The sequence below is a fragment of the Micromonospora cathayae genome, from assembly GCF_028993575.1.
In the GTDB taxonomy this organism is placed as follows: domain Bacteria; phylum Actinomycetota; class Actinomycetes; order Mycobacteriales; family Micromonosporaceae; genus Micromonospora; species Micromonospora cathayae.
The window spans coordinates 2,730,564-2,781,727 of sequence record NZ_CP118615.1; the positions used below are offsets into that span (position 1 = coordinate 2,730,564).

At 71.2% G+C, this 51,164-nt stretch carries 83 protein-coding genes and 1 tRNA gene (2 of these 84 cut by a window edge); 16 read left to right on the forward strand and 68 right to left on the reverse strand.

Annotation, left to right across the window (positions count from 1 at the left end):
• From PVK37_RS12525 to PVK37_RS12580, 12 genes are all read right to left on the reverse strand, one after another.
• Positions 1–200, reverse strand: the 5' portion of a protein-coding gene (locus tag PVK37_RS12525) for a hypothetical protein (protein ID WP_275034053.1). 43 nt of this gene lie to the left of the window's left edge; the window shows 200 of its 243 coding nt (coding positions 1–200); the start codon lies at positions 198–200; its stop codon lies beyond the left edge, outside the window.
• 144 nt (positions 201–344) lie between these two features.
• Entirely contained in the window at positions 345–1,379 is a 1,035-nt protein-coding gene (locus PVK37_RS12530) for an FtsK/SpoIIIE domain-containing protein (RefSeq protein WP_275034054.1), read from the reverse strand.
• Positions 1,276–1,908: a hypothetical protein gene (locus tag PVK37_RS12535; RefSeq protein ID WP_275034056.1), complete on the reverse strand. Its 633-nt coding sequence runs from the start codon at positions 1,906–1,908 to the stop codon at positions 1,276–1,278. The genes PVK37_RS12530 and PVK37_RS12535 overlap by 104 nt, the downstream gene beginning before the upstream one ends.
• A gap of 550 nt (positions 1,909–2,458) precedes the next feature.
• Positions 2,459–3,421: a hypothetical protein gene (locus tag PVK37_RS12540; protein ID WP_275034059.1), complete on the reverse strand. Its 963-nt coding sequence runs from the start codon at positions 3,419–3,421 to the stop codon at positions 2,459–2,461.
• Entirely contained in the window at positions 3,418–3,681 is a 264-nt protein-coding gene (locus PVK37_RS12545; protein WP_275034060.1) for a hypothetical protein, read from the reverse strand. Before PVK37_RS12545 ends, PVK37_RS12540 begins: the two co-directional genes overlap by 4 nt.
• Positions 3,678–3,911 (reverse strand): hypothetical protein, encoded by a 234-nt coding sequence (locus PVK37_RS12550; protein ID WP_275034061.1) that lies wholly within the window; start codon positions 3,909–3,911, stop codon positions 3,678–3,680. The genes PVK37_RS12545 and PVK37_RS12550 overlap by 4 nt, the downstream gene beginning before the upstream one ends.
• Positions 3,908–4,111: a hypothetical protein gene (locus tag PVK37_RS12555; protein ID WP_275034063.1), complete on the reverse strand. Its 204-nt coding sequence runs from the start codon at positions 4,109–4,111 to the stop codon at positions 3,908–3,910. Before PVK37_RS12555 ends, PVK37_RS12550 begins: the two co-directional genes overlap by 4 nt.
• The gene (locus PVK37_RS12560) at positions 4,108–4,275 is read right to left on the reverse strand and encodes a hypothetical protein (protein WP_275034065.1); all 168 of its coding nucleotides are present in this window, start codon (positions 4,273–4,275) and stop codon (positions 4,108–4,110) included. The genes PVK37_RS12555 and PVK37_RS12560 overlap by 4 nt, the downstream gene beginning before the upstream one ends.
• Before the next feature lie 78 nt (positions 4,276–4,353).
• A complete protein-coding gene (locus PVK37_RS12565) occupies positions 4,354–4,551 on the reverse strand; it encodes a hypothetical protein (RefSeq protein WP_275034066.1) in 198 nt (65 codons plus the stop codon).
• Positions 4,552–4,640: 89 nt separating this feature from the next.
• Entirely contained in the window at positions 4,641–4,856 is a 216-nt protein-coding gene (locus tag PVK37_RS12570) for a hypothetical protein (RefSeq protein WP_275034069.1), read from the reverse strand.
• Between the two features lie 41 nt (positions 4,857–4,897).
• The gene (locus PVK37_RS12575; RefSeq protein ID WP_275034070.1) at positions 4,898–5,080 is read right to left on the reverse strand and encodes a hypothetical protein; all 183 of its coding nucleotides are present in this window, start codon (positions 5,078–5,080) and stop codon (positions 4,898–4,900) included.
• 84 nt (positions 5,081–5,164) lie between these two features.
• The gene (locus PVK37_RS12580; protein WP_275034072.1) at positions 5,165–5,518 is read right to left on the reverse strand and encodes a hypothetical protein; all 354 of its coding nucleotides are present in this window, start codon (positions 5,516–5,518) and stop codon (positions 5,165–5,167) included.
• 162 nt (positions 5,519–5,680) lie between these two features.
• Between PVK37_RS12580 and PVK37_RS12585 the strand changes: the two genes are divergently transcribed.
• The 4 genes from PVK37_RS12585 (at position 5,681) to PVK37_RS12600 (ending at position 7,216) form a co-directional block, all read left to right on the forward strand.
• Complete coding sequence (locus PVK37_RS12585; protein ID WP_275034073.1) at positions 5,681–5,953, forward strand: hypothetical protein; 273 nt, start codon at positions 5,681–5,683, stop codon at positions 5,951–5,953.
• Positions 5,950–6,462, forward strand: a complete 513-nt coding sequence (locus PVK37_RS12590; RefSeq protein WP_275034074.1) for a GIY-YIG nuclease family protein — start codon at positions 5,950–5,952, stop codon at positions 6,460–6,462. Before PVK37_RS12585 ends, PVK37_RS12590 begins: the two co-directional genes overlap by 4 nt.
• A gap of 126 nt (positions 6,463–6,588) precedes the next feature.
• Entirely contained in the window at positions 6,589–6,789 is a 201-nt protein-coding gene (locus tag PVK37_RS12595) for a hypothetical protein (RefSeq protein ID WP_275034075.1), read from the forward strand.
• 1 nt (position 6,790) lies between these two features.
• The gene (locus PVK37_RS12600) at positions 6,791–7,216 is read left to right on the forward strand and encodes a Pycsar system effector family protein (protein WP_275034077.1); all 426 of its coding nucleotides are present in this window, start codon (positions 6,791–6,793) and stop codon (positions 7,214–7,216) included.
• 319 nt (positions 7,217–7,535) lie between these two features.
• Here the strand turns inward: PVK37_RS12600 and PVK37_RS12605 are convergent, their stop codons facing one another.
• The 22 genes from PVK37_RS12605 to PVK37_RS12710 form a co-directional block, all read right to left on the reverse strand.
• Positions 7,536–7,898, reverse strand: coding sequence for a hypothetical protein (locus tag PVK37_RS12605; protein WP_275034078.1), 363 nt, complete (start codon positions 7,896–7,898; stop codon positions 7,536–7,538).
• Between the two features lie 216 nt (positions 7,899–8,114).
• Positions 8,115–8,390: a hypothetical protein gene (locus PVK37_RS12610; protein WP_275034080.1), complete on the reverse strand. Its 276-nt coding sequence runs from the start codon at positions 8,388–8,390 to the stop codon at positions 8,115–8,117.
• A 274-nt stretch (positions 8,391–8,664) separates the two neighbouring features.
• On the reverse strand, positions 8,665–9,648 hold the full coding sequence (locus tag PVK37_RS12615) for a hypothetical protein (protein WP_275034081.1): 984 nt from the start codon (positions 9,646–9,648) through the stop codon (positions 8,665–8,667).
• Positions 9,645–10,574 carry a hypothetical protein gene (locus tag PVK37_RS12620; RefSeq protein ID WP_275034082.1) on the reverse strand — a complete coding sequence of 310 codons (930 nt, stop codon included), beginning with the start codon at positions 10,572–10,574 and terminating at the stop codon, positions 9,645–9,647. Before PVK37_RS12620 ends, PVK37_RS12615 begins: the two co-directional genes overlap by 4 nt.
• A 79-nt stretch (positions 10,575–10,653) precedes the next feature.
• A complete protein-coding gene (locus PVK37_RS12625; RefSeq protein WP_275034084.1) occupies positions 10,654–11,166 on the reverse strand; it encodes a hypothetical protein in 513 nt (170 codons plus the stop codon).
• 18 nt (positions 11,167–11,184) lie between these two features.
• A complete protein-coding gene (locus tag PVK37_RS12630; RefSeq protein WP_275034086.1) occupies positions 11,185–12,414 on the reverse strand; it encodes a hypothetical protein in 1,230 nt (409 codons plus the stop codon).
• A complete protein-coding gene (locus tag PVK37_RS12635) occupies positions 12,411–15,512 on the reverse strand; it encodes a phage tail tape measure protein (RefSeq protein WP_275034087.1) in 3,102 nt (1,033 codons plus the stop codon). The genes PVK37_RS12630 and PVK37_RS12635 overlap by 4 nt, the downstream gene beginning before the upstream one ends.
• On the reverse strand, positions 15,509–15,847 hold the full coding sequence (locus PVK37_RS12640; RefSeq protein ID WP_275034089.1) for an HK97-gp10 family putative phage morphogenesis protein: 339 nt from the start codon (positions 15,845–15,847) through the stop codon (positions 15,509–15,511). Before PVK37_RS12640 ends, PVK37_RS12635 begins: the two co-directional genes overlap by 4 nt.
• A 12-nt stretch (positions 15,848–15,859) precedes the next feature.
• Positions 15,860–16,042 (reverse strand): hypothetical protein, encoded by a 183-nt coding sequence (locus tag PVK37_RS12645; protein WP_275034091.1) that lies wholly within the window; start codon positions 16,040–16,042, stop codon positions 15,860–15,862.
• Positions 16,043–16,080: 38 nt separating this feature from the next.
• Entirely contained in the window at positions 16,081–16,575 is a 495-nt protein-coding gene (locus PVK37_RS12650; protein WP_275034093.1) for a hypothetical protein, read from the reverse strand.
• Between the two features lies 1 nt (position 16,576).
• Complete coding sequence (locus PVK37_RS12655) at positions 16,577–17,176, reverse strand: phage tail tube protein (protein ID WP_275034094.1); 600 nt, start codon at positions 17,174–17,176, stop codon at positions 16,577–16,579.
• 3 nt (positions 17,177–17,179) lie between these two features.
• Entirely contained in the window at positions 17,180–17,389 is a 210-nt protein-coding gene (locus tag PVK37_RS12660; RefSeq protein WP_275034096.1) for a hypothetical protein, read from the reverse strand.
• Complete coding sequence (locus tag PVK37_RS12665; protein WP_275034097.1) at positions 17,386–17,781, reverse strand: hypothetical protein; 396 nt, start codon at positions 17,779–17,781, stop codon at positions 17,386–17,388. The genes PVK37_RS12660 and PVK37_RS12665 overlap by 4 nt, the downstream gene beginning before the upstream one ends.
• Position 17,782: 1 nt before the next feature.
• On the reverse strand, positions 17,783–18,115 hold the full coding sequence (locus PVK37_RS12670; protein ID WP_275034099.1) for a phage head completion protein: 333 nt from the start codon (positions 18,113–18,115) through the stop codon (positions 17,783–17,785).
• Entirely contained in the window at positions 18,112–18,465 is a 354-nt protein-coding gene (locus PVK37_RS12675; RefSeq protein ID WP_275034100.1) for a hypothetical protein, read from the reverse strand. Before PVK37_RS12675 ends, PVK37_RS12670 begins: the two co-directional genes overlap by 4 nt.
• Before the next feature lie 3 nt (positions 18,466–18,468).
• Entirely contained in the window at positions 18,469–18,750 is a 282-nt protein-coding gene (locus PVK37_RS12680; RefSeq protein WP_275034101.1) for a hypothetical protein, read from the reverse strand.
• Positions 18,750–19,676 (reverse strand): phage major capsid protein, encoded by a 927-nt coding sequence (locus tag PVK37_RS12685; protein ID WP_275034103.1) that lies wholly within the window; start codon positions 19,674–19,676, stop codon positions 18,750–18,752. The genes PVK37_RS12680 and PVK37_RS12685 overlap by 1 nt, the downstream gene beginning before the upstream one ends.
• Before the next feature lie 22 nt (positions 19,677–19,698).
• Entirely contained in the window at positions 19,699–20,082 is a 384-nt protein-coding gene (locus tag PVK37_RS12690) for a capsid cement protein (RefSeq protein WP_275034104.1), read from the reverse strand.
• 3 nt (positions 20,083–20,085) lie between these two features.
• Positions 20,086–21,369, reverse strand: a complete 1,284-nt coding sequence (locus tag PVK37_RS12695; RefSeq protein WP_275034106.1) for a head maturation protease, ClpP-related — start codon at positions 21,367–21,369, stop codon at positions 20,086–20,088.
• 80 nt (positions 21,370–21,449) lie between these two features.
• Positions 21,450–22,709, reverse strand: a complete 1,260-nt coding sequence (locus tag PVK37_RS12700; protein ID WP_275034108.1) for a phage portal protein family protein — start codon at positions 22,707–22,709, stop codon at positions 21,450–21,452.
• A 19-nt stretch (positions 22,710–22,728) separates the two neighbouring features.
• Positions 22,729–24,162, reverse strand: coding sequence for a hypothetical protein (locus PVK37_RS12705; RefSeq protein ID WP_275034109.1), 1,434 nt, complete (start codon positions 24,160–24,162; stop codon positions 22,729–22,731).
• A 61-nt stretch (positions 24,163–24,223) separates the two neighbouring features.
• Complete coding sequence (locus PVK37_RS12710; RefSeq protein ID WP_275034110.1) at positions 24,224–24,514, reverse strand: hypothetical protein; 291 nt, start codon at positions 24,512–24,514, stop codon at positions 24,224–24,226.
• Positions 24,515–24,703: 189 nt separating this feature from the next.
• Here PVK37_RS12710 and PVK37_RS12715 point away from each other — a divergent pair, with 189 nt between their 5' ends.
• Positions 24,704–24,898 carry a hypothetical protein gene (locus tag PVK37_RS12715; protein ID WP_275034112.1) on the forward strand — a complete coding sequence of 65 codons (195 nt, stop codon included), beginning with the start codon at positions 24,704–24,706 and terminating at the stop codon, positions 24,896–24,898.
• A 28-nt stretch (positions 24,899–24,926) separates the two neighbouring features.
• Here the strand turns inward: PVK37_RS12715 and PVK37_RS12720 are convergent, their stop codons facing one another.
• The 30 genes from PVK37_RS12720 to PVK37_RS12865 all read right to left on the reverse strand — a co-directional run bounded on the left by PVK37_RS12720 (position 24,927) and on the right by PVK37_RS12865 (position 39,134).
• Positions 24,927–25,307, reverse strand: coding sequence for a hypothetical protein (locus tag PVK37_RS12720; RefSeq protein ID WP_275034114.1), 381 nt, complete (start codon positions 25,305–25,307; stop codon positions 24,927–24,929).
• A gap of 198 nt (positions 25,308–25,505) precedes the next feature.
• Entirely contained in the window at positions 25,506–25,769 is a 264-nt protein-coding gene (locus tag PVK37_RS12725; RefSeq protein ID WP_275034115.1) for a hypothetical protein, read from the reverse strand.
• A gap of 18 nt (positions 25,770–25,787) precedes the next feature.
• On the reverse strand, positions 25,788–26,045 hold the full coding sequence (locus PVK37_RS12730; RefSeq protein WP_275034116.1) for a hypothetical protein: 258 nt from the start codon (positions 26,043–26,045) through the stop codon (positions 25,788–25,790).
• Positions 26,042–26,674, reverse strand: coding sequence for a hypothetical protein (locus PVK37_RS12735; protein ID WP_275034117.1), 633 nt, complete (start codon positions 26,672–26,674; stop codon positions 26,042–26,044). The genes PVK37_RS12730 and PVK37_RS12735 overlap by 4 nt, the downstream gene beginning before the upstream one ends.
• 74 nt (positions 26,675–26,748) lie before the next feature.
• Positions 26,749–26,964, reverse strand: a complete 216-nt coding sequence (locus tag PVK37_RS12740) for a hypothetical protein (RefSeq protein ID WP_275034119.1) — start codon at positions 26,962–26,964, stop codon at positions 26,749–26,751.
• The gene (locus tag PVK37_RS12745; RefSeq protein WP_275034120.1) at positions 26,961–27,401 is read right to left on the reverse strand and encodes a hypothetical protein; all 441 of its coding nucleotides are present in this window, start codon (positions 27,399–27,401) and stop codon (positions 26,961–26,963) included. The genes PVK37_RS12740 and PVK37_RS12745 overlap by 4 nt, the downstream gene beginning before the upstream one ends.
• 95 nt (positions 27,402–27,496) lie before the next feature.
• Positions 27,497–28,654 (reverse strand): AAA family ATPase, encoded by a 1,158-nt coding sequence (locus PVK37_RS12750; protein WP_275034121.1) that lies wholly within the window; start codon positions 28,652–28,654, stop codon positions 27,497–27,499.
• A 16-nt stretch (positions 28,655–28,670) separates the two neighbouring features.
• The gene (locus tag PVK37_RS12755) at positions 28,671–28,859 is read right to left on the reverse strand and encodes a hypothetical protein (protein WP_275034122.1); all 189 of its coding nucleotides are present in this window, start codon (positions 28,857–28,859) and stop codon (positions 28,671–28,673) included.
• A gap of 11 nt (positions 28,860–28,870) precedes the next feature.
• Positions 28,871–29,293 carry a hypothetical protein gene (locus PVK37_RS12760; protein WP_275034123.1) on the reverse strand — a complete coding sequence of 141 codons (423 nt, stop codon included), beginning with the start codon at positions 29,291–29,293 and terminating at the stop codon, positions 28,871–28,873.
• 464 nt (positions 29,294–29,757) lie between these two features.
• Complete coding sequence (locus tag PVK37_RS12765) at positions 29,758–30,288, reverse strand: hypothetical protein (RefSeq protein ID WP_275034124.1); 531 nt, start codon at positions 30,286–30,288, stop codon at positions 29,758–29,760.
• The gene (locus PVK37_RS12770) at positions 30,285–30,695 is read right to left on the reverse strand and encodes a hypothetical protein (RefSeq protein WP_275034125.1); all 411 of its coding nucleotides are present in this window, start codon (positions 30,693–30,695) and stop codon (positions 30,285–30,287) included. Before PVK37_RS12770 ends, PVK37_RS12765 begins: the two co-directional genes overlap by 4 nt.
• Entirely contained in the window at positions 30,692–31,051 is a 360-nt protein-coding gene (locus PVK37_RS12775; protein ID WP_275034128.1) for a hypothetical protein, read from the reverse strand. Before PVK37_RS12775 ends, PVK37_RS12770 begins: the two co-directional genes overlap by 4 nt.
• The gene (locus tag PVK37_RS12780; protein WP_275034130.1) at positions 31,048–31,566 is read right to left on the reverse strand and encodes an ATP-binding protein; all 519 of its coding nucleotides are present in this window, start codon (positions 31,564–31,566) and stop codon (positions 31,048–31,050) included. Before PVK37_RS12780 ends, PVK37_RS12775 begins: the two co-directional genes overlap by 4 nt.
• A gap of 120 nt (positions 31,567–31,686) precedes the next feature.
• Positions 31,687–31,896, reverse strand: coding sequence for a hypothetical protein (locus tag PVK37_RS12785; RefSeq protein WP_275034131.1), 210 nt, complete (start codon positions 31,894–31,896; stop codon positions 31,687–31,689).
• Positions 31,897–32,198: 302 nt separating this feature from the next.
• Positions 32,199–32,456 (reverse strand): hypothetical protein, encoded by a 258-nt coding sequence (locus PVK37_RS12790; protein ID WP_275034132.1) that lies wholly within the window; start codon positions 32,454–32,456, stop codon positions 32,199–32,201.
• Positions 32,456–32,656 carry a hypothetical protein gene (locus PVK37_RS12795; RefSeq protein WP_275034133.1) on the reverse strand — a complete coding sequence of 67 codons (201 nt, stop codon included), beginning with the start codon at positions 32,654–32,656 and terminating at the stop codon, positions 32,456–32,458. Before PVK37_RS12795 ends, PVK37_RS12790 begins: the two co-directional genes overlap by 1 nt.
• Complete coding sequence (locus PVK37_RS12800) at positions 32,653–32,919, reverse strand: hypothetical protein (RefSeq protein ID WP_275034134.1); 267 nt, start codon at positions 32,917–32,919, stop codon at positions 32,653–32,655. The genes PVK37_RS12795 and PVK37_RS12800 overlap by 4 nt, the downstream gene beginning before the upstream one ends.
• The gene (locus tag PVK37_RS12805) at positions 32,919–33,374 is read right to left on the reverse strand and encodes a hypothetical protein (RefSeq protein ID WP_275034135.1); all 456 of its coding nucleotides are present in this window, start codon (positions 33,372–33,374) and stop codon (positions 32,919–32,921) included. The genes PVK37_RS12800 and PVK37_RS12805 overlap by 1 nt, the downstream gene beginning before the upstream one ends.
• 298 nt (positions 33,375–33,672) lie before the next feature.
• A complete protein-coding gene (locus tag PVK37_RS12810) occupies positions 33,673–34,557 on the reverse strand; it encodes an ATP-binding protein (RefSeq protein WP_275034136.1) in 885 nt (294 codons plus the stop codon).
• A gap of 10 nt (positions 34,558–34,567) precedes the next feature.
• On the reverse strand, positions 34,568–34,786 hold the full coding sequence (locus tag PVK37_RS12815; RefSeq protein WP_275034137.1) for a hypothetical protein: 219 nt from the start codon (positions 34,784–34,786) through the stop codon (positions 34,568–34,570).
• Positions 34,783–35,016, reverse strand: coding sequence for a LuxR C-terminal-related transcriptional regulator (locus tag PVK37_RS12820; protein WP_275034138.1), 234 nt, complete (start codon positions 35,014–35,016; stop codon positions 34,783–34,785). Before PVK37_RS12820 ends, PVK37_RS12815 begins: the two co-directional genes overlap by 4 nt.
• The gene (locus PVK37_RS12825; protein WP_275034139.1) at positions 35,013–35,498 is read right to left on the reverse strand and encodes a hypothetical protein; all 486 of its coding nucleotides are present in this window, start codon (positions 35,496–35,498) and stop codon (positions 35,013–35,015) included. Before PVK37_RS12825 ends, PVK37_RS12820 begins: the two co-directional genes overlap by 4 nt.
• 73 nt (positions 35,499–35,571) lie before the next feature.
• On the reverse strand, positions 35,572–36,273 hold the full coding sequence (locus PVK37_RS12830) for a hypothetical protein (RefSeq protein WP_275034140.1): 702 nt from the start codon (positions 36,271–36,273) through the stop codon (positions 35,572–35,574).
• A 106-nt stretch (positions 36,274–36,379) separates the two neighbouring features.
• A complete protein-coding gene (locus tag PVK37_RS12835) occupies positions 36,380–36,568 on the reverse strand; it encodes a hypothetical protein (RefSeq protein WP_275034141.1) in 189 nt (62 codons plus the stop codon).
• Positions 36,565–37,203, reverse strand: a complete 639-nt coding sequence (locus tag PVK37_RS12840; RefSeq protein ID WP_275034142.1) for a DNA cytosine methyltransferase — start codon at positions 37,201–37,203, stop codon at positions 36,565–36,567. The genes PVK37_RS12835 and PVK37_RS12840 overlap by 4 nt, the downstream gene beginning before the upstream one ends.
• Complete coding sequence (locus tag PVK37_RS12845) at positions 37,200–37,394, reverse strand: hypothetical protein (protein ID WP_275034143.1); 195 nt, start codon at positions 37,392–37,394, stop codon at positions 37,200–37,202. Before PVK37_RS12845 ends, PVK37_RS12840 begins: the two co-directional genes overlap by 4 nt.
• Positions 37,391–38,047, reverse strand: a complete 657-nt coding sequence (locus tag PVK37_RS12850; RefSeq protein ID WP_275034144.1) for a GGDEF domain-containing protein — start codon at positions 38,045–38,047, stop codon at positions 37,391–37,393. The genes PVK37_RS12845 and PVK37_RS12850 overlap by 4 nt, the downstream gene beginning before the upstream one ends.
• A 112-nt stretch (positions 38,048–38,159) precedes the next feature.
• Positions 38,160–38,636: an HNH endonuclease signature motif containing protein gene (locus PVK37_RS12855; RefSeq protein ID WP_275034145.1), complete on the reverse strand. Its 477-nt coding sequence runs from the start codon at positions 38,634–38,636 to the stop codon at positions 38,160–38,162.
• On the reverse strand, positions 38,633–38,869 hold the full coding sequence (locus PVK37_RS12860; protein WP_275034146.1) for a hypothetical protein: 237 nt from the start codon (positions 38,867–38,869) through the stop codon (positions 38,633–38,635). The genes PVK37_RS12855 and PVK37_RS12860 overlap by 4 nt, the downstream gene beginning before the upstream one ends.
• A gap of 1 nt (position 38,870) precedes the next feature.
• The gene (locus tag PVK37_RS12865; RefSeq protein ID WP_275034147.1) at positions 38,871–39,134 is read right to left on the reverse strand and encodes a helix-turn-helix transcriptional regulator; all 264 of its coding nucleotides are present in this window, start codon (positions 39,132–39,134) and stop codon (positions 38,871–38,873) included.
• Between the two features lie 226 nt (positions 39,135–39,360).
• Between PVK37_RS12865 and PVK37_RS12870 the strand changes: the two genes are divergently transcribed.
• From PVK37_RS12870 to PVK37_RS12880, 3 genes are all read left to right on the forward strand, one after another.
• A complete protein-coding gene (locus PVK37_RS12870) occupies positions 39,361–39,765 on the forward strand; it encodes a helix-turn-helix domain-containing protein (protein WP_275034148.1) in 405 nt (134 codons plus the stop codon).
• Positions 39,766–39,767: 2 nt separating this feature from the next.
• Positions 39,768–40,937, forward strand: coding sequence for a tyrosine-type recombinase/integrase (locus PVK37_RS12875; protein WP_275034149.1), 1,170 nt, complete (start codon positions 39,768–39,770; stop codon positions 40,935–40,937).
• Between the two features lie 200 nt (positions 40,938–41,137).
• A complete protein-coding gene (locus tag PVK37_RS12880) occupies positions 41,138–41,440 on the forward strand; it encodes a hypothetical protein (RefSeq protein ID WP_275034150.1) in 303 nt (100 codons plus the stop codon).
• Between the two features lie 117 nt (positions 41,441–41,557).
• Here PVK37_RS12880 and PVK37_RS12885 read toward each other — a convergent pair whose 3' ends face one another.
• Positions 41,558–42,841, reverse strand: coding sequence for a L,D-transpeptidase (locus tag PVK37_RS12885; protein ID WP_275034151.1), 1,284 nt, complete (start codon positions 42,839–42,841; stop codon positions 41,558–41,560).
• Positions 42,842–43,282: 441 nt separating this feature from the next.
• Positions 43,283–44,545 (reverse strand): L,D-transpeptidase, encoded by a 1,263-nt coding sequence (locus PVK37_RS12890; RefSeq protein WP_275034152.1) that lies wholly within the window; start codon positions 44,543–44,545, stop codon positions 43,283–43,285.
• A 188-nt stretch (positions 44,546–44,733) separates the two neighbouring features.
• Here PVK37_RS12890 and PVK37_RS12895 point away from each other — a divergent pair.
• Positions 44,734–44,809, forward strand: a tRNA-Lys gene (locus PVK37_RS12895).
• A 166-nt stretch (positions 44,810–44,975) separates the two neighbouring features.
• Positions 44,976–45,635 carry a YdcF family protein gene (locus tag PVK37_RS12900; RefSeq protein ID WP_275034153.1) on the forward strand — a complete coding sequence of 220 codons (660 nt, stop codon included), beginning with the start codon at positions 44,976–44,978 and terminating at the stop codon, positions 45,633–45,635.
• Positions 45,636–45,641: 6 nt separating this feature from the next.
• On the opposite strand, the gene PVK37_RS12905 is transcribed toward PVK37_RS12900, so the two are convergent.
• The gene (locus tag PVK37_RS12905; RefSeq protein WP_275034154.1) at positions 45,642–46,214 is read right to left on the reverse strand and encodes a flavoprotein; all 573 of its coding nucleotides are present in this window, start codon (positions 46,212–46,214) and stop codon (positions 45,642–45,644) included.
• Positions 46,211–47,548, reverse strand: a complete 1,338-nt coding sequence (locus tag PVK37_RS12910) for a hypothetical protein (RefSeq protein ID WP_275034155.1) — start codon at positions 47,546–47,548, stop codon at positions 46,211–46,213. The genes PVK37_RS12905 and PVK37_RS12910 overlap by 4 nt, the downstream gene beginning before the upstream one ends.
• A gap of 433 nt (positions 47,549–47,981) precedes the next feature.
• Here PVK37_RS12910 and amcA (PVK37_RS31875) point away from each other — a divergent pair, with 433 nt between their 5' ends.
• From amcA (PVK37_RS31875) to PVK37_RS12935, 6 genes are all read left to right on the forward strand, one after another.
• Positions 47,982–48,128 (forward strand): multiple cyclophane-containing RiPP AmcA, encoded by a 147-nt coding sequence (gene amcA / locus PVK37_RS31875; protein ID WP_423791075.1) that lies wholly within the window; start codon positions 47,982–47,984, stop codon positions 48,126–48,128.
• Positions 48,128–48,484: a hypothetical protein gene (locus tag PVK37_RS12915; RefSeq protein ID WP_275034156.1), complete on the forward strand. Its 357-nt coding sequence runs from the start codon at positions 48,128–48,130 to the stop codon at positions 48,482–48,484. The genes amcA (PVK37_RS31875) and PVK37_RS12915 overlap by 1 nt, the downstream gene beginning before the upstream one ends.
• A complete protein-coding gene (gene amcB, locus PVK37_RS12920) occupies positions 48,481–49,617 on the forward strand; it encodes a cyclophane-forming radical SAM peptide maturase AmcB (RefSeq protein WP_275034157.1) in 1,137 nt (378 codons plus the stop codon). The genes PVK37_RS12915 and amcB overlap by 4 nt, the downstream gene beginning before the upstream one ends.
• Positions 49,614–49,796: a multiple cyclophane-containing RiPP AmcA gene (gene amcA, locus PVK37_RS12925; protein WP_275034158.1), complete on the forward strand. Its 183-nt coding sequence runs from the start codon at positions 49,614–49,616 to the stop codon at positions 49,794–49,796. The genes amcB and amcA (PVK37_RS12925) overlap by 4 nt, the downstream gene beginning before the upstream one ends.
• Before the next feature lie 85 nt (positions 49,797–49,881).
• Positions 49,882–50,544: a pentapeptide repeat-containing protein gene (locus PVK37_RS12930; protein ID WP_275034159.1), complete on the forward strand. Its 663-nt coding sequence runs from the start codon at positions 49,882–49,884 to the stop codon at positions 50,542–50,544.
• Between the two features lie 150 nt (positions 50,545–50,694).
• Positions 50,695–51,164, forward strand: partial view of a helix-turn-helix domain-containing protein gene (locus tag PVK37_RS12935; protein ID WP_275034160.1) — the 5' portion only. It continues 82 nt past the right edge of the window; only the first 470 of its 552 coding nucleotides appear in the window; the start codon lies at positions 50,695–50,697; the stop codon falls past the right edge of the window.

The following is a 51,164-nucleotide window of genomic DNA, read 5'->3' on the forward strand; positions in this document are numbered from 1 at the left end:
GCGCGTCGGCCGAGCCTGAGCCGCTTGCCGGCGGCCTTGCACCAGCGGCACGGGCGGGACAGCCGGCGTGCGCTGGCCGACCGGTGGTGGCCGGTGCCGGAGCACACCCAGCAGTCGCCGAACGGCCAGACGACGCAGGAACCGGCGTAGAGCAGAGCGGCGACCAGGACGACGCCGGTCGCGGTGAGGATGCCTCTCACAGGGTGCCTCCTGGGGCGGGTTTCGGGCCGTCGGCGGGGGTGCCGCGACCACGCGACCAATGGGCGTTTGCGCTGGTGAGGGCCGGTCGCGGGCCTGGTCGCGGAACCGCGACCAAGGTGCGGGCCGCGACCAGCCAGCGCGACCTACTCGGCCTCGATCTCGCGGCGCCGCTGGGCGGCGTCCAGGGCGGTCCGGCGGGCACCCTTCACGTTGCTGCGGGAGCCCTTCGGCTTGACGTCCTGCGAGTCGACGCCGTAGCGGGCCAGGGACTCCCGGACCATGTCGGCCGTGATCTCGGCGTACATCTCCGGCCACTGCGCGGCGAGCCGCTCAGCGAGCACCGCCCACGGCAGCCCCGACTCTCCGGGCTGGAGGACGGCGCGGGCGTCGGCGAGCATGTCCCTGGCCTGCACCCGCTCCACGTCCTCCCCGACGACCGTCTTGCCGCGCAGCTGTCCGGCGCGGCGGACGATCGCGGCAGTGACCTCCGGCGTCGGGAAGAACGACCGGGCGCTGCCCGGCTTGTCCACGCCGACCATGACACCCCAGCCGGCGTCCACACCGGGCCGGTAGACGGTTCCGGTGAAGCCCCGCTTGTACGCGCCGGTGCCGAGGATCATGTCGTTCTCGACCTGACCGAGAACCGACAGGCACCACCTGGTGGTGATGCAGCGGGTGATGTTCGGCGGCAGGCTGTCCTTGTCGGGGATCTGCGTGGCCAGGCAGAAGATGATGCCCAGCGCACGCCCCCGCTTGATGGCACGCTCGCACGCCGCAGCGGCGTCCGGCTCGGCGGCGAACAGCTCGTGTACCTCGTCGAGCAGGATGAACACCGGGTGCAGCCCGGATCCGGGCTTCGCCGCCAGCTCCGGGGTGACCTTGCCGCGCGGGGCTTCGCCGCGCTTCTTGGCGTCGAGGATCCGCTTGCCGCGGCGCTCGCATTCGGCCAGCGCCCACGCAATGATGCTGCTGCCCGTCTCGAATGCCTCGTCGTCGACGCCGACCACGTACGTGGAGCACAGCGGGGCGACATCGAGGAAGTCCCCGACACCCTTGAACTCGGCGACCTTCAGCTCAACGGTCGGGTCGAGCATGGCAATCGTGAGGAGCGTGCGCGCGGCGTAGCTCTTCCCGGAGCCGGGCTGGCCACCGATGAGGAAGTTCCGCTCGAACAACACGGTGGAGATGGGCCGCTGCCGGGCGTCGGTGGAGCGGCTGTGGTTCGAACACGCTGGTCCGGGCGTTGTCGGCGGCGAGCGCCCAGCGGGGCTGGCCCATCTTCGACGACGGCTGGTAGCCGACCCACAGGTCCACCTGTCCCGGGTGGTCGGGGCCAACCTCGGGCCACACCTGGTCGACGGGCAGCCGTAGCGCGGCGGCCAGGTTGTCGCGTTTCTCCAGCAGGGACGTGGCCACGATCGCGCCGGGCAGGTCGAAGCGGGCCAGCCAGCCCGGCCCGTCCTTGTGGATGCCTGGCGGCGGGAACTTGATCTGCCCCGGGTCCTTGACGCCGATGCCGAGGGCGACGACGGCGGCCCGGACCTGCTCGCCGGTGAGCTTCGTGAACGCGGCCCGGGTTGAGGTGCGGTCGAGGATCGGCTTGTCGGCGGGCCGACCGTGGCGGGCAGCGATCAGGACGAGACCGGTCACGGCCGCCCACCAGCCGGCCGATGGCACGTCGATGGCCAGTTCGATGCCGGCAACCACCAGCGGTGCCGCCGGTTGCGGTGCCCACGGCCCACCAGCGGGCGGCGGACGACCTGGCGCGGGTGTGGTCGAGGCTCTGCCAGGTGCTCGGGTCGTTGCGGTTGGCCGCCTCCTGGCGCAGGTGGTGGTTCTCCCGGCCACCCACGGCCCACCACACCACGGACACGCCGGCCCGCCACGCGCCCCGAGGTGCGTAGACCGCAACCTTCGCGGCGTACTTCGGGCTGCGGGTGAGGTGGTAGAGGGCGGTGTGGCCGCCGTATCCGGCCGCCCATCCGGCCAGCGCCCGTCGACCTTCCGGGTTGCGGAGCACGGCCGGCACGATCGGTCTGCGGGCGTCGGTACGAGCCACGACGTCGGCGAACGTGACCGGCCGCTCCGGCGGGTCGACGGGCCCTCCGACCTGCTCAGCGGTGACGGTGTACGCCTCGTGGTCGTCGTCGCGCTGGTGGGGCACCTGCGGGCGCTGCATCTGGTCGGTCATACTGCTGGGCTCCTTGCTCGTCGGCGGGCCGCGACCGCGGTGGGGGCGGTCGCGGCCCGCCGGGGACTACTGGTGGTGGGGGCGGCCGTCAGCCGTCCGCAGTGCCTTCTCGTGGCGGTACAGCTGGTCGACCAGCGCGGTGGACGCCTTCCACCGGCGCTCGGTCAGCGCCTCCCGCATCCGCCGGCGGAACTCCCGCAGGCTCGGCGGGGACTCGTCGACCTCAGCGGCGGCGTACACCTCGACGGCGAGCAGCTGCAGCGCCTTGTCGTCGGGCGTGCCAAACCCAGCCGTATCCGTGCCGTCAGGCGTGCCACCTGCGGTTACGGCCGGCACGTTCATCGAGTCGAGCAGTGCCCGAATGTCGTCGTCGGAGATCAACCCGAAGCTCGGCAGCTCGTCACCCGGCACGGTGATGCTGTCGTCGGCACGGTCCCGCAGCGCCGACTCGTACGCCCGGCGCGCGTCGTTCACCCGGGCGTGCGCCCGCACCCGACTGCGGTAGTCCCGGGCCGTGTGCTCGGCTCCGACCGCCTCGCCGGCCGCCTTCACCTCGTCGATGGCGCGCGCCACGGCGATGGCGTCCCGGCCACGGGACCGCACCATGTCGACTTTCCGCTGTGCGTCGTCGGTGATCCGCACCGCCGCGGTTGACATCGCCATCTGCAACGTCACCTTGCCGAGCACGGGGATCACCGCCCCGATGACGGCGATGATCACGGTGGTGGCGAGCAGGCCATGGGCGAGCACCGCGGCGACCGACACGGCCAGCAGCAGCCAGCCCAGGATGGCCGGGGTGCGGGAGGCAGACGCGGACCGGCGGTGTGCCCGCTCGTGCAGCATCGCCGACACCCACACCAGGTCGAACAGGGCACCCGCGCTGTAGGCCACCCACGTCGGGGCCTGCGTGTCGAGCAGCCCACCGACGGCCACGAGCGTCCAGATGACGGCGAGCGCCGTCAGCGCGATCGGAAGACCCCACAGGACGCCCGCTTGGGCCAGGTTGAGGGCCTTGCTGCGTGCGATCATCGGGCTACCTCCAGCCGCTCGGTCACCTCGCGCGGGTACGGGGACGGCCGGCGCGCCGACACCACAACGGCCTCGCGGTCGTGGTGCTGGTCGGCGGCCCACTGAAGGAGCAGGGACGCGACGGCCACGGCCGGCGGGATCGCGCCGGCGGCGAGGAGCCGCCAGTCCGCCGGTCCGGGGGCGATGGCGACCGCCCCGACCCAGATGCCGGTGAAGCCGGCGGATCCGGCCAGGTGGGCGATGATGCGGGTGCGGTTCATCGGGTGGCCTCCTCGAGGGCGGTGCGGGCTGCACCGATGGCGGTGCGGATACGGTCGATCTCGGCGGACTGCCCCGCGCTGATGTCGGTGAGCGGCGGCAGGAGCCAGTCGGCGGCGTTCACCAGGTGCTGGTCGACGTCGGCGAGGATGCTGCGGCTGCGGGTGATGGCGTCGGCGGCGGCCGGCACCGGGTCGGTGCGGCGGACGAGCCGGCGCAGGAGGCGGATCATCGGCCGCCGCCGTTGTTGATGACGGTGTCGACGTGCGTGGCGTGTCCGGGCCCGCCCTCGTAGATGTCGGCGTGGGTGTGGCCGCCCGCCCGGACGGTGGACAGGGCGGTGGCGCTGGCCCGGGACAGGTCGGCGGCCTGGAAGTGCCGGACGGTGACCAGGCGGTTGCCGGCGTAGATGTCGGCGCGGTAGCTGTTCACGCCGCACCGCCGTGCTGGACGGTGACGCACATGCCGCCGGCACCGACCTGGGTGGCCGCGCACGGCTGGGTGACGTGGTTGTGGTGGAAGGCGACCGCGGCGAGAGCGGCGGCCACGAGGACCGTGCCCTTCACCCAGCGGTCGACGAGCCTCATGATGGACATGGGAATTCCTCCAAGGGGTCCCGAGTAAGGGCCCCGGCGGGCGTTGCAGTCGCCTCGCCGGGGCCACCCGATCAGTGGTCAGCGCTCCTCGGTGACTCGGACGTCGTAGATCCGCGAGCAGGCGATGTCGTGCCGGCCCCGGTTGTCGTGCACCACCACCGAGCCGGTCGACCGGAACTGGCCCTGCTCCAGCGCGTACCGGCCGGCGTCGTCCACGCCGCGCAGGGTGATCGACCCGCCGAAGTCGTTGGTGATCTTGATCGTGTGCTTCGCCATGTCGGACTCCTCGTCTGCCGTCCAGTGGTCTGGCCGGTCCCGCGTGGGCACCCGGTGATGGCCGGATGCCCCGCGGTGTGCGGTCAGCGCTACCGGCCGCGCAGCTTCGCGGCCCGCGCGCGCAGGTCGGCGATCTCGGCGCGGTCGGCGTCGTCCAACGGATTGAAGGCGCTGGCCTGCCGCTCGATCCGGGTGGCCTCGCGCTCGAGCGCGGCGGCCTGATCCTGCTTGGCCTCGTTGTCGAGGACCATTCGGCCGATGGTCAGGTCCAGGTTGCCCTTCCGAAGCCTGCTGAACTGGCCCACCAGGGCCTCCTCTCGGTCGTGCCGTCTGGGGAATGCGACTGCTACCGGCCGCGCAGCTTGGCGGCCTGCGCGCGCTGGCCGGCGATCTCGGCACGGAGGTCGTCGGTCATCAGGCCCAGCCCGGTGGCCTTCTCCTCGGTCCGGTTGGCCTTCCGCTCGAGCGCGTCGGCGTCGCGCTGGTCGGCCTGGCGGTTGATAACCATCCGTGCGATCTCCGGGTCCATCAGGGCTCCTCTCGTCAGCCGTCCAGTGGTCTGGCCGGTCCCGCGTGGGCACCCGGTGATGGGCGGATGCCCCGCGGTGTGCGGTCAGGCGGACTGACGACCGCGCAGCACCAGTGAGAACAGCTCCGCCGCCAGCAGCTCGGCCTGTGCCAGCGACATGCTGAACGCGCCGGCCTCCGAGCGCACGTAGACCTGCGTCGACCCGGTCTCTCCCTCGGCGTCCAGGCGCTCCAACGAGATCTCGACCTCGCGCTTCTCTGGCCCGTTCGTGCAGACGATCGTCCGCACGTCGCCGTGGTGGAAGGTCACACCCGGGTCGGGGACGTACTGGGAGCCGCCCTTCCAGCAGTCCGTGCACCACGGCGGGCAGGTCGACGGGAACTCGGGCGGGGACACGGACGGCGCGGAAGTGGGGGCGTGCGCGATGATGGTGGACATGGTCAGGACTCACTTCCTGATCTAGGCCCTCGGCCAGCGCCGTAATCGCTGGTCGGGGGCTGTTCCGTTTGTGGGGCAAACACCAATGTAGTGGGTACCTTGTCAGCGTGTCAAGGTACCCACTACACTCGCGTTTGCAAGGGGAGCCCTTACGATCACGAGGTGGAGAATCCGTTGGCCGACATCGACGACATCGAGCAGATCTCTGACCCTGCCGAACGGGCCAGACAGGCAGGTCAGCGCCTCGCGGCCATCCCTGCCTGGCAGGAACGCCTGCGAAAGATCCGGCAGGCCGCCGTGGTGGAGATGAAGGCCCAGAACCTGAGCTACGCCGACATCGGCCGCGAACTCGGCCTTCACCGCAACCGCATCCAGCAGATCCTGGAGGGTCGTTCGGCCGGCGGGAAGGGCGGGAAGTCGGAGGTTGCCGAATGAGCGCCATCGACATCCCCACATGCCTATACCGCTTCTTCGACCGTGCCGGGCGACTGCTCTACATCGGCATCACGGTCAACCCGCAGTCTCGCTTCGCGGCCCATTCTGACGACAAGCCGTGGTGGCCCGAGGTTGACCACAGCCGGACGAGGCTCGTTTGGTTCGACACACGCCCAGAGGCAGAGAAGGTCGAACTGATCGCAGTCAGGGATGAGAGGCCGCTGCACAACGTGGTCACGGCCGACATCAACGGGCGGCCGACGTTCATCAAGGACCCGAACCGCCCCTGGGGTCGCCCGCCTACGGTCCTAACGTTGCACCAGGAGGAACAACTCCAGGCTGCCGTAGAGGCCAGCGAGCAGGCCGATGAGGCCGACCGAAAGCTGTGGGAGGCGATCAAGGCGGCCCGTGCGGCTGGCGTGCCTGACATGCTGCTCTGCGAGCGTGCCAGCGTCAGCCGGGCCACGCTCAATCGGCGTCTTGGACCCCGGAGCAGCAAGGTCGCCTGACCGGAACTCTCGCAACGCCCCCACCGCTACTGCCGTGGGGGCGTTGCGTTGTAGTGGGAGGGTTGTCATTCGTAGTGGTACCCACTACAGTGGTGGGGGCAAGGGAACAGCAACGAGGAGGCGGACATGCAGGCCACGATCACCACCATCACCGGCGTCGACTGCGAGGCCTGCGGCAAGCCCGGAGCCCACCTCATCACCTACCCCTGCGGCGCCACCGCCGAGCTGTGCCTCCCCTGCCGCGCCCACGAGATCCGGCAGGCCGAGATCGACGCCCAGTGGGAGACCCTCGCCAACACCGCGCTCTGGACCCTCGAGGAGATCTGAGATGGACCGCATGGACCAGGCCCTCACCCACATCCGGACCGAGCTGGGCAGGGTCGACGGCAAGGCGTTCGGCCTGCTCGGACTCGCCTCCGCCGGCCTGACCGCCGGGCTGGCCGTCGTCGGCACCGGCCGACTCACCGGCCCTGCCGCCGCCACCGGCTGGACCGCCGTCGTGCTGCTCGTCGCCGGGGTGGTTGCCCTGGGCGACGCCGTCCGGCCGAGGCTGGCCGGCCGGTACGGGTTCATGGAGTGGGCCGACTCAGAGCCCGGCACCCTGCCCGACCTGGTCGCCGACGACACCCACCGGGACACCGAGCTGCGCGGGCAGGCACGCGGGGCCCGCACCAAGTACAGGCGCATCCAGCTCGGGATGGTGTTCCTCGCTTCCGCCCTGCTGGCCGCGATCGTCACCGCCATCCTGGTCTGACGGAACGCGCTTTCCCCGGCTCCTACCACACCGCCCGCTCTCGCCCGCGAGTTATCCACAGCCGCCGCCGTTGTCCACAGAGACAGCGGCGGCGGTTGCGTCTCCGGCACCCGACCGGCACGCTCACCGGGTCGGCGCGGTCACCCTCCGGGCCGCCGGCCACACCCGCGGGCGGTGGGGCGGCCCGGTCGGCAGGCCACCGACGTCCGGGCCCGGACACAGCACAGCGCCCCACCCCGGCCGCGAGGCCAGAGGTGGGGCGCTGGGTCGTTTGGTCGGCGCTGCCTGGGACGTCACCGGGAGCACCGCGCCGACGATCTTACCGGGCCGGTGCGACCGGGTTCTTGCTGGCGATCCCGTTGCCGGACACCGCCGGGGCGAACGTCACCCCCGCCGCCGTCAGAGCGGCCAGCACGAGGACGATCCACTCCCCGGCATCCAGCCCGCCCAGCACCGTGGTGGTGAGCGCCTGGAGGACGGCCAGCACGACCGCGATGGCGGTCTTCGCCCACCGGTACTGCGGTGCCAGCGGCACCAGGTAGACGCCGATGGCGGTCGCCGCGGCGATGGCGATCTGCACCGTCTCCTCGGCGTCGATGTGGTTGTCGCCGCCGAGCGCGGCGTACGAGGCGACGAGGATCGCGCCGACCACGGCAGCGATGGCCTTGCCGTACTTCTCCATGAGTGCTCCTAGGGTGAGGTCGTGGTGAGGATGAGGTCGGTGCGGGGCGGCGGTGTCGCCGAGATCCCCGAGCCGTGCCCGGCCGGGCACACCGACGTGATGCCCGGGTGGGGTGCGTGCCCGCAGTGTGGGCGGATGGGTCGGCAGTGGAGGTGCCGGCGCGACGAGTGCGGGCAGGTCAGCCACGACCCGGACTGCTGCCAGCCGCAGAGATAGCTACGACGGACAGCCGTAGATGCGACGCAACGCGGCCACCGTGTCAGCGACCCGGCGCCCGGCGGGCGTCTGCGGTGGGGCCTCGCGGTACGCCTCGTCGAACCCGATGACGAGCAGGCAGAGCTGCTGCTCCGACGTCTCCCGCGCCTCCTGCGCCTCGGTGGCGGCCTCTGATGCCAGCCGCGCCGACCGGTTCGCGGTGACCAGCGCCAGCGTCAGCCCCAACGACGTGGCCACCAAGACCAGGACCAGGACCCGCCAGCCTCGACCGCTCATAGCGGGTCACCCACCCCGGCTGACGCCGGCGGCGACGATGAGGGCGAAGAGGGCGAGGGCGGAGACGGAGAGCCAGATCCTGCCCCAGGCGACCCGTCGCGGCGGAGGCTGAGACCTCCGGCGATCATGGGTCCAGTCAGCAGCGTGGCGGCGAAGACCAGCAGCGGGTCGCTGGCCTTGCCCGGCGGCAGGATGAATGCCTGGTGAATGCCGATCGCCAGACCAGCCAGGATGCAGGCGTAGTCCCGGAACAGCTGGCCGAATCGCTCTGGGCTCACCCACGTGCCTGGCCCTGGCCGGCGAGCCTGGTCAGCTCTGTGGCGAGCCGGCCCGGGTCCTGGCCGGCGGCGACGAGGGCCTGGGCGACGTCGGCCGGCGACCGCCCACCCAGGCCGGCGAGCACCTCGCCGGCGATGTCGGCGGCGGACGGCGGGGCCGGCGGCGCGGGCAGCTCGGCGAGCAGCGCCCGCACCTCCGTCGGGCTGGCCGACTCCAGCGCGATCGCCTGCCCCAGTGCGCCGATCTGCTGGGCCAGCCGGTTCGGGGCCTTCTTGTCGCCCATCTGGTTGTCGTAGGTGGGCCTGGCGCTGACCAGGGCTTCCACCCGGTAGCCGGCGACGTTCACCAGGTGCTTGATGCTGCGTGCCAGGGTCAGCAGCTCCCGCTGCTCCTTGTCGGTCAGTGCGGACAACGGGCCGCCCTCCTCTCCGGCCAGCAGGCCGATGCTCGTCAGGTAGCGCCGGAACAGGGCGGTCTGGTCGCGGCCGGCCCGGATCGCGTCGCGGTGGTAGGAGATGTGCGTGTGCCAGCGGTGCGAGCTGTCGCCGGTGTCGCGCCGGCCGAGCCGGTCCCAGCGCTGCACGGACCGCCCGTCCGGCGACCAGATGACCTCCCGGATGTCCCGGGCGTCGGGCGCGCCGGCCCGGCACTGGCCGACGATCCATGCGGACAGGTGCGGCAGGTCGTACGTGCGGCCGCCGACGGTGACCCGGAACTCGCCGATGTCCAGGGCGCACGCCCAGTCGGCCAGCCCGGACCGGTCCCGGTCGGACTCGGTCACCGAGTAGTCGCGGATCCGGCCGTCGACCCGGCGGACCCGGTCGGCGCCGCAGTGGTAGCCGCCCACGTGGGCCGGGTCACCCACGATCCCCACCTCGGCCGGATCGAGGTCGGTGTGCACCGTCCGGCCGGGCTGAATGTCGAGGTGCTCCAGGAGCAGTCGGCGTGCAGCGAGCAGGGTCTCCGGTGCGCTGGTCATGCGACGCCCGCGTTCCGCGCGCAGAACACCGCCGCCTGGGCCAGCCGGGACGCGCTGCTCTGCGTCGCGATGAACGTGTCGGCCTCGGTAAGCCACCGGTCGCCCAGCTCACCCCAGAGCGTCACCGGGGAGCCGGCCGTCCGCGACCACGACCCGACCCCGCCGGGGGTGGAGACGAGCCTCATGTGCGCCAGCGGGGACAGCGGATCGTCCGGCCATGCCGTGGTCAGGATCTTGTAGACGCACTCCCTGCCCACCCAGTAGGCGATCGGGTACATGCTCTGCGCGGAGTACGACTGGTGGTCGGGGTCCTGAAGGTCACCCGACCCGATGTACGGCCACCAGACGTCGGCGGTCCGGTAGGCGTCGACCTGGTGGATGGTGATGTCCGTGATCAGCCTGTGCATCCCGGTCGCTCCGAATCCGAGCGAGGCCGCCCGGTGGAGGAAGTAGCCGGCACCGGCGCTGACGTTGTGGACCTCGTAGCCGGGCTGGCAGTCGGCCGGCCTGGTCGAGTAGGCCACGCATGCGCCGCGCTCGACCGGGATGCGCGGCATCGCCATCAGCTGGTTGACGATGCCCTGCACCCGGTCCCTCGGCACCGCGCCGGCCTGGAATCCGGTCAGCAGCGGCATGCCGACGTGGTCGGACAAGGTGACCGTGTACGTGGTGTCCGGGTCGTTGACGCTGCCGTCGGCGAAAGCGTCGTACTCCCTGCCCAAACCCCACCCGCCGTCCGGGTTCTGCAGGTTGTAGACCGTGTTCAGGTAGGTCTTCGTCCAGGTGTGCGTCCAGCCGTAGACCCGGCCACATGCCTCCGCCATCGACGCGTACCCGTACGCACCGGCAGTCCCGTTGTCGATCGCCCGGAACCGGCTGATGGCAGTTACCGCGCGCTGCTTCCACGCGTCGCCGCGTGCCGTCACGCGGACCTCCCTCGTCGAGATGGAAACGGCCGCGGCGGACGCCACGGCCGGGTGCTGTTGGGGCTGCTGGTCAGGGCAGCTATCCGACTCGCCGCAGCGAGACGAAGGAGTTGGTGAACAGGCGCGTGGCGGTGGCGAACGCCGTCCGCTGCGCCCACCGCAGCCGCACCGTGCCCGCCGTGCCCGCCGTGACCAGCAGCCCGCCCAGCCGGACGGTGCAGGTCGTGCCGACGCCGATCGCCCCGAACGCCACCACGCTGGTGGTCAGGTCGAACGCGCCGTTCTGGTCGTCGCTGTAGTTGGCGCCCGTCACGGTCAGGCCCGACCCCCAGTAGTCGAGCGTCGCGCCGGCCGGTACCGTCCAGCCGATCTGAAGGTCACCGGCGGCGTCCCCGTCGTATCGCAGCACGGCGGTGAGCTCATACACCGTGCTGGCGTCGACCGTGACGAACAGGTGGTCGTCGTCCTGGAGGGCCGTTGACCCCGACACGGACTCGGTTGCCGTCTTGCGGGCGAACGTCACGTTCACGAACCACTTGTTGACCTGGTCGGCCGACGGGACGTCGCCGGTGGCGAAAACCGGAGCAGGCACAGCCAGCCCCCTTCCTGATCAGAATGCGATGCCGTTGCTGCCGATCCGTCCCCGGGTTGGGTGGCCGATCGTCCAGAACGCGAACCGGTCGGCGGCCTGGAGGCCCCATGTGGTGATCCACCGGTCCGGCGGGGACCATTCGTGCTCCACGGACCGGACGATGACCTCGCGGGAGTCGACGATCCCGCCCGGCGGGCGCCGCACCACGGTGATGCGGCTGCCGAACTGCATGCCCAGGACCAGCGGGTAGATCAGGGTCGGATCCACCCGGGCATCCAGGGTGAGGCTGGTGAACCGGAACTCGGGTTCCTTGTCGATGTAGACGATGTGCCGCGCCCAGGACTGCACGTCCGCGTCGGTCTGCAGCAGCAGGTCCGTTTCGGTGTGCGTGGACTCCCGGTAGCGGGCCACCGACGTCGGATCCGACACCACCTGCTCGACACCACCAGCGCGGGTGGCGCGGACCCGGTTGACGAGCTGCTCACGGTCGTACGACATCCCGGGTCGGCCGACGTACGGGATCTCCCCGCCGGCCCGGTTGCTGCCGAAGGTGGCACCGAGGTCGGTCTGCAGCACCAGCCGGCGGGACGTGAACACGGCGTTGCCCTGCTGGTCGACGAAGAACTGGCCTGCCTCGGCGGTGACGACCCGCTGGATCTCCTGGAGGGCGCTTCCCTCGAGGGTGGTGGCCTGGACGGTGGAGTCGCCGGTCATGATGGACCGGTCGGTGGCCGGCCAGCCCACCGAGTCGAGAATCCGGCCGATCCGCGCCCCCGTCGTTTCGCCCTCACCGACCGCGGCGACCGCGACCCGGTCGGTGTTGGCAAGCAACTCCATGCCGTCGGTGGCGGTGACCACGACCACCGCATGGTCCGGGTGCCGGTGCTCAGGCAGCCAGGACTTCACATACCCCCGGAACACCGGGTAGGTGATGTCGCCGTGCCGCTTCCGGATCCGGATCTCCGCCCCGGGTGCCGGCTGGCCGAGGACAGCCGGGTCGAGCAGCCCATCATTGTTGAGCAGGGTGATCGTGGCCGTGCCGGCGTTGTGCTCGACCAGCGGCCCGGCGCGGCGGGTGGAGGTGCGCTGGACACTCAGGGCCATCAGCCGGCCAGAACAGTCCAGCATCAGACCGTCCGGGGCCAGCGTCGCCGTGCCGATCCGGCCCCGGACGGGGTCACCGATGTGCCAGTAGCCGGAGGTGTCGGCGGCCCCGGCCGTCAGGCCGACGTCGACCAGGACGGTCACGGCTGCCTCCACCTCGCCCCGTTGGACCGCTCGTACGCCCGGATGGACTCGACGACCTGGCGGCCTACCTCGGCCGGATGCGCGGTCGGCGGCACCTGCACGGTGATGTGGTAGGTGCGTCCCAGGTCATGGCCGACCGGCTCCGGGCGGCCGGTGCCGTTGTGCGCCAGGGTCAGCCCAGGTGCCAGGTAGCCGCCGGAGTCGTACGAGCGGACCGGGACCAGGCCGCCGCCGGCGAGAGCGGCGTGGATGTGCGCGTTGCCCCCGCTGAAGTTGTGCTGGTTCCAGACCGCACCGCGGTAGGTGTGCGGTCGGCCGTTGAGCAGGTTCAGGTCCTGCCACGGGGTGATCAGCTCCCGCAGGCGGGGGCCGAACCCGGATCGGATGAACTCCGCCCAGGCGCGCACCGGCGCGAGGTCAATGGCCCGCCCGTCGGCGTGGTAGCTGCGCTTACCGCTCAGCGTCGTTGCGCCGGGCCGCACGCCAGAGATCAGCGGCACCTGCCCGAACGCGGCCCGGGTCGCAGCGAGCACCCCGGCGATACCGGACCGCAGGCCACCCGCGCCGGTCGACCCGCCGCCGCCGAACAGCTCCGACACCAGCGCCTTCAACCGGCCCACGGCCATGTCCTTGAGGCGGCTGCCGGCACCGATGAGGGTCTTCGTCAGCGGGTTGCTGCCGAACTTCTCGGTGATCCGGTTGAGGCCGATGCGGTCGGCGAGCCAGCCGGCCGGGTTGCGGACCAGGCCGAGCAGGCCACCGTCCGCGAACGCCCGCCCGGAGTTGATGGCTTCCAACAGCGGCAGGTTCCGGGCGGTCTGGCGGGCATTGACGACGAACTCGCCGCCGGCGAGGGCGACCGGGCCGAACGGGCTGGACGCGACCATGTTGTCGATGTCGCTGGGCGGGCCGGGCAGCCGGCCACCGGTGGCGAAGCCGAGCTTGATCTCGCCGATGCGGTCCTTCACGCCGACCTTCGACGCGACCCAGTTGATGCCGCCGATGACGCCCTTGTTGATCACGGTGTTGACCATGAAACGCACCGGTGCGGCGGCGGCCTCCTTCAGGTTGTTCCAGGCGGTCTTCACCGCGTCGACACCTTTGCGGAACGCCGTGGGCAGGGTCTGGGTGATGTAGGTGCGGATCGGCGCGAACACCTGGTCGCGGATCCAACCCCAGGCGGTGGAGATCGCCGAGAAGATCCCCGACCAGACGGCCTTGACCACCGACAGGTAGAACTGGAACCCGGAGATCAGGAAGTCGATGCCCTTCTTGATGGCGGGCCAGGCCGTACCCGTCCACCAGGCCACCACCCAGCCGATCGCGGACTGGATCCCCGACCACACCGCCTGGACGATCTTCCGGAACGTCTCGTTCTTCTGGTAGGCGAGCACGACCGCGGCGACCAGGGCGGCGATCGCGATGACGACCAGGCTGATCGGGTTCGCCGACAAGGCGGCGTTGAGTAGCCACTGCACGCCGGTCCAGGCCAGCGTCGCCACCCGGACGGCACCCATCGCGACGTTCGACGCAACCGTCGCGGCGGTGTTCGCCACCACGGCGGCCGTGGACCGCACCCACGCCGCGAACTCGAGGGCCTTCACGCCCAGCCACACCGCCAGGGTCGAGTTGCCCAGCGCCAGCACGGCGTTGTAGGCGGCCTGCGCGCCGGCTGCGGCCTTGGTGGCCACCGACCAGACGGTGGTCGCCGCACCCGCGACCACCACCGCGGCCTGGTACGCCTTCACGCCGATCACCACGCCGGCGAGGGTGCCCACCAGGATCTTCGTGGTGGTGTCGTGCTCCCGAAACCAGCCGACCAGGTCACCGACGGTACGGCCGGCGTCAGCGACCGCCGGGATCGCGGTGCCGGTCAGGAACCCGGCGAAGTCCTTCAGCGCGGGCAGCACCTGCCGGCCGGCTTCCTTTGCGGCATCGAGGCTGGCAGTCAGCTTGTCCCGGTTCTCGGCGGCGAAGGTCTTCACGGCCGGCAGCACCTCGCCACCGATCACGCCGACGAAGCCCTGCTGCACGGTACGGACGAAGCTGTTGAGCCGGTCCTGGTCGGACTGGGCGGCGATGCCCTTCGTGGCCCCGGCGACCTGGCCGAGGCCGTCGGTCAGCGACGACACGTCGAGCCGGCGGAACGAGTCGCCCAGGTCTTCGAACTTGGTGCCGAACAGGGCCACCCCGGCGGCGTTGCGCTTCACAGGGTCCTGCATGGCGTTGAGCCGCTCGACGACCTCACCGAACGCGGCCCGCGCGGCCGGGCCGCCCTCGGCGATCGTGCGGGTCATGTCCTTGGCGTTGAGCCCGAGCAGCTTGTAGCCCTCGGCGCTGGTCTTCGACCCGTCGATCGCGCGGAGGCTAAACTCCTTGACCGCGTCGGCGGCGACGTCGGCGTTGCGGGCACCGCCGGCGAGCAGCTGGTTGATGAGGCCCAGGGCCCGCGGCCCGTCCAGGCCGACCTTGGTGAACTGGACGCTGTACTCGGTGAAGGTGTCGAGCAGGTCGCCGCCCTTGTCTGCGCCGGACTGGAAACCCTTCGTCAGGATGTCCAGGGCGGCTTGGGCGTTCGGTGCCAGACCAGACTTGATCATGGTGGACACAGCGGCCGTGACACCACCGACGTCCTGGTCGAACACGCGGGCGATGTCCAACGCCCCGGCGCTGATCTCCTTCAGCACGGGCAGGCTGGCGTTACGCAGCGACGGCACCGCCTGCACGACCTTGGCGATCGCACCGGTGACGTCACCCATGCTCTCGCCGTAGTTCGCCGCGTACAGCTGCCCGGCGACCTTCCCCAGCCGCGCCGACTCGTCCTTCGTCAGGTTCAGCTGGGCCCGCAGCTTGTCGTTGGCGGCACCCACGTTCAGGGCCCCGGCGACACCGGCGGCGAGCGCCGCCCCGATGCCCGCGCCGATCCCGGCCGCCGCCAGGCCGGTGGTGATCTGCTCGCGGATCGTCCCACCGATGCGGGTGCCGACACGGCCGGCGGCGGCCTTCGCGTCGATGCGCTGGATGCGCTTGGACAACTCGCTGCCGAAGTTGTCGAGCTTCGGCATGACCGCCACGTAGGCGGTACGCAGGACGGTCACCGGTCACCGCCCTCCGGGGCGACCGCCCCGTTCTTGATGGCCGCCGGCACCAGGTGCGGTGCCGGCGGGGTGTCCTCGGTGCCGGTCTCGACCATCCACCCGTACCAGGCGGCCGGCCCCCACCCCACCAGGAACTTCACGAACCCGGTGTCGGGGTCGTAGACCCGCTCGACCTGAATGTTGCGGCGCAGCGTGCCGGTCTGCTTCCTGGCCAGGCGACGGGCGTCGCGGCGGATCGCGTTGGCGACCGTCCGGACCTCCCGCGCCACCTCCGGCACCTGAGACAGGGCGGCGAGGACCTGGGGGCGCAGCGGCTTGTTGTCGACCTCCACCACGCCCCACCCCCTCTATCCAGGTATGTCCCCACGCCACAACGCCTGCCGGCGCTGCTCGACGAGCGCGTCGCGGCGGGCGTCCCACTCGGTGGGTGGGGCCGCCAGCCACTGCTCGTACCGCCGGTAGCCGCAGTCCTCACCACACGCCCGCTGGGTGCACGTCTCCCCGTGCTCGCACCGGTTGAGCAGGTGCACGTAGACGAGGTTGAGCAGCAGCCGCGGTGTGACCCGGTTCAGCCAGCCAAGACCTGGGCGACCGGGGTCAAGCCCTGCAAGGCCGGGTGTGGTGAGGGCGAGGTGTTCGAACTGGTCGAAGTGCTCAGCGACCCATCCGGCGAGGTGGGCCGCTGCTCGGTAGGGCGGCCGGCCTGCGCCTGGAACAGCGCCATGGCCACCGCCATCAGGTCCTCCAGGTCGACCCGGTGGGCGACGGCCAGCCGGTAGAACCGGTCGAACTGGCTGCCGTCCTCCGGGACCGTGGCTTCCTGCCCGTCGACCAGTTCGGTGCGGGCCGGCACGGTGAGGCTGACCCGCATCGCCTCCCACATCGCACCGAGCCCTTCCTGCTCCTCGATCTTCCCGGTCGCGGACGCGCCGAGCTGGATCATGAGCATGGACGGGATCGTGTCCTCGACCGTGAACGCTTCGCCGCAGAAGTCGAAGGTGTCTTTCTCCGCCACCGGGTTGACCTCGCGGCGGGCCGCGGCGAACGTGCCGATGTGCGCCACGTCAGGTCCCCTGCGCCAGCGCCCCGGCCGTCCACCGCTTGTACGGGGTGGCCAGGATCGTCGGGTCGGGCAGCTCCACGGCGAACTCCACCGGCAGGCCCGCCTTGGTGGCCAGCTCGCTGCGGGCCGTCTCCACGCTGCCGCCGTTGAAGACCTGCGGCCAGACGATGGCCTCGTCGCCGTCCAGCGAGATGAACCCGAGCGCGACCCGCACCTCCGCGCCGACCAGCGGCGGCACGTACGTGCTGAGCTTGGTCGCGCCGCTGCCGGTGACAGTGATGGTGCCGCCGTTCATGGCGAGCTTCCAGTTCACGTCGGAGATGTGCGACATGGTGAAGGCGATCGTGCCGCCCTTCTCCGTCGTCACCGTCCGCACCGGGTACGCCGACTCCGCGACCCGGATCGCCTCCGTGGACGTCGACTCGGTGTAGGTCAGGCCCGCCTCGGTCGCACCGACCTGGATCCAGCCGTCGGTGGCGTAGTCGAACACCACCTTGCTGGCGGCGGCGGTGACCGTCGGCATGGTGGTCAGACCGTACTTGTAGATGATCAGGCCGGGGCCGGTCTTGATCTGGCCCGGCTGGATGGTCGGCGTCGCCACCGGTCAGCCCCTCTTTCCGGCGCTGGGCGCCTGCTCCCCGGACGCCTCGGCGGCGGCCTGCTTCCCTGCCTGCGACGTGGGGGACGCGACGTAGTCCTCCCACCCGTTGGCCTTGACGTCTGCCTCCGGCACCTTGTCGCCGACCCGGTACGCGAACACGCCGCGACCCGGGTCGCCGAGGGGGATGTCGGTGGTGACCACACGGTCGCTCACGATTCCTCCGGGTTGACTCGTAGCTGCACTTGGGTGATGAAGCGAGGCCGGCCGCTGGTGTCGTCGGGTGACCACAGCCGCGACAGCGGCAGGGACACACCGGTGATCCGGCCGCCGGTGATCGGGCCGAGGATCGCCCACAGGGCCGCCTCGCCGGCCCGGGATAGGTCGGAGGCCTGCACGTCGGTGCCGCCCCACCACTCGACCTGGTACTCCGGTTCGGCCTCCCACGGCCACGGCTGACCGCCACCCAGGTTGGTGATCCGCACCGCCGTGGCCGTGGACTGGAGTTTCGTGCCGACCCGTCCGCCGTGCAGCGGCACCAACGCCGGGCGGGTCTTCAGGTAGTCGACGAGCGCCTGGTCGACGTCCGGTAGCAGCGGGTACGCCACGTCATCCCTCCGCCAGGTCGACGCGCATCAGTACCGCCTCCAGGTGGTGGAGCACCCCGCGCCGCTTCCACCGCTCCACGTCCCCGTCGACCTCGTAGGTGCCGCCGTCCCACTCGAACCGGTCGGTTGCCTCGAGGTCGGCGTCCGCGCCGAGGAACATCCGCCACCGAGTGACGGTCTGCTGCTGGTTGACGACGTCCTCGGTGCTGGACACGGGCTGCACCTCGGCCGGGTAGGGCTGCGCGGTGGCGTTGTCCCAGTCCCGCTGCTGGTTGCCGTAGGGGCCGTCGACCAGCGGAGCCCGGACCCGGGTCACCTGGTCACGCAGTCTCACCGCCAGCTCCAGTCCCACTCGGGGAAGGAGAACAGTGGCCCCTTCGTCGCCGTCGGGTACGCCTCTCGGGCGGCTTGCAGGATCTCGGCACGCCGCCCCCGCTCCCAGGTGGAACTGGTGGCACCCACGGCGTCGCTGGCCAGCCCCTCCGGGTTGTTGTAGGCGATCGCCGCGAGTTCGAGCCCCCAACCGAACAGGTCGTCGGGGATGGGGTCGGGCCAGTCGGAGAGCTGCGTGGCGGACCTGAGCCACCCCGACGCGACCCGGCGAGCCACCTCCACGGATTCGGCGTCGAGCGCCCCCTGCCGCAGATACTTCTCCAGGTCGGCCGGGGTGAACAGGTCCGCCACGGTTCAGCCCTTGGGCTCGTCGCCCGTCCGCTGCGACGTCCGGCGGGTCCGCCGGCCCTCGTCAGCGGGCTCCTGGACGGGGGTGCCGGCGGGAACGGCGAGCAGGTTCGCCTCGCGGCTGCCCTCCTCGGCCACCATGCCCTTGCGGACGTGCCGATCCAGGTCCTCCTGGTTGACACCCTCGGGGACGGTCGCGCCCTGGTGGAAGCCGCGCAGCACCTCCTGGCCCAGCCCGTCGTTGACCCGCAGGGTGATGTAGGGCGCGGTCACCTTGTGCGTCTTCATCAGGACACCACCCCGGTGATCTCCTCGACCGCTCCGGACTCCTGCACGATCGGCACCGTCTTGCGGCGGCCCTGCAGGTCCCACGCGTCCTGGTCGTCCTTGCGGATCGCCTTGACCTGGACCGCCAGGTCCGACACGGCGTAGCCAGGCGATCCGTCGGTCTCGTCGGCCATGCCGCCGAGCTGCTGCGAGTCCAGCACCAGGGCGGCGGTCGTCAGCGACGGGGTCTTGATGACCGTCAGGCCGGCGACCGTTTCGATCTCCCCGGTGTAGACCGGGTTGTCGGTGCTTTCCCGCTGGCGCAGCTGCGCGATCGCGTCGGAGAGCATCAGGTACGTGTACGCCTTCGGGCTGACGACCAGGGTGTCCGGGCGGTAGCCCTGGTTGCGGTCCTCGATGCGCTGCACGGCCAGGAGGATGTCCTCCAGCGGCTTGCGGTTCGCGGCGGTCGCGTTGTCCCACGAGCCGGCGGTCGCGGTGTCCGCGGCGGCCGACTGGATCGCCGACATGGAGATGGCGTCGACCTGCTTGATGATCGAGTTGACGACCTTGCGCATCGCCCGGTCGATTGCCGAGCCGGGGTAGGCGTTGCGGGCGATCTCCTCGTCGGTGAGCAGGACCTTCTGGCCCCACTTCGAGATCGCCGCGACCGCCGCGGTGCCGGTGGCCAGGTTGGCGTACGGGTACACCGAGCCGGCGCCGACGGCCTCGACGGTGCGGTCGGTGATGAACGGCTCCGACTGCTCGTACAGCACCGCGCCGCCCTGCGATCGGAACCGCTGAGTGAGCAGCTGGTCGGAGACGAACCGCAGGTCGCGGTAGTCGCGCAGCCGCCTCTGGACGAGCGCGGGGTTCTGGAGGAAACGCGAGATGGTCAGCGAGTCGCCCGAAAGGGTCGGCGCGGCTGCCGGGTAGGTGCCAGGCACTTGTTATCTCCCTTCGGGGTGGTCAGCTGCCGCCGACGAATCGGACCTTGGCACCGCCGGTCGCGCCAGTGGTGGCGCGACCGATCAGGGTGCCGGCAGCGGCGGCGGTGGCGACCGCGGCGGTCGCCGCGACACCGGACGCACCGGAGGCGATGCCGTCGCCGACGGCGATCGTGCCGGTGGAGGTGATCTCGTGTTCGACGTTGTTCAGCGGCCACACGGTGACCCGCGCGCCACTGGCCGCGTCGTGGGCTGCCACCCCGACGACCTTCGTGGACGCAGCACCGGCGGTGCCGACGGCACTGGCGGTGGTGGCCTCGACGAGCGTGCCGCCGGTGATGCTGGTGCTCGCGGTCTTCGTCATCGGCTGCGCGCCGCCTGCGTAGACCGGGGTGTAGTCGGCCATGGCTCAGGCCCCCTTCCGGTTCGGCGGGAACAGCCCGGCGAACTCCAGGTCGAAGTCAGCGTCGGTGCCGTCGCCGGCGTAGCCGAGCGCCGCGACCGGCACGACGTTCTTCGCCAGACCGGCGATCAGCTCGCGGGCGCCCTCCGGGTCGGCGTCCCACACCCGCTCGTAGTGCTGCTTGCGGGCCGGCGGGAACTTCCCGTCCTGCACCGCCTGGTTGATGACCTGGTCACGCTCCTCGCGGCGACGGCGCGCTTCGGCGGCCTCCAGCCGGCGGATCGTGTCCTGCTGGGCGTCCCACGCCGCCTGGTCGATGACCATCTGCCCACCGGCCGCCGACGGGCGGGGCGTGGGCTGCGGGGCGGGAGCGTCCGGTGCCGGCGTCGGGGAGCCCGGCGACGGGGTAGGGGTCGGCTGCGGCGTGGGCGCCGGAGCCGGACCGGTGGGCGAGGTGCTGTTGCCGACGAGACCGGACGCACCGAGAGTGGCCCTGACCTCGTCATCGGAAGCACCGGGAGCCAGCCCCAGCGCCTCTCGGATCTTCGCCGGATCCATGCGGCCGGCTCCCTTCTCGTGTTCGTTCCCCACCTGAACGGTGGGGGTGACCTTCAGTGCCGCCGCGTGGATGCGGCGGGCAGCCTCAGCAGCCGTGACCTTCGGCTGTGAGGAGTTCGTGGCGGCGGTCGGCCCGTCCGGGTCGGCGACCTCGTCGGCGAGACCGGCCTCAACCGCCTCGGCGGCGGTGTACCAGGTGTCGCGGGCCATCGCCTCCCGGAACTGGCCGGCGGGGCGTCCGGACCGGTCGGCGTAGATACCGGCGATGGAGTCCGACACCCGGTCGAGGACCTCGGCCATGTCCCGCATGTCGCGGGCGTTACCGATTGCCAGACCCGCCGCGTCGTGGATCATCATCTGCGCGCCGCGGTTCATGGTGATCCGGCCGCCGGCCTGCGCGATGAACGACGCCGCTGATGCCGCGAGACCGTCCACGACCACATGCACCGTGGCCTGGTGGTCCCGCAGGGCGTTGTAGATGGCGATGCCGTCCCACGCGTCCCCGCCGGGCGAGTTCAGCCGCAACGTGATCTCGTCGACGTCCAGGGCACGCAGCTCAGCGGCGAAGTCCTTCGCCGTGGTGCCTGTCCAGCCGATCTCGTCGTAGATGGACACCACCGCCGACCGGGTGGCCTTGGCTTCGATGCGGTACCAGTCGCCCGTCTTCGCTGTCGGCCGCGACCGCAGCCGCTCCAGGTGCGGCGGCAGCTCCGGCAGCACATGCTCGGACATCACGGCCTCACTTCTTCTTCGGCTTCGACGTCGACTTGGCCGGCTTGTTCTCACTCAGCCGACGGTCCTTGGACGTCCCCTTACTGGGCTTGCCCCCCACCCGGATCACCCCCCTCGACAGCGTCTGGAGAGGCGACACGGGCCGGGCGCGGGTCCTTCGGCGGCAGCCCGTAGGTCTGCCGGACGTGGCCCTCCAACGACCGGTCGGGCAGGATGATCCCGGCCTCGGTGAGGATCCGCAGCGCCTCAGCGGTCGCCGCCTGCCGGGAACCGATCTCGTCGAACGTCACCCGCGGTGCCGGCTCCGACTCGCCGAAGTTCACGTCGACCAGGTCCTCCACGATGTGCTGCGTGGCCACATCGGCAATCTGCTCCGCCAAGGTCTGCAGGCTCAGCGTGAAGAAGTCCGCGAACGTCGTCCCCAACGCCCAGCTGCCCGTCTGGGTGCCGAGGTTGAGGAAGTGCGCGAGGACCGCCCGGGCGATCTGCTCGTCGTGGTAGCGGATCGGCTTATCGGCGTCCGGCAGCGACCCGGTCACCCCAACAAGCTCCATCTTCGCGCCGTAGGGGACAGCTGAGCCGGCCGTCTGACCAGCCCGCCACGCTTGCGCCATCTGCGCGCCCTTGCTCAGGTCCGTCTCGTTCTCGGCCCCGGTATACAACGGCACGCCCATGCCGTTGCGTTCGATGGTCTGCGCCTGGACCCTGAGCAATCTGTCCTTGATGAGCCAGTTCTTGTAGCAGCCCCGCAGTACCGACCGGCCCAGCCAGTTGCCGCCCTCCTGCTCCAGCACGTACGCCACCAGCCGGTCCACCGGGATGGACCGTGCCCGGTCGCCTGTCTTCGCGCTGTACTGGGTGATCGAGATCAGACCGCCGTCCGAGGCCACGTCGACCTTCTCGATCGTGCGTGGCATGCGCGGCGCCAGCTTCCGCAGCCGGGCCCGGCCCTCGCCGTCGATGCGGTACACCTGCTCGAAGAACATGTGCCCGAACGGCAGCATCAGCAGCGCCAGCCGCAGATGCTCCGGCCACGAGAACCGGTCCCGGGTCCGCGACAGCGGCTTCGGGTCCTGACCTGCGATCGGCAGCCCCAGATTGTCCGCGATGAACTCGGTGACCTCGGCGGACGCCCCCGCCGGAGCGATCCGCCAGGGCGTCCGCCGCAGCGGGTAGGTGACCGCCCGCAACACCGACCCGACCTGAGAATCCTGGGTGCGCATCGCGTCGTACACGGCCACCGACTCCGGCCAGCGCAGCTCCGGAGTCGGCTCCTCGTCGACCGACCACCAGCTCTGGCCGGTGTGGGCGTACCCGATTTCGTTCACCGGTGCGGTCATGTCGGGTCACCTCCTCCGATCAGAAGCCGGCACCGGCCAGCTCGTTCGTTTCCGACTCCCACGACGAACCGCTGACCGCCACGATCACCGGCGGCGGTGCCGGCGGGACAGCAGGCGGCACCACCGACAGGCCCCAGTGCGCGACCGTCGCCGCCACCAGCGGGCAGATGTCCGCCGTGCTCTTGCGCCGCGACCACGCCCACAACCCGTCACCGATGTCCCGACGGCCAGCCGAGGCGATCGCCCGCGCCAGCACCGGATCACCCAGATGCCGCAGGGCCTGCGCGCCCACCGTCGCCGAGAACGCCTCACACGCCTGGCCCAGGTCCCGGGTCGACAACTGCCGCGGGTCGATACCCACCTCGGCCAGCTGCGGCAACAGCGCACCCGCCGGGCCGGCCGGGTCCAGCACCCAGTCCAACGGACGATGCCGCAGCAGGTCGAGGGCCTGGCCGACCACCCAGTCCGTGGTCGGGGCGTGCGCCACCACCTCCAGGTGCGGCAGCCCGTCCGGCCGGTGCATCGCCGCCACGATCGCCGCCGACCTCGAGCCGGGAGCCACGTCGATCGCGAACACCGGGCGGCCCGACGGCGCGGACTCCTCGTCGGCGCACAGCGCCCACGACTCCAGCGGCACCACCGACGCGCCGGCCGGCTCGTCCCACCAGCCCAGCCGCTCCCGCGCGAACTCCTCCGGCGGCAACGCCCGACGCTCCGCCGCCACGAACTCCTCACGGATCCGGCCCCGGGCGATCGCGAAGTTCGCCGCCCGCCAGTTCCCCGGGTCGTCCAGGGCGCAGCCCACGGCGCCGAGCCGGTGATCGCAGTCGTCCTCGGCACAGCCGCCGTCCGGCGCGGACCACTCCACGTACACCAGCGACGGATCACCGCCGGCCCGTCCCCGGTTGCGGATCGCCCGCAGAATGTCCGACTGCCGCAGCCCCGCCGACGACCCGTAGATGACCTGCGGGTTCGGCCGGGCGCTCAACGTCGGCAGCAGCGACCCCATGTGCTCCGGCTCCAGAGCGAACGCCTCGTCGAGCACCACCCGGTCACCCGACAGACCCCGGCCGCCCGTCTTCGACCGGGCCAGGAATTTCACCCGCGCCCCGCCGTGGAACTCGATCTCCTCTTCGCCGTTGCCGGCGCTGAGACGCTTCAGGCGGCGCGAGAACTCCGGGGTGGTCTCCACGATCTGCCGCAACGCCCGGAACGCCTCCTGCGTGGTGACGAACCGGTGCGCCGTCCACGCGATCAGCTTCGCGTCGAACAGCAGCAGATCCGCCAACACGATCGGCAGGATCACGTTCATCGTCTTGCCGTTCTGGCGGGACAGGATGATGGCCGCCTCGAGTGCGGCCCACCGGCCACCGGCCCGCTCCGACAGGATCGCGTCGATCGCCAGTTCCTGCTCCGGGTCCACACCCACGCCGCACATGCGCGCCAGGTCCACCGCCTCACCACCGGCCGACGACAACCGGTCAGGAACCCACAGATGGGCGGGGCGGACCAGGTCAGGCGCGGCGACGCTCACGGCGCGCCTTCAGCTCGTCGATGCCGTCACCGGCGTCCTCCGCGCCCTTCAACGCCTCGTCGAGGGTCGCGCGTAGCTCCTTCGCCAGGGCGGCGATACCCGACGCGGTGTGCCCGCCGTCGGCGAGCGTCTCCGCCAGCCGCAGCGCGATCGCGCCCTTCGCCGTGGACACCCGGCCGGCGTTCGCCAGTTCCTGGTCGACGACCGCGACCAGCCCCGCCCGGGGCTCCGCAGCCGGCGGTTCACCGGCAGGCGGCGGAGCGGGCGGCACGTGCAGGCGGGTCGGCTCCGACAGCGCCGTCTGCGACGCCCGACGAGGCTCCGGCGGCCGGCACCGCTCACACCGCTTCCGAGGGCGACCCGGACCCGTTTTCGGGGTGAATTTCTTGCCGCACTTCGTGCATTCCTGCTGCTGAACGGCCATGACGGATCCACCCCCAACCAGAGCGAGTGACGCAGCGTGACCGGCGACCGGAACCCAGACGCCCGGGGAGAGAAAAGCCCGAAGTCGACGTGCCTCGACATCCGGGCCGGCGAGTTCACCGGTGACGCCTTGAACAAGCGGGTGGCGGAGCGGCTGTCGGGCGGGAACGCGACGATCGATGAGAAGCAGGCGGCGGAGGTGGTGGAGCTGATGCGCGAGCACATCTGCTGACCACCCTGACATGGGCGCGCCGGGCGGGTCAGCTGTGTCGGACGGCGTGGACGGTGACCACGGCTCCGGCGGACAGGATGCCGGTGGCGCGGACCTGCACGGTGACGGTGGTGGCGGTCTGGGCGGTGATGCCGTCAGCGACGACGGTGGACAGCAGGTTGGCACCGCCGCTGAGGGCCGGTGTGGCGCTGTAGGTGGCGTCGGGCATCGGCGTTCGCAGCGTGACGACGATCTGTCGGACTGCGCCGAGGGCCATGGCGGGGACGTCTGCCTGGCCGCTGGTGATGGTCACCCGGGCGAGCTGCTCGATCTGGGCGACCATGGTGTTCATGCGGTCCCAGGCGCTGCTGAGTTCGGCGTTGATGAGTGCGACGAGGTTGCCTCGGCCAACCACGTTGGGGTTGATCACGGTCACCTCCTGTGCGGGTGTGGGGCAGGCCGGTCCCCGTCCGGCCTGCCCCGTCCCTCCACCACCGCCACCGTGGGGTCTGGGTACGCGTGCAGCCCGGGAGCGTCTGCTCGACCGGGCTGCGTCTGCGTGTGGGCACAGTCCACCTGTGCGTGGATGTGTGATGGTCATTCTGCCACGGCTGTGCGCGTGGCGCGATCACCGGTTGCGGGCGGGTCCGCCGCGGGCTGCGAGGGTCCGTCGGGTGACGGCTTCTACCTGCGCGGCCTGGTCGTACCGGTACCAGGTGGTGCCGCGTCCCCGGCCGGCGGTGTGCAGGCCGGGGAGCAGGCCGTGGAGCGGGTCGTCGGGGTTGCGGCTGCGCCGGGCCCAGTCGCGTACCCGGTCGGCGGTGATGTCGGGGCCGAGCTGGTGGGCGATCTGGGCGGCGGTGCCGTACTGGTGGCCGTCGTGGCGGATCACGGGTTCCTCCTCAGGTGACTATCCGGACTGCGAGCGGCGTTGCTGGATTCGCGCAAGAACGTGAGGCGGAAGGCAGCTCGCATCGACGGCAGCGATGAGCGACACGGCGTGCTGGAGGTGGGCGCACATGGCGCCGCATCCGGTGCAGCTGTCGTCGTGTGACTGGGCGGCGTCCGACACAAGGTCGATCAGGGCGACGAGGACGGACTCCGGGCTGGGGATCGTCTGGTCGAACTGCTGGCGGTAGTGCTCGGCGATGGCGGGGTCGGGTCTCATGCGTCGATCCTGCCGAGCACTTGGTGGCGGGGCCAGATGTGCTGGACGCCTTCGACCTTGCCGTCCATGCCGCACGCGCAGCCCTGCCCGACGCAGATGCACGTGCAGGTGACGGTCCAGCTGGCCTCGGGTCCGTCGGTGTGGACCTGGAGTTGCCGGACGCCACAGCGGGGGCAGGGCACGCCGGTGAGCGGCTGTCCGGCGGGTGCGAGGCGGACGGCGGCCCGGATCCAGGTGTCCTCGTCGGCGAGGTGCCGGGTGATGGTGGCGGCGGTGGCGGCGGGGAGGCGGGGGGTGCGGGTGTGGATGCGCCACCACGGGTCGGGTGCGGGCGTGGCTCCGATCATGTCGGCGATCCACCTGAGGCGGTCTGTGGCGCGCTGTGACAGGTCGGCCCACCGCGTCACCCGCGCCGTGGCGTCGTGAAGCGTCAGGGTGGCGCTGACGGGGTCGGAGTGGCCTCCGGTGGCGTGCCGCTGCCCGTAGAGGGGCGAGCGGAGTCCGTCGGCGGCGGAGAGTGTCTCGTCGGTGCGCAGTCGGCTTTCGAGGACGGCCAGCTCGCCGAGCCGGGTCAGCGCGGTGTGGAGCGCCCAGGTGGTGCGGACGGCGTGGAGGTGGTGCGGGGTCACGGTGCTCCTCGGGTTGTGCGGGTGGGGCGGGTGTGGGGCCCGGCAGGTGGGGATCTGCCGGGCCCCGTCGTCGTCTACGGGTCGATCTGGCGGTCGTGGTGCTGGCAGCCGGTGAGGAGCTGCACGGTGCGGCAGGTGCCGGTGTCGGGTCCGGGCCGGGTGGCGGTGAGGCGGTGGCAGCCGCAGCCGAGCTGGTCGGCGCGGGTGATGGTGAGTTCGGCGGTGACCTGCTGGCCGGTGGTGTCGTCGAGGGTGGCGGTGACGTGGTCGCCGGCCTGGTGGGCGGTCACAGGTACTCCCGGGCGGGGGTGATGGTGTCGAGTGGCCGGCCGCCGTAGGTGGGCTGGTCGGGCTCCGGCTCGTCGGGGTTGGCGTTGAGCAGTGACGGCCGGGCGGCGACGGCCTGGTCTGCGGCCCGGCACTGCTGGTGGTCGGTGCACCAGTGCATGCCGGCGAACGTGACCCCGCCGGGCTGGTGGGCCAGGGCGGTGAGACCGCGGGCGAGGTGGTTGAACACGGCGGCGGTCTCACCGCGCTTGCTGCTGCGGAACTGGAGGATGTCGCCCTTGCTGCCGATCTCGGGTCCGGCTTCGGCGGCCCACCGGGCGAGGAGGTCGTCGCGCAGGTCGGGGTGCATGTGCCGGAGGGTGAGCATGTGCAGCTGGACGGCTGCCTCCAGGCCGATGGTGAGGGCGTCGTCGCGTTCGAGGGCGGTCGCCTGGTCCACGTCAGCCCTCCGTGTTGGCCTGGTCGGCGTCCGGCCGGGCGTAGTCGAGGCCGTGCCGGTCGGCGTCCGGGCGGGGGTCGTTGCCGGCGAGCACGTCACGCAGGTTGTGGGAGGCGTTGCCGCAGGACTCGCCGATGTACTCCTCGAGGGCGGCGAGCGCGGACAGCCGGGACCGGAGGTCGGCCAGCTGGTCGCGGAGTCCGTCGCGTTCGGTCCGCCAGGCGGTGTCGTTGATGTCGAGTTCGGTGCGGGCGGCGGTCAGCTCCCGGTCGAGCCGGTCGCGGTCGGCGGTGACCCGCTCGAGTTCGCCGAGCAGCCGGAGGATCTCGGCGTTGAGGATGCGGGCACCGGGCCCGTTCGCCGTCCAGCTCGTGCTCGAGGGCGTCGCGCTGGGCGACGAGTGCCTCCACGTCGTTGACGAGGGTGCCGAGGGCCTCTTCCGGGCGCTCGCCGGTGGGGCTGATGGCGTCGCCGATCTGGGCGAGCATGCTCACCGCCTGGTCGCGGTCGGCGGTGACACGCTCCAGCTGCTCTTCGACGCGGGCCATCTGGTCGGCGAGGTCGTCGGAGGCGCGGCGGGTGGTGGCGGCCCGTTCGGCGTCGGTGGGGTCCTGGTCGTCGTCGTCGGTGAGCTCGCTGGTCGGCTCGGCGCGGCCGAGGGTGTCGTGGTCGGCCCAGGCCCGGTCGCGCTGCTCGTCGAGGTCTCGGAGCCGACACAGGAGGGTGCCGTTGCGGCGCAGCTGCTCGGCCTGGTGGGTGATGGTGGCGCGGGCCTGCTCCAGCTCGGCTTTGACGGCGTCTAGGTGCGGCGTGGGTCGCCCTGCCCGCGTCTCCGGCTGCCGGCCGGTGGCGAGCCGGTGGGTGAGGTCGTCGTGCATGGGCAGGGGCCGGCTGGTGCTGGTCGGGGCGCGGTGGGCGTCGTAGGCGGCGAGCAGGGCGATGTCGGCGGGCTGGGCGGGGGTGGCTCCGTTGCTGCGTCGGTGGTGCCAGTCGCGGGCCCAGGTGTCGAGGGCGGCGAGGACGGCGTCGTACGGGGCGACGTCGGCGATGCGCTGTTCGCCGTGGAGGGGACAGCTCGCCGATGCCCCGTTGGGCAGCCGGTGGACGGCGACGCAGCAGAACGCGCAGTCTGTCGGGTCGAAGACGGTGGCGGCCGGGTCGGCGACCCCGGGGCAGTCCTTGACGCCGAACGGGCCGAGGTCGCGGCGGTGCGGGCCGTGGGGGCTGGTGGTGGGGCACAGGTCGGTGCTCATCGGTGATCTCCCTGGGTCAGTCGAGGCCGGCGAGGTCGCCGCCGAACCACGGTCGGCTTGAGCAGTTGGGGCAGTCGGGCTGTTCGCCTCCGTCGCAGTTGCCGCAGCGGGTGAGGCTGGTGAAGGTGGCGGCCGCGAAGAGGGGTTCGGGGTAGTTGTCGATGTCGCCGGCGAGGGCCTTGCCGCAGCAGTCGCAGGTGGGCATGGTGTGGGTCCTCAGGCGGGCTGGTGGGTGGCGTGTCGGGGCAGGAAAGCCGCCGGGCGGGCCGGCGGCGGTTCGGGGGTGTCGTCGAACAGGGACGCCTGCTCGGGGCGGGCCATCTGCGCGAGGACGGACTTGCCGGCGGCTGACCGGTCGGCGCGCATCCACCGCCAGTCGGTGGGCTGGAGCCAGCCCAGCAGGCGGATGAGGTTGATGTCGGGGCCGTAGGCGAGGTAGGTGCCGTCTGTGCTGTCGACGCCCATCTGGGTGGCGCGTGCGAGGCGGGCGGCGGAGTTGACGCGCCCCATGTGGACCCACTTGCCGCGCCGCTTGGCCTCGGCGGTGACCTGGGCGGCCATGTCGGAGACTTTCCACTCGACCAGCTCGGACCGGCAGTGCGGGCAGTGGGTTTGCGGGAGGGTGACCACGTCGGGCACCCAGGAGCAGGGGACGCATTCGACGATCCCGGCGAGGAAGATCGCGTCGAGGTAGTCCCAGGGCAGGTCGTCGGGGTGGCCCCGTTCTGCGCGCAGATGGCGACGCGGCCGACGATCTGCCGGATGGGCCGCAGGAGGGGCCAGGACCGTTCGAGGGTGCCGGGGTGGTCGGCGACGACGTCGGGGGCGACGGCGAACCGGCAGCGGCTGCGGTAGTCGGCGTGGCTGGCCAGCCAGCGTAGGTAGCCGGTGTTGCCGGGGTAGGCGTTGGAGTAGATGCCGTTGTCGGCGATCCAGTCGACCCAGGGTTCGAGGCGGTTGCCGGCGGCGGGGGTGATGATCTGGCCGAGGAGGTTGGCGCGCATGGCGTCGCGGATGCGGTCGGTGCTGGCGGTGGCGTAGTAGATCACTGGGGTCACCTCCTTGCGGCTGGGCTTTGGGGCTGGCTTTGGGGTGGGTGACGGTCAGGCGGGCCAGGTGACGGCGCCCAGGGCGGCCCGGTGGGTGGCGGGCATGGGGGCGAGCGGGTGGCCGAGGTGGTCGGCGGCCATGGCGGCGAGGATCGCGGCGTCGGCGAGGTTGTCGTCGCCCTTGGTGTCGAACATGGGTAGGCGGCGGGCGACGGCGTCGATGACGGCGCCCTTGTGGGCGGTGCCCTTGCCGGTGGCGTAGCGCATGCGCGCCTGGATGGGGATTTCGGCGACGGGTACTTCGCGGCGGCGGAGGTTGCGGACGACCCGCCACCAGAGGGCGGACCGTTCGTGGTTGCCGGCCCCGGAGCGGGAGAACGCGGGGATTTCGATGGCGACGAGGGTGGGTTGGTCGCCGATGGCGGTGAGGATGCGGTCGGTGAGGCGGTCGATGGCGTTGAGGCGTTCGTCGAGGGGGCGGGTGGTGATGCCGGTTTCGCCGATGAGCTGGCACCAGCCGTGGTTGGAGGCGATGCCGGTGCCGGTGAGTGACAGGTCGACGCCGATGGTCTTGGGGGTGGTCACGGCTTCACCTCGGCGGGCGTCCAGGCGCTGACGAGGACGCTGCCGTCGGGCCACCGCCGCAGCTCGCGGCGGACCAGCTCGTAGGTGATCGGGTAGCGGGGGCGGTGTTCTTGGCGGAGCCGGATGGTGGCTTCGGCTTCGGCTCGGGTGGCGTGCGGCAGCCCGACGCCGTCGCCGTCGGGCACGGAGGAGACCCGAACGGCCCATTGTTCGGCGGTGGTGCTGTCTGCCGGGTAGAGCCGGCCAGCCTCGGCAAGAGCGGCGACGGCGACGCGGGCAAGGGACATGGGGACGCCGACGATGTCCCCGTCCGGGTCGCGCCAGATGTCGGGGACGGCCGGGTCGTTGGCTGCGGCAATGAGCGTTTCGGTGATGGTCAGAGCTGCGGGTGCGGTGGGCGGGGTCATCGGGGCTCCTGGGTGGGTCGGGTGTGGATGGCGGGGGTCTGTCGGCGGAGTCGGTCGAGGGCGGCCCGGTCCTGCTCGGCGGCGGCGCGGTTCGGTGCTTCCCGGGCCGGTGCCGGTGGGGTGGCCAGGACCACGCCGACGGCGGCGAGGTCGACCAGCCGCCGTCCCCGCTTCTCGCCGATGGCCCTCTCCAGCGCCCGCTGGTGGATTTCCTCCGACGGGGTCAGCGGGGCGTCCGGTTCGGGGCGTCCACGCCGGGCCAGGACCGGCTCCAGGACGGCTCGGCAGGCGGCGATGCCGCGGGCGTTGCGTTCGGTCTGCTCGGCGGTGATCTCGAAGCGGGACGGGCCGTTCATGCGGCGGCTCTCCGCCGGTCGCTGCCGAGCAGAGCGATGACCTTGCAGGTCTCGACGAGGCGGGAGGCGATGCGGTCGCCGAGGCCGTCGCGGAGTTGGGCGAGCGGGATGTTGGTGGTGAAGATGGTCGGCTGCATGGCCTCGTAGCGGGCGTTGATCAGCCGGTAGGTGGTCTCCTCCACCCACTCGCTGGACTTCGCCGCTCCGAGGTCGTCAACGAGCAGCAGCGCGGCGTCGCGGTACCGCTCCAGCGAGCCTTCCGGGTCGCGTCCGGAGGGGCGCAGGGCGGCGGTGAAGTCGGCGAAGGGGACGGCCTCCCACCGGACGGACCGGCCGCAGCCGAGGGCGGCGCGGATCGCGCCGTACGCCTGGAAGGTCTTGCCGGTGCCGACGGGCCCGGAGATCAGCAGGGACCGGCAGGTAGTGGGGTCGGCGTGGAAGTCGGCGGCCCAGGCGAGGATGTCGGGCTGGTCGGCGACGGCCTCGCGGTAGCGGCGGGGAACCGCTTGGCGCACTCGACGGCGGCGCGGGCGTCGTACCAGTCGCGGAGGGCCTGCCCGCCGGTTGCCTTGGCGTCGGAGGCACAGAGGGTGCAGGTGGTGATGTCGCTGCCGTGGGTGCAGGTGGTGTCCATGTCAGAGTCCCTGGGTGTAAGCGGTGGCCGGGTCCTGGGGGTCGCGGTACGCCTGGTGGCGGTGGCCGTTGACGGCGGCGAGGTGCCGGCCGGGCGGGCGGTTCATGACCTCGTTGACGACGCTGGGCAGCGTCGAGGGGTGGAGGGCCTTCGCCGACCATTCCTGGAGTCCTCCACGAATGTCGGCGGCGGTGATGCCCTCGCCGAGCATCGACTTGATGCTCTTGCCGAGCTGACCGATGACCTGGCCGGGCGGGCGCTTCTGGCACCGGTCGAGGTACTCACCGAGGAGTGTCTGGGCGGTCGCGTCAGCGTCGTCGTGCGACGACCGAGCCGGAGGCGAGGGGCGTCCCGCCGTAGGCGGAATAGATCCCTTCCCTTCCCTTCCACTCCCTTCCGCAGGGGAGGGCTCGCGAGGGCTCCCGGAATCCTCGCGAGGCTTCACCGAATCGGCGGGGAATCGGGGCTTGCCGGGCTTGTCGACGCGCTGGTGCCGTTCCCAGTTGCGGACCTTCAGCACGGGCCCGACGGGGGCCTCGTACTGGTCGAGTCGAGCAGATCGATCGTGACCAGCTCAGATAGCAGGTGCTTGATGTCGACGTTGTCGCCGGGGAAGATCTGCATCTTCAGCCGGACGGGCTTCTCGTCGATGTAGCCCTGGTCGTCGACGAAGTTCCAGATGCCGATGAACAGCAGACGCGCCCACGGGCTCAGTTCAACGATCTTCTCGTCGACCCAGAATTCGGGCTTGATGCTCCGGATGCGTGCCATCAGATGGTGTTCCTGTCCGTTTCGTGAGGATCGAGGGTTCGCGAGTCCTCGCGAGGACTCGCGAGGGTTCCGGGAAAGTGCTGGGCGAGGTGGTCCTCAAGACCCCCTATCGCCGCGTTCGCTGATTCGGTTTCGTCGGCACCGTGGCCAAGAACGGTGACGGTGCAGAGCGGGCAGTCGACCGTGGCTGCGGTGGTCACGCCGCCTCCTTCCGGTCGCGCTGGCGGGCCCGGGCGAGGTGGAGCACCTGGGCGGGGGTGTCGGGCCGTTCGCGGGCGGTGTCGGCGTACGGGCCGTACCGCTCGGCGAGGAGGGCCTGGAGGCGCTCGGCGCGCTCCTGCTCGCGGGTGGTGGTGCTCATCAGGTCCCCCTCGTTGGTGTGGTTCGTGGTCGGGTGGGTGGCGCCCTGCCGCGACGTGAACGCGGGTGTCCCGGCCGGGTCCGGTGTCAGGGCGGGCCGCATCAGGCGGCCTGGCGGGTGCGGTGCCGGTACATCGCCTGATGCACGGCGGCCGGCTTGACGTGGAACCGGGACGCGACGGCGTGCACGTCGGTGGTGCGGGCCATCTGCGCCATCGCGGCGGTCCGGTCGGTGGCCCTCACCCGGGCCGGCGGGTCGCCGTCGATGAGTCGCTGCATGGCGGCCGGGTCGGGTTCGGGCCGGGTGGTGCGGTGCTCGTGGACCGGCCCGTACCGGTCGACGGGCACGCGGACGATGAGCACCGAACCGGGGGCGTGGGCGGCCCATCCGGGCACCTGGGCGGCGGGTTGGATGTCCCACAAGGGCGGGCCGGTGATGACGGCGTGGGCCTGGTCGGCGAGGTCGTCGAGCTGGGCGGCACCGTCGGCGATGAGTTGGGTGCGGGTGTGCGACTCGTCGACGATGGGCCAGACGAACTGGAGGATGTGGGTGCTCACGGCTGGCCTTTCTGGGTGCGGGTGTGGCAGGGGCATTCGCAGCGGGAGGCGGTGCACCGCTGGTGGAGGCGACCTCGGCAGGACGGTCCGATCAGCAGTCGGCGGCTGGTGGCGACGAGCCGGCGAACCTCGGTGCGGGTGAGCCGGTCTGGTCTGGCCGGCCGGACGGTCTCCCGGTAGCCGCAGTGCAGGCAGTGCTGTGCGCTGGTGTTGGTGACGCCGTCGGCGGGTTCGACCTCGAGGGCCTTCGCGCAGCGAGGGCACCTCTGGTCGGATCGCTGCCCGCCGACGGCGTTCATCAGGCGGGCTTGCGGGCTTTTCCCAGGCGCGACAGCAGTGCGCCGAGGGTGGTGGGTTCGCCGTTCTCGTCGTTCACGGCGGCACCGAGCCGGCCGGCGGCCTCCTCGGCCTTGTACAGCTGCCCCAGCTCGTCGAACCCGGTGGTCGGGTCCAGGGCGGTGCGGGCCACCTCGGAGACGCTCATGCCGGGGTCCGCGCCGTCGGTGAGCCAGGCGAGGATGCGCTGCCCGAATTCCTCGTCGGGTTCCCGGATGACGGACTTCGCCAGTGGCTTGCAGCGGGACTTCGCGACGATCAGGGTGTTCTCGAGGTCCAGGTCGCCGACGACGTCGAACTCGTATTCGATGCCGTCGCGCTGTTCCGGCTTGGTGCCGATCTTCCGGGGCACCTTCTTGCCGCGGTCGTTCTCCTCGATGACGTACTCGGTCTTGGTGCGCATGGTGACGATGACGTGGCCGGGGTAGGCCAGCAGCGCGTCGACCATGGCCCGTTCCATGGGCCGGGCTTCTTTCCAGCCGGCAAAGGTGTTGCCGCCACCGGACCGCTTGGCGGCCTGGTCGACCTGCTCGAGCATGCCGCCGGTGCCCATCCAGAAGTGCGACAGCGAGTCGACGATGACGACGTCGTAGCCGGCGTTCCCGGCGGCGGCTAGGGCCTTGACGAGCTGCCGCGGGTCGTAGGTGTGCATCTGGAGGGTGTCGAAGGTGAACTGGTCGGCGTACTTGGAGGCGCTGCCGCGTTCGGTGTCGATGACGGCGATGCGTCCTCCGAGGGCGGTGCCGGTGATGAGGCTGGTGTAGGTCTTGCCGCTGCCGGAGGGCCCGGCGAACGCGAGACGGGCCTTGGCCTGGGCCTTGGTCGCGGGGGTGAAGCTGAGTTCCACGGTGTTCCTTTCAGGTGGTGCGGTTGGTCTTGCCGCCGGGGATGAGCCGGAGTTGCGCACCGCCGGGTTCGCAGCCGGGGTGCCGGTCGTAGGTGTTGGGGGTGCCGTCGGGGCCGGCCGCGGCGGCGGGGTCGACGGGCCAGCCGCAGCCGCCCGCGCACGGCTTGCCGCCGTTGAGCACGGCGGTGACGTGGGCGGCGATGTTGGCCCACCGGCCGACCCGGGTCACCGCCGGCCGTCCAGGTCGATCAGCCCGGCCTGGTGGGCGAGGACCACGGCGTGGACGACGGTGGCCGCGCCGAGCTGCTCACGGATCCGGGTCAGCCGCACGCAGATGGTCTGGGCGGTGACGTCGAGGCGGTGGGCGATCTGCCGCTGGGTGAGGCCGCCGGCGAGGTGCCGGAGCAGCAGCACGTCGGCGGGGCTGAGCTCGGTGGTCGGGACGGTCGCGGTGGTCACGGGGTCACCTCCCGGGTGATGTCGACGCCGCCCTGGGCGATGTCGTCCCAGTAGTCCTCGTCGGCGCCGGCGCAGCGGGGGCAGTAGCTGACCTGATCGCCTCGGCCGTTGGTGCCGGTGCGCCAGCCGGCGGCGCGGGCCTGTTCGGTGGCGGGGCTGGTGGTGCTGTCGTCGATGTGGTGGGCGAGGCGGCAGTGGGTGCAGGCGGCCTTGTGCCGGGCGTCCTGGATGTCGTCGATCCGGAGCAGCCCGGTGGCCTGGTCGACCCCGGCGTGGACGGCCTGGTCCTCGGGGGTGGGGGCGACGAGCTGCCGGGCGGCAGGGCTGAGCCCGTGCCCGACGTCGACCGGCCGGACAGCACCGGCGGCGTGCCGGCCTCGGATGGCGCGGCGACGGCCGACGTACCAACGGGGCCGGGTCGGGTCGGCGGCCGGGGCCGGCACGGCGTGCTGCTGCTGGGTGGGGGTGTCGATGCCGGTCACCGGGACACCTCGCTGCCCGCGTAGTACCGGTTGGTGTCGCCGGCCTTGATGGCGGCCCGGGTGGCGGCGGTGATCACGCCCCGGATCGAGCGGTCGCCGGCTCCCGCGACCTTCTCGGCCGGTACCGGAACCTCGGGCACCTCGCAGCAGCCGCAGCCCCGGGTGAGCCACTGCTGGGTGTCGGCGAGGGTGTACCGGCCGGCGTCGTTGGCCTTGCTGCGGTAGCCAGCTCCGTCGGGCCCCCACCACGCCTTTGGTGGTGCGACCAGATCAGGTACTGCGGTTCGGTCGCCGGGGCGTGCTCGGCGGCGGTGAACAGGTCGGGGCCGTCGAGCTGGGCGAGCGCCTGCTCGAGGTGGGCGACGATGCGGGCGAGCCGGGTACGGACGTCGGCCACGTCGGCCTGGTCGTCCTCGGGCGGCTCGGGCAGCCGGTGGGTGTCGGCCTGGTGCCAGAGGTCGGAGCTGATCTGCTCCAGCTCGGCGCGGAGCCGGTCGACCTCGGCGAGCAGGGCGGGGATGTCCTGCCGGGCGGCGGCGATGAAGCGGGCGTCAGCCTCCGGGTCGGTCTCCACGGCCTCGTCGTGGCCCCAGTCGCACCGGTCGTCGTCGTCCACCTCGGCGACGGACTGGATGCAGGTGAAGCTGCCGCGTCCGGTGACCTCCAGGCCCCGGACGATGTGGGTGCCGTTACCGACGCCCCACGGCCCGGGGGTGGCCTCGTTGAGGCGGTAGCGGATGGCGTCGAGGTCGAGGCTGGTGGTGGTGTCGGTCATCGGAGGCTCCAGACGATGGGGGCGAGGATGGCCGCCCAGGCGGCCAGGGACAGGGGGATGGCGGCGAGGAGGCCACGCATGGCGCGCACCCCCTCCGGGTCGGGGATCACTGGCCGTCTCCGTCGAGGCAGCAGGGCTCGTCGACGGGTGCCGGGCAGCCGTGCAGGCACACCCCGCAGGACCGTTCGATGCAGTGGTCGCCGCTGTCGTCGGCCAGGCAGGTGGCCGGGTCGCAGATGCAGCAGCCGGGCCGGGTCGCGGTGGTGGTGGGCGTGATGTGCAGGTGGATGGTCACGCGGCAGCCCTCCCGGCGGTGACTGCGACGAGGAGCTGCCGGCCGATGTGCTCCGTGCAGGCGGGCGGGATGGCCTGCCGGCCGCCCAGGTTGGTCATCCAGTGGCAGCCGAGGGCGTCGGTGAACGCCCGTTCCCCCTTGTGCTCGAAGGCCAGCAGGGTCGGGTTGCGGTAGCAGCGGCACGGCGGCAGCAGCTCGTAGCCGGCCCAGTGGCCGCGCTGGAACACCCGGTGCCGGCGCACGTTGAGCCCGAACTGGGTGCCGCAGAGCAGGTAGTCGGGGCGCATGGTGCCGTCCCACGCGGCCTCGGGGACGTTCTCGACGACGTAGGGCAGGCCGAGCCGGTCGAGGGCGTCGAGGGTGGGGGTGAGCAGGTCGGGGTGGTTCTCCCGCTTGCCGCGCCACGAGGTGACCCGGGCCCGGGTCTGGCAGGTGGGGCTCGCGGCGACGGCGGCGGGCCGGTACTGGCGGACGAGGTCGGGCAGGAGGGTGAGGGCGTCGCCTTGGTGGAAGGTGAACGGGTAGCGGGGCTGGGGGTGCAGGTCAACGCCGATGACGTGGAAGCCGGCGCGGTGGTAGCCCATGCTGGCGCCGCCTTCGCCGCAGTACAGGTCGATAGCGATCGGACGGTTCACGCGGCGGCCCTCCCGGCGGTGAAGTGCACGATCGGCGCGCGGCGGACCTGGCGGCGGAGAGCGGCGCACCGACACCGCTCCCGCACCAGCCGGTCACCGCAGCACGCCTTGACGCGGACGGTGATGCGGGGCAGGTGCGGCACCGGCGGGGGCGGCGCGTCCGGCCGGTCGTCCGGCCAGCCGGCGGTCACGCCGCACCAACCCGGGTGTCACGCAGCCGCACCCGAGGGCGGGCCTCGACCTGCTCGACGGTGCGCAGGTGCGGGTGCCGGCGGCGGTTGAACCACCGGTCCCGGTGGCCGTCCCGACCGTCCCGCTTCGCGTCGTACATGGCGGCGTCGGCGCGGGCCAGCGTCAGCCGCAGCGACGGTGCCGCTCCCGCCAGACCGACCGACCCCGTCACCGGCAACTCGGTGCCGTCGGCGAGCGGCACCAGCCACGACGCGGCCAGGTCAACCAGCCGGTGGGTGCTGTCGATGACGACCAGCTCGTCCCCACCGAGACGCGCCACGACGTGGTAGCGGGCCGCCAGGTGCTGGGCGATGTGCACGAGGACCCGGTCCCCGGTGTCGTGGCCGTAGGTGTCGTTGATGTGCTTGAAGCGGTTCAGGTCGATCAGCGCCAGGGCGTCGGAGGAGTCGACCTGCCACGTCCACGCCTGGGCGAGGCCGTCGCGGTTGAGGAGGCCGGTGAGGGGGTCGTGGGTGGCGCGGTGCTCGGCGGCGCGGAGGGCGGCCCGCAGGTCGGCGTTCTCGGCGCGGGCCTGCGCCAGGTCGGCCTGGAGGTCGTTGAACGTGATCCGGATCGGGTCGGTGGTGGTTTTGTCGGTACGATCGGTGTGCACTTGGACATCTCCTTCGTCGGGGATCTGTGTCCGGGTGGAGCCCTCGCGCCGTTGCACCGGCCGGGGGCTCATCCGTGTCGGGCTGGTCAGCCCCAGTCGAAGTCGCGGCGGTTCACGCGGCGGCCCTCGCAGCGATCCGCTCGCGGCGGCACGTCTTGCACTCGCGGCGGGCCCGGCCCTTGGCCGTGCGGCGCGAGTACGTGTTCTCCGGGCTGTACTCGTGGCCCCGCGGGCAGTGCGTCTTCGCCGCGTTCCGGTTCGGCGCGGTGTGCGGGGACCGCAGCAGGTTGTCCCGCTGGGTGACCGCCTCCAGGTGGGCCGGGTTGACGCACCGCCGGTGGACGCAGCCGGTCCCGCCGGGGCAGGACTGGTCGGCGTTGTGGCAGAGGTGGTCGACGACCAGGCCGTCGGGGACGGGCCGGACCATCAGCTCGTAGGCGACCCGGTGGGCCGGATCGTTCTGCTTGCCGAACCGCGCGTACCCGTCGGTGGTGAGGTCGCCCCGCCACAGCCAGCAGGCGTCGGGTCCGCCGGTGGTGTCGACCTGGGTGATGAAGGCCCGCAGCCGCAGCGGGTGCACGCTGGTCATGCCGCCCTCCGGTTGTTGCGGGCGGGCCGCTCGCCGGCGGCGACGATCTGCTGGAAGTGCTCTTCGGTGTAGCGGCGGTGCTTGCCGATGAACGTGCAGGGGATCTCGGAGGCCTTCGCCTTGGCCTCGACCCAGCCGACCGGCACGCCGAGGCGGTGGGCCAGGCCGGCGTCGTCCATCAGCGGGCCGCCGGTGGACGGGGGAGCGGTCTGAGGCTTCGCGGTCCGGGCCACCTCAGGCCACCTGGTCCCGGACCGGCTCGCGGTCCTCGACGAGGTCTTCGACCGTGACGCCGAGCCGACGGGCGATCCGAACGGCCACCGGAAGGCTGGGCAGGATCTTCTGGGCCATCCAGCGGTCGAAGACTGACCGGTGGACGCCGAGAAAGTCGGCAGCGGCGGTCTTGCCGGTGACGCCCTTGTCGGCGAGGAGCTGAGTGATTCGGGTGCGGTTCAACTTCACGTCTGTCGCATCGGAGCGACCGCTGTTCGCATCCATGCGACGACTGTAGCTGTCGCAATCGTGCGACACAAGGGGGACGGGCAGGGCGTTTCTCGTGACCGTTCGGTCATCTATCGTTGCGACTATGCGACGTGACAACGGGGTGACGGCCCCTGCCCGCCATGCTCCTGGAGCTGAAAGAGTGTCGCGCCCGCGCGACAAGCTGACGGCCCGCGCAACCGAGTTGATGCGTCGCACCCTTGCGACGCCTTACCGTGTCCCCATGACCGAACCGGCAGCCGAACCTGGGCGCTCCTCCTGGGCCCGCTACCTGCAAGAGGTGGCGGATAGACCCGGATGGAGCGTCACACGCCTGGCCAACGAGGCAGGCGTCCACCGATCCACCATCTACCGCTGGATCAAGGGCGACACCCGAGGCACCACCGTCGAGCTGGCCACGCAGATTGCCGCCGCCGCCGGTGACCCACCCTCGGTGGCGCTCGCTGCCGCTGCCGACGTCCTTGGGCGAACCGACCCCGACGGCACCGAGGTGGCGATGGTCATGGCCTCCGATCTCCCCGACCACGTCAAGGCCGAGCTTGTGGAGGAGCTCCGCCGCATGGCCCGCGCCGATGCCGACCGCCGCCGCGCCTTCGTCGACTCGTTCATCCGGTTGCGGCACGCCTGATCGTGTGGGTTGAGAAGCACGGCCCGACCTACCGCATCCGAGACAGGGTCGGGGACAAGAAGATCACCGTCGCGGACGGGTACCACAACAAGACCGCAGCCAAGAAGGCGATGACGGCGCTCGCCGGTGACCAGGTGCGTGGGGACCTGGTCATGCCGTCGGCGGGGGAGAAGCTGCTCGGCGACTGGGCGCGCGACTGGTGGGAGGCCCGCAAGTCCGGGCTGTCCCCGAACACGCAGCGCTCGGAGTGGAGCAGGATTCAGACGCACATCCTGCCGGCGCTCGGCGACCAGGCGGTGGGGGACATCAGGCCGCTGCACGTGCAGCGGTGGGTGTCCGAGCTGGGCAAGAAGCGGTCAGCGAAGACCGTCGCCAACGTGCACGGCGTCCTGAACTCCATCATGGCCGGGGCGGTCGCCCAGCGGCTGATCCGGGCGAACCCGTGCGCCGGGACGAAGCTGCCGCGGGGAATGGCCGCCGAGATGCGGTTCCTCACCGAGCCGGAGGCCGGTCGGCTGCTGGCCGCGCTGCCGGAGCACTACCGGCCGCTGTACCTCACCGCGCTCGGCACCGGGCTGCGGTGGGGTGAGCTGGCCGGTCTGCGGGCGGGTCGGGTGGATGTGCTCGCGGGGACGCTGCGCGTCGAGGAGACGTTGTCGGAGCTGCCCGGATCGGGCGAGCTGGTGTTCGGTCCGCCGAAGACCAGCGGGAGCCGGCGGACGGTGACGCTGCCGTCGGAGGTGCGGCAGGCCCTCGTCGGCCTGGTCGCCGACCGCAAGCCGGCTGAACTGGTGTTCCTCACGGCGACGGGGCAGCCGTTGCGGATCCGGAACTTCCGCCGGATCTGGCTGGCCGCGACCGAGCGAGCCGGCGTCGGCGGAATCCGCTTTCACGACCTGCGGCACACGCACGTGGCGTGGCTGCTGTCCGCGCCGGAGCCACCCAACCTGACGGCCATCCAGCGGCGGCTCGGGCACGCCTCGATCTCGATCACGTCCGACCGCTACGGGCATCTGCTGCCGGCCGTCGACGAGCGGATCAGCAAGGCCCTCGACGTCGCGCTACCCCGCTCCGACTGGGGGCAGGGTGGGGGCACCGGCCGAACGGAGCCCACCGACAACGACCGGCAACCACCGGCATCTAGCACAGCGAACGAGATCACGAACTCTTGACCTTGGCGGGGCGGCGGTTTCAAATCCCATCAGTCACCCCAGTCGACGAGCCCTCTCCCGCAGGAGAGGGCTCGCTGCTTTTCCGGTCCCGGAACCCGGCGAATTTCAGCGAGTTTCGTCGATGTCGTGGAGCGCACGTGAGGTTCCCGGCCGGTAACGTGCGTAGCATGACTACTGTTACGCCTCGACAGGCACCGATAATGGTGACCCTGGCCGCCGTGGTGGTCCTGATCGTCGGGATCCAGGCCATCATCCGGATGTACAACACCTTCGACGGCGGCGCGGTCGGCGTGATCGCCGCCCTGATCGGCGTGGTGCTCTACCTCGCCGTCGCGTACGGGCTCTGGAAGGGCAACAAGATCGCCTGGATCCTCGCCCTGATCGGTGGCGCGCTCGCCCTGCTCAGCGTCTTCAGCGGAGACTGGCTGTCGTTCGTCACCGGGATCGTGCTGCTCGTCCTGCTGCTGCTTCCGCAGTCCCGCGCGTGGTTCAACCGGTCCTGACCCGAAACCCGTCCCGGTGTGCTCCGGGCCACCGAGGCCGACCGGGACGGCGCGGAAACGGCTGGGACGACCCGCGTACGCCACGGGCCGTCCCAGCCATCGATCAGTGGTCGGCGCTCACCCGGTGACGGACGGGCTGGCCTCCGGGGCGGCAGACTCCGCCGCCGCCGGCTCGTACGGCAGGGCGCTGCCCTTGACGTACTCTTCCCAGCTCATGTTCCAGTCCGTCCAGCCGTTGCCGTTCTGGAGCTTGCGCTCGGTGCCCTTGACCGTGATCGGGTCACCGATCCTGGTCTGGTTGAACAGCCACTCGCCTTCCTTCATCGAGACGTTCACGCAGCCGTGCGAGACGTTGACCCGCCCCTGCTGTCCCTCCGACCAGGGTGCGGCGTGGATGAACTCGCCGCCCCAGGTGAGTCGCTGCGCGAAGTCGATGTCGGTGCGGTAGCCGTCCTCCGGGCCGAGCTCGTCGAAGGTGTCGAAGACCGTCTCCTTCAACTTCTCGATCACCACCATGGTGCCGCTGGACGACGGGGTGCTCTTCTTGCCGAGGCTGACCGGGATGGTCCTGATCACCTTGCCGTCCCGGGTGACCGTCATCCGCTTGGTCTTGTTGTCCACCGTCATCACGGTGGCCGGACCGATCTTGATGTCCACGCTCAGGTCGGCGCGGCCGTACCAGCCGTCGCCCATCGGCAGGCCACCGGCCTGCACCCGGTACCGCACGGTGCTGCCGGCCTGCCAGAACTCCTTCGGCCGGTAGCGGACCTCGGTCGGGCTGACCCAGTGCCAGATGCCCTCCTGGGCCGACGTGGAGGTGACCGTCATCCGGCGCTGCACGTCGTCCCGGTAGTCCTCCGGGATCGCCCGGCCGAACTTCACGATCAGCGGCATGCCGACCCCGACCACCTGGTCGTCGCCGAGAAAACTGGTCACCCGGACCTGGTTGGCCGGCTTCGCCATGGTGGTGAAGTTGTGCGTCGCCGTCGTGGCCTTGCCGTCGCCCCCGGTCGCCGTGACGGTGGCGGTGTACGTGGTGCCGTACTGCAGGGCCCCGGACGGCAGCCAGGTCCTGCCGTCGGCGGCCATGGTGCCCTCGACCGTCGCGCCGGCCGCGTCCTTCAGCTCGACCGTGGTCTGCTGGGCCTGCTCGGCGGTGAAGGCGATCTCCGTCGAGGCGGGCACGTCCTTCGCGTCCGCCTGCGGCGTGGTGATCGTCACTGCCGCCTCGGCCGGCTTCTCGCCGGGATTCTCCCAGCCGGACGACTTGCCGTCGTCGCCGCCGGTACAAGCCGAGGTCAGCGCCAGTACGGCGGCGAGTGCCGCCGCCGCGAACGCGCCGCGCCGCCTGCCGCGCCGGACGCCCCTGCTCCGGATCAGCCGGTCCTGGTCAGCTCGCATGATGTCCTCACAGTCGTGGTCCCCGACAACCATGGTCCCTCAAGGGACGCACGGGACCCGGTACCCGTTGCGGTGGGTGAAGAGAAACACCGTCCGAATATCGTGCCATACTGCTAAAATCGCCCACTTTCGTCGGAACTCCGACGCGCACCGTGGCGGATCCGGGGTCCCCGGCGAGTCGTGCGGCGTCGTGCGGCGTCGTGCGGCGTCGTGCGGCGTCGGAGTTCCGACGTGCCGTGCGCTGCCGCGGTTCCAGGCGCGCGCCGTGTGTGGAGCTGGTGTCCCGGGCGTGCGCCCTGTGGAGCTGGAGTTCCGGACGCGCACCCTGCGGCAGCCGTGGTCTCGGACGCGCGGTGCGGGAGCCGGGGTCCGGCGCGCGCCGTGCGGAAGCTGCGGTCCCGGCGCGCGCCGGGATCCCGGCGGGAGTGATTCAGGCGGTTCTCAGCCGGCCAGCGCCGGACCGGCCCCGCCGTCGGGCACGGGCAACGCGCTGCCCTGGACGAACTCCGCCCAGCTCAGGTTCCACGCCGTCCAACCGTTGCCCGCCGCGAGCTTGCGTTCCGTGCCGGTGATCGTGATCGGGTCACCGATCATGGTCTTGTTGAACAGCCAGCGGGCGTTGTCGGTGGCGACGTTCACGCAGCCGTGCGAGACGTTGCGCCGCCCCTGGTGCTGCACCGACCACGGGGCCGCGTGGATGTACTCGCCACCCCAGGTCAGCCGCTGGGCGAACTCGATGTCGGTGACGTACCGGTTGGCCGGGTTCGGGTCGTCCCGGGTGTCGAAGACGGTCGCCGCCTGCTTCTCCATCACCACCATGGTGCCGCTGGAGGAGGGCGTCGACTTCTTGCCCAGGCTCACCGGCATGGTCCGGGTCACCTGGCCGTTCTCGATCACCGTCATCTGCTTGGTGGCGTTGTCCACCTTCATCTCGAAGGACCGACCGATCTTCCCGGTGGCCTTCCGGTCGACGTTGCCGTACTTGCCGTTGCTCAGCGGGATGCCGGCCAGGGCGATCCGGACCGAGATCGTGGTCCCCGGCTGCCAGTACTCCGGCCCCCGGTAGTACGCCTGCGTACCGTTGTCGACCCAGTGCCAGGCACCCGGCTGCGGCGGGTCGGTCTTGACGAACATCCGCCGCTGCACCGCAGCCCGGTCCTTCTTGGGAATACCCGGGGAGAACTCGGTGACCACCGGCATCGCCACGCCGTACGTCTTGTCGTCGAACAGGTAGAGCCCGGAGCCGATGGTCGACGACGGCTTGCGCATCGTGGTGAAGCTGCTGGTGCCGGTACCCGTTGCGGAGGTGACCGTGGCGGTGTACTTCGTGGCGTACTTCAACGGGGCGGCCGGCACCCATGACGAACCGTCGGTCCGCAGCGCCCCCTGGACCCGCTCACCGCCGGCGGCGGTGAGCGCCACCTCGGTAATCTTGACGCCGGGATCCGACGCGGCGATCTCCGCGCTCACCGGCTGGTTCTTCGACCCGTCGGCCGGGCTGACCGTCACGGTCGCCCCACCCGCGGCCGGCGAGTTCGGCTGCTCGTCACCCACCGGAGCAGCGACCCCCGTCTCGGGTGCGCCCGACGGACCTCCCCCCACGAACGACGGCGTCTTCTCGTCGGGGCCACACCCCGTCAGTGCCAATGACGCTGTCAGAGCCAGGACGCCCACCATCGCCCCGGCCCGCGCGAACCTGCCCATCCCCACCTCGGTTTCTCGCGTGCCTGGCCGACATCGTGCCGTATGGCCGCTCGCGTCCGGTCCCCGGCCGGTCGATTCTCGGGCCTTTTGCCCCGTTTCAGCCCTTAATCTCGTCCAAAGAGGTGAGGAGGGGATCGGATTGGAACCCTCCTCAGACACCGTGCTAAGGTTCTCTCCGTTGCCAACGAGCGCCGCTAGCTCAACTGGCAGAGCAGCGGACTCTTAATCCGCGGGTTCGGGGTTCGAGTCCCTGGCGGCGCACCAGCAGCAAGGCTCTGACCTGGGGTTACTCCCCGGGTCGGAGCCTTTCTCGTTTCCCCGTCGGTGGTCCGGTGCTCGGTGGGTGCTCGGGAGCCGCTGGACGGTTCCGGCTTCCGGTGGACGGGTGGCATGGCGGTGGACGTCCGGGCCGGTTCGGTGAGGGGGTCTGGTGTCGGTGCCGGTGGTGATTCCGGACGGGATTCGGGCTGACGTGGAGACGTTGTGGCGTTACCACGATCTGGGTCACGAGCTGCGCCCCTGTGATGTGGGCATCGGGCTCGGCAGCCACGACCTCGGTGTGGCGGTGGTCGCGACCCGCCTGTTCCACGAGGGCCTGTTCCCGTGGATCGCGTTCACCGGCGCGAACGCTCCAACCACTGTCGAGCGGTTCCCGCGTGGCGAGGCGGTGCACTACCGGGAGTACGCGGTCGAGCATGGTGTGCCGGCGGAGGCGATCCTCGTGGAGCCTCGGGCGACGAACACGGCGGAGAACCTCGACTACTCGCGTCGGCTGTTGGCGGAACGCCGGATCCAGGTTCGTTCGGTGTTGCTCATGTCCCGTCCATACCAGCAACGTCGGGCCTACGCCACGTGCAGGCTGATGTGGCCGGAGGTCGACGTGGCGTGCGCGTCTAACCCGTTGGGGCTCGACGAGTACGTGCGCGGTATCGGTGACGTGCGGCGGGTGGTGGACATGCTGGTCGGGGATACGCAGCGGATCGAGGTGTATGCCGAGCGCGGGTTCGCTATCAGGCAGGAGGTGCCGGGCGAGGTGCGGGCGGCGTTCGACCGTCTGGTGGCGGAGGGCTACACGAGCCGGCTGATCTGAGCCGGGCTACCGGTGTTGGGCCTGCGTCTGCGCTTCGTGGGCGTGTCTGGCGGCTGTCTCGAACGCTGTCGTCCAGGGGAAGACGCGCTGTCGGTCGTTGCCGCTGCCGGGTGGGTGTGGTTCCCACTTGTGTTCGGGGCCGAGTAGTACGTGGATTCCTTCGTCGCGGAGGTTGGCTACCGCCCGGCGGAAGGGGAGTCGGGTGGCGAGTGCGGCGTTGACGAACGGCACGACGACGGTGGGTATGTGTCGTCCGATGAGTTCGGAGACGGAGGTCATGGCGTAGTTGTCGGCGAGGCCGAGGGCGATCTTGTTGATGGAGTTGTAGGTCGCTGGTGCGATGACCACAGCGCTGGCGGCGGGAAGTGAGCGCCGGCCGCCAGGGGAGGCCCGGTAACTGGATCGCACAGGGGTGCCCGCCAGTTCCTCGATGGCCGGTAGGTCGAGGAAGTCCAGGGCGCTGGGTGTGGCGGTGACCGCTGCCGTCCAGGACCGGTCCAGGGCGGTGCTGATCAATTTGGTCACGTCGGCGGCGGGGCCGGCGCCGCAGACGACGATCTGTAGGTGGCCGTTAGTCACAGCGGGATCCCAGCGGTCTGGGCGAAGTCGACGACGGCCCTGCGGACCTGGCCTTTGGCGAGGAGGGCGAGGTCGCCGGCGATGCGCTGGACGGCCGGGCGGCAGCGGATCTCCTCGGGCGCTACGTCGTAGGCGGTGCGCAGCGCGTCGAGGCCCTGTTCGTGGCGGCCCCACTGGGTGTAGGCGCGAGCGACGTCGACGTACAGCGAGGCTCTGCGTTCGGCGAGCGTGATCTTGTCCAGGGGCACCGTGCGGGCGAGCGAGATGGCGGTTCCCGCGTCACCGAGGGCCAAGGCGATGTTGACCCGGTGCAGCAGGACGTTGGTAGCGCCGAAGCCGGTCCACCGGTCGTTGCCGTCGTAGCCGAGTCGGGCTGCGGCGCGAGTGGCCTCGTCGAGCATGGCGTGTGCGGTGTCCCGGTCGTCCTTGCAGGCGGCGGCGACCGCGCCGCGGAGCACGAGCGCGCCGTATACGGCGACCGCGTCGGTTGAGTCGAGGCGGGTATCCCGGTCGAGGACGCCGGCGGCGTGCCCAGCGAGGGTCACGGCCTGGTCGTCGTGGCCGTTGCTCATGAGGGCGTGGGTCATGATCCGTGCGCTTGCGGCGATGGCCACCGGGTCCTGACTCGCTGTCGCGGCGCGGGTGCTGCGCTCGGCCGCGACCAGGGCCATCCCTCGGTCGCCCATTTTTAGTAGGACGCTCCCGACGACGTGGTACAGGTCGGTGGCGAGGACGTCTGCCTGGGCGCGTTGCTCGTCTTCGGCGTTGGCTCTGGCTGGTTCGAGGGCTGGTAGCAGCGTGACGAGGTCGTCGAGGACGCGTGCATATCGGCAGGCCTGGTAGTCGCGTTTTACTGCGGCCACCGCGCGGGAGAGCTGATGGACGGACAGCACCGTTTTAGGTGGATGTCGTGGCGAGACGAGCGCGTCGAGCAGCGGCGAGACAGCTGGGCCGGCGGCAACGCCCGCCGCGGTCGCGCGTAGAAGGTCTCTCCGTCGCACGTCACCATCCGAGCCCGAGCCGCTGTGCCTGTCCTTTCCAGTATCGGTGTCCGAGCCGGTCCGCGCCGGTGTGGTGCTCCCGGGTGCACCGTTGGTGCCCGTCACCAGTAGGGCCTCGAAGCGTGCCCGGGCGTCGGATGTGGCGCGGGTCAACACGGTGTCCAGCGCGGCCTGCATGTCGGCACGCGGAAGGACCGTGTCGCCCTGGCTGCTCCACTTGGCCACCGTCCGTCGCGCTACGCCGAGGTGCTCGGCGAAGGCGGTGACGCTCATCCGCAACGCCTGCCGCAGCGCGGTCGCCTCCCGGCCGGTCCAGGTCGTTACCGGAGCCATCGCATGTCCTCCCCGATAGGGGCTTCACCTGACTGCCGATGGTAGTGGCACGAGGGGTGACAACAGGTGCACCGCCAGTGCACCGCCAGGACATTCCGCTCGATCCTCTCCCGGGCCAATCTGAAGGTGCCGACGCGGTCCTCTCCCCGAGCGTGTCGGCGGACTCAGCAGCCTCGCGCAGGGAGCTTCACATGGATGTGCCGATCAGCGACGTGCTGGAACGCGACCCGATGCGCCGGCAGATGGCGTCGCCGGGCCATCCGCCGCCTGCGGGGCTGACTCCCCGTCCGCGTACCGCCGAGAGGGCTGCGTGGGTGGGTGGGCGGCGGTCTGCTCCCAGCCGTCGTCCCGCTGCGGTGGGCTCGCGTCTTCGGGCACGAGCCCGCCGTCTCGGGGTGCCCGCGACAGTGGGGGACCGGGCGTGACCGTGTACATGTCCCGTTCTGTTGCGGCCAGCCGGGCGGCACGGCGGTCCGGGGCGCAGCCCTCGGCTCCGGTGGCGGCTGTGGCGGATCCGCCGTTGTTGACCCATGTGTGGCGTCGGTTCTTCGAGCAGCGGCCCCGGCCGGGGTTCCGTTGATGAGCATCGAGCGACCGGTACCCGGCCAGGATGTTGACGGCCGCTGCCTGGTGGAGGGTGAGCATCTGCCGGCCCGCCCGCAGTGGCTGTGCCGGAACTGCGGCCACCCGTGGCCCTGCGCCCAGGCGAGGAGGAGGCTGCTGGTCGAGTACGAAGGTAGCCGGGTGGGGTTGTCGCTGTATCTGGCGGCCTGCCTGCACACGGCCATCGACGACCTGCGGCACCTCAGTGCGCCGCAGATGTGTGGCTACGCGGGTTTGTTCGACCGGTTCCTCGGCTGGACCAGGCACCGCGCCGGTGCCCGGCGGCAGGCCGCGACCCGTTTCCCACCGCTGTCCGAGGAGAGGGTGTCATGACCGGTATCGGTGTCATCACCGCCGTGGATCGGCCGGCGGTCGCCGGTGTGTTCCATACGTTGGTGGTGCAGCCGACGAGCTTCTGCAATCTCGACTGTGTCTACTGCTACCTGCCCGACCGTCGGTCGCGTCGCCTGATGACCGTGCCGGTGGCGCAGGCCTGCGCCACCTCGACCGAGCGGCAGGGCAGCGATCATCCGGTGAGCGTCGTCTGGCATGGTGGCGAGCCGACCGCGACCCCGATCAGCCACTTCCAGGACCTGCTCGCCCCTTTCGAGTCGCTACGGCAGGCGGGTCGGGTGCGTCACGAGGTCCAGACCAACGCCACGTTGATCAACCAGCGGTGGTGCGATGTGTTCGCCGCCTACGGGTTCACGGTCGGTGTCAGTGTCGACGGCCCGGGTGCCCTGAACCGCAACCGCCTCGACCACGCGGGCAGGTCCACCATCGGGCGCACGGTGCGCGGTATCCGGATGCTGGCGGAGGCAGGTCTGGAGTACTCGGTGATCTGTGTCGTCACCCCGGAGACCATCGACCATGCCGACGACCTTGTGGACTTCTTCACCGACCTGCCGGGATGCCAGTCCGTGGGCTTCAACATCGAGGAGCAGGAAGGCGCCGCCCGGCAACCGGTGTCGGAGGAGTCCGCGTACCGGTTCTGGCGGCGGCTCGTGCAACGCCGCACCACCGGTAGCCGGCTGCGTATCCGTGACCTGGACCGCCTAGCCGACTACCTCACCGCCGCCCGCACCGGAGGCGTCGACCACACCCCCCATGAGCCGATTCCCACCGTGTCCTGGGACGGCCGGGTCGTGCTCCTGTCACCGGAACTGCTCGGCATCACCGACCCCGACTACGGCGACTTCGTCGCCGGCAACGTGGTCGAAGAACCCATCACGGCGATGCTCGCCCAGGCCGGCGGTCTGCGCTACGTGACCGAGTTCGTCACCGCGCTCAACGACTGCGCCGACCGGTGCGGGTTCTACGACTTCTGCCGTGGCGGGCAGGCCGGCAACCGCTACTTCGAACACGGCACCTTCACTGTCCGCGAGACCGGCTTCTGCCGTACCACCCGACAGGCCCTGGTCCGCGCCACCGCGGACCAGCTCACCCCGACCGGAGGACCCGCATGACCAACGACCTCGCCGCACTCGTCAACGCCGCGCCGCACCACCTCGACCGTCTCGGTGTCGCACCGTCCCGGACGGTAGCGTCGATCGACGCCGCGAAGTTCGACAACCGGCCCACCTGGGACAACCGGGGCAGCTTCGACAGCCGCCCGGGCTGGGACAACTGGAACAAGAAGAAGTGACCCGCTGACAGCGGACCCGACACCCGGCGGCGCGGGGCGGCCGGCCCGCCCCGCGCCCCCTGAACAGATACAGGTGAAGAACCACATGCGGACCACCACAGTCGGCGACCTGCGGATACTGCTCCCGGATCTCGACCCTGACGACCTCGACACCATCAGCGACCCGACCGGCGACCTCAGCGACGCCATCATCGAGGACGCCTCCTGGCGCGGCGCGGCGTTCGACGACATCGGGATCCGCGGCAGCCGGCTCACCGGTGCGGACCTCTCCGAGAGCACCTGGGAGGCTGGCGTCATCTTCGGCTGCGAGATCACCCGCACCGATTTCTCCGGCACCACCCTCTCCGGCATGAGCATCGAACGCTGTGCCGTCACCGGTTCCCGGCTCACCGGCACCAGATTCACCGACGTCCGGTTGAAGGACGTGCTGTTCGAGGGCTGCCGCTTCGACTACGCGACCCTTACCCGGGTCGCCGCCGCCGGAGCCGTGGCCTTCGTGGACTGCGTTCTCACCGACGCCACCTGGTCGTCCTGCCGCCTACCCGACACGGTCCTCAGGTCCTGCCAGCTTGCCCGCCTGGAGCTCGACTCCTGCCATCTCCAGGGTGCTGACCTTCGGGGTAACTCGCTGCACGACCTGAAGACCGGTCTCGGCAACCTGCGCGGGGTCACCCTTCACGAGGACCAGCTTCCCGACCTCACCCAGCTGGCCGTTCAGGATCTCAACCTGACCGTGCGGAAGCGGTGACGCAGCCGGTCTTCATCCCGGGCGGTTGCCGGGTACGAGAGCAAGCGAACTCCTCAGGAGAACGACGTCGTGGCCTACCGTCGAGGGCCGAACAATCTGCTTCGTGCGGCTCGGCTGGCGCTGCGGTCTCCGTCTGGGTCGGGGCGGCCGATGTCCCGGCAGGAGCTGGCCGACGCGGTCAACGCCCACACCCACGCGCACGCGGGCTGCCGTAGTGCCGTGGATGCCCGCTATATCGGCAAGCTCGAACGCGGGGAGCACCGGTGGCCGTTCGAGCCGTACCGCACGGCGTTGCGGAAGGTCCTGGGCAAAGCGACCAACGCCGATCTCGGGTTCTTCATCATCAAGGGACACGCCCAGGACCCTGAGGTGAGCGCGGAGGAACCAGGACCAGGTGGCTGGACATCACCGGCTCCCGGCGCTGACCCTGGCCGCCCGGTATCGGTAGCGGCGACGGCCGGTCCGGTCATGCTGGACCGACCGTCGGTGCGGGTGACAGTGAACGTTCACGCCGCGACTGTCACGGCACTGGTCCGTCACGACGACGCGACCGGCGGTGTCGTGGTCCTCGCGGGGTCCGTCGAAGTGACGATCGAACCATCGGATGTCTCGCGGGGCCG

What these genes read in the sequence shown, in the direction of transcription:
- PVK37_RS12540 (WP_275034059.1), bottom strand. Translation starts at nt 3,421, where the DNA reads ATGATCGCACGCAGCAAGGCCCTCAACCTGGCCCAAGCGGGCGTCCTG.
- PVK37_RS12545 (WP_275034060.1), bottom strand. Translation starts at nt 3,681, where the DNA reads ATGAACCGCACCCGCATCATCGCCCACCTGGCCGGATCCGCCGGCTTC.
- PVK37_RS12550 (WP_275034061.1), bottom strand. Translation starts at nt 3,911, where the DNA reads ATGATCCGCCTCCTGCGCCGGCTCGTCCGCCGCACCGACCCGGTGCCG.
- PVK37_RS12560 (WP_275034065.1), bottom strand. Translation starts at nt 4,275, where the DNA reads ATGTCCATCATGAGGCTCGTCGACCGCTGGGTGAAGGGCACGGTCCTC.
- PVK37_RS12565 (WP_275034066.1), bottom strand. Translation starts at nt 4,551, where the DNA reads ATGGCGAAGCACACGATCAAGATCACCAACGACTTCGGCGGGTCGATC.
- PVK37_RS12575 (WP_275034070.1), bottom strand. Translation starts at nt 5,080, where the DNA reads ATGGACCCGGAGATCGCACGGATGGTTATCAACCGCCAGGCCGACCAG.
- PVK37_RS12580 (WP_275034072.1), bottom strand. Translation starts at nt 5,518, where the DNA reads ATGTCCACCATCATCGCGCACGCCCCCACTTCCGCGCCGTCCGTGTCC.
- PVK37_RS12590 (WP_275034074.1), top strand. Translation starts at nt 5,950, where the DNA reads ATGAGCGCCATCGACATCCCCACATGCCTATACCGCTTCTTCGACCGT.
- PVK37_RS12595 (WP_275034075.1), top strand. Translation starts at nt 6,589, where the DNA reads ATGCAGGCCACGATCACCACCATCACCGGCGTCGACTGCGAGGCCTGC.
- PVK37_RS12600 (WP_275034077.1), top strand. Translation starts at nt 6,791, where the DNA reads ATGGACCGCATGGACCAGGCCCTCACCCACATCCGGACCGAGCTGGGC.
- PVK37_RS12605 (WP_275034078.1), bottom strand. Translation starts at nt 7,898, where the DNA reads ATGGAGAAGTACGGCAAGGCCATCGCTGCCGTGGTCGGCGCGATCCTC.
- PVK37_RS12610 (WP_275034080.1), bottom strand. Translation starts at nt 8,390, where the DNA reads ATGAGCGGTCGAGGCTGGCGGGTCCTGGTCCTGGTCTTGGTGGCCACG.
- PVK37_RS12615 (WP_275034081.1), bottom strand. Translation starts at nt 9,648, where the DNA reads ATGACCAGCGCACCGGAGACCCTGCTCGCTGCACGCCGACTGCTCCTG.
- PVK37_RS12680 (WP_275034101.1), bottom strand. Translation starts at nt 18,750, where the DNA reads ATGAAGACGCACAAGGTGACCGCGCCCTACATCACCCTGCGGGTCAAC.
- PVK37_RS12690 (WP_275034104.1), bottom strand. Translation starts at nt 20,082, where the DNA reads ATGGCCGACTACACCCCGGTCTACGCAGGCGGCGCGCAGCCGATGACG.
- PVK37_RS12695 (WP_275034106.1), bottom strand. Translation starts at nt 21,369, where the DNA reads ATGTCCGAGCATGTGCTGCCGGAGCTGCCGCCGCACCTGGAGCGGCTG.
- PVK37_RS12700 (WP_275034108.1), bottom strand. Translation starts at nt 22,709, where the DNA reads ATGACCGCACCGGTGAACGAAATCGGGTACGCCCACACCGGCCAGAGC.
- PVK37_RS12730 (WP_275034116.1), bottom strand. Translation starts at nt 26,045, where the DNA reads ATGAGACCCGACCCCGCCATCGCCGAGCACTACCGCCAGCAGTTCGAC.
- PVK37_RS12750 (WP_275034121.1), bottom strand. Translation starts at nt 28,654, where the DNA reads ATGAGCACCGACCTGTGCCCCACCACCAGCCCCCACGGCCCGCACCGC.
- PVK37_RS12755 (WP_275034122.1), bottom strand. Translation starts at nt 28,859, where the DNA reads ATGCCCACCTGCGACTGCTGCGGCAAGGCCCTCGCCGGCGACATCGAC.
- PVK37_RS12770 (WP_275034125.1), bottom strand. Translation starts at nt 30,695, where the DNA reads ATGACCCCGCCCACCGCACCCGCAGCTCTGACCATCACCGAAACGCTC.
- PVK37_RS12775 (WP_275034128.1), bottom strand. Translation starts at nt 31,051, where the DNA reads ATGAACGGCCCGTCCCGCTTCGAGATCACCGCCGAGCAGACCGAACGC.
- PVK37_RS12785 (WP_275034131.1), bottom strand. Translation starts at nt 31,896, where the DNA reads ATGCTCGGCGAGGGCATCACCGCCGCCGACATTCGTGGAGGACTCCAG.
- PVK37_RS12790 (WP_275034132.1), bottom strand. Translation starts at nt 32,456, where the DNA reads ATGGCACGCATCCGGAGCATCAAGCCCGAATTCTGGGTCGACGAGAAG.
- PVK37_RS12800 (WP_275034134.1), bottom strand. Translation starts at nt 32,919, where the DNA reads ATGCGGCCCGCCCTGACACCGGACCCGGCCGGGACACCCGCGTTCACG.
- PVK37_RS12830 (WP_275034140.1), bottom strand. Translation starts at nt 36,273, where the DNA reads ATGACCGACACCACCACCAGCCTCGACCTCGACGCCATCCGCTACCGC.
- PVK37_RS12855 (WP_275034145.1), bottom strand. Translation starts at nt 38,636, where the DNA reads ATGACCAGCGTGCACCCGCTGCGGCTGCGGGCCTTCATCACCCAGGTC.
- PVK37_RS12865 (WP_275034147.1), bottom strand. Translation starts at nt 39,134, where the DNA reads ATGGATGCGAACAGCGGTCGCTCCGATGCGACAGACGTGAAGTTGAAC.
- PVK37_RS12870 (WP_275034148.1), top strand. Translation starts at nt 39,361, where the DNA reads ATGACCGAACCGGCAGCCGAACCTGGGCGCTCCTCCTGGGCCCGCTAC.
- PVK37_RS12880 (WP_275034150.1), top strand. Translation starts at nt 41,138, where the DNA reads ATGGTGACCCTGGCCGCCGTGGTGGTCCTGATCGTCGGGATCCAGGCC.
- PVK37_RS12885 (WP_275034151.1), bottom strand. Translation starts at nt 42,841, where the DNA reads ATGCGAGCTGACCAGGACCGGCTGATCCGGAGCAGGGGCGTCCGGCGC.
- PVK37_RS12890 (WP_275034152.1), bottom strand. Translation starts at nt 44,545, where the DNA reads ATGGGCAGGTTCGCGCGGGCCGGGGCGATGGTGGGCGTCCTGGCTCTG.
- PVK37_RS12910 (WP_275034155.1), bottom strand. Translation starts at nt 47,548, where the DNA reads ATGGCTCCGGTAACGACCTGGACCGGCCGGGAGGCGACCGCGCTGCGG.
- amcA (WP_423791075.1), top strand. Translation starts at nt 47,982, where the DNA reads ATGTCCCGTTCTGTTGCGGCCAGCCGGGCGGCACGGCGGTCCGGGGCG.
- PVK37_RS12915 (WP_275034156.1), top strand. Translation starts at nt 48,128, where the DNA reads ATGAGCATCGAGCGACCGGTACCCGGCCAGGATGTTGACGGCCGCTGC.
- amcB (WP_275034157.1), top strand. Translation starts at nt 48,481, where the DNA reads ATGACCGGTATCGGTGTCATCACCGCCGTGGATCGGCCGGCGGTCGCC.
- amcA (WP_275034158.1), top strand. Translation starts at nt 49,614, where the DNA reads ATGACCAACGACCTCGCCGCACTCGTCAACGCCGCGCCGCACCACCTC.
- PVK37_RS12930 (WP_275034159.1), top strand. Translation starts at nt 49,882, where the DNA reads ATGCGGACCACCACAGTCGGCGACCTGCGGATACTGCTCCCGGATCTC.